Consider the following 57671-nt stretch of genomic DNA (forward strand, 5'->3'; position numbering starts at 1 on the left):
AGGAAAAGAAACGGAACTTGACAAGACGATCATCGAGGCAATCAAAGATCCTTTAACACACCTGGTTCGAAACACAGTGGACCACGGTATCGAAAAGCCGGAGGTTCGCGTATCCAAAGGGAAGCCGATCGAAGGTTGCCTCACCCTTCGCGCCTTTCACGAGGGAGGCCAGGTCATCATCGAGATTTGCGACGACGGTGCTGGCCTCAACCTCGATCGAATCAAAAGCAAAGCTATCGATAAAGGGCTCGTCACCCAAGAGCAAGCCGCTAGGATGCAGGAACAGGAAATCTCACAACTCATCTTCTTGCCTGGCTTCTCCACCGCAGAAAAAGTTTCCAATGTATCGGGACGCGGCGTCGGGATGGATGTCGTGAAGACCAATATCGAGAAGATCGGCGGTTCCGTCGATCTGCAAACTCGACCAGGAACAGGAACGACCATCAAGATCAAGATCCCTTTGACTTTGGCCATCATTCCAGCCTTGATCGTTACCAGTGCGGGAAACCGATTTGCAATCCCGCAAGTAAATCTTCTAGAACTCGTTCGACTCGAGGGGGACCAAACCAGCAAAAGCATCGAATGGATCCAGGGTGCGCCTGTCTATCGATTGCGAGGACGTTTGTTGCCCCTGGTTTATCTTCGAAAGGTCTTCAACATTGATGACGAAAAAGACGCCCCCCCGGATGTAGTCAATATAGTCATCCTCCGAGCCGACGATCGTCAGTTCGGGCTGGTTGTCGACCGAATCAACGACACCGAAGAAATCGTGGTCAAACCTCTGAGCAAGCAACTCAAAGGGGTGCCAGTTTATTCGGGTACGACCATCATGGGTGATGGAAAAGTTGCCTTGATCTTAGATGTTCTCGGTCTAGCTTATGCCTCCCAGGTGATCTCCAAACTCCGCGATGGCGCGCTCGCCGAATCGAATAGTCTAGCCAAGGAATCAAATGGTAAGCAACAAACACTTCTCATTCTTGGGACCGGTACAAGCCGGAGATTGGCCCTGCCAATTTCACAAGTCGCAAGGCTAGAAAAGATCCCGAAGAATGCGGTTGAGTTCGCCGACCATCAAGAAGTCGTTCAATATCGCGGCAAGATTCTTCCGCTGATTCGACTGGCCAATTTCCTAAGTCTCGAATGTGGGGAAAGCGTCGATGACGATTTACTAAACGTGGTTGTCTACATCGAGAATGAACGCAGTTTTGGGCTAGTGATTGACCAAATTGTTGACATTGTTGAATTGTATTTGCAAATCAATCAGCGCTCCGCTCGCGAAGGATTATTGGGATCCGCTGTTATTCACGAGCGCGTGACGGATCTGGTGGATTTGCCCGCAATCATTCGAATGATCGAAAACGCTACCCCCAATCCTATTCCCGCACTCGTTTAGTGGAGTCCTGAAAATGCCGATATCAAGCCAACTGTGTACATTCTTTCTCGACAGCCAAATGTTTGGGATAGATGTTCAGACCGTGCAAGAAGTCATCCGCTACCAACAGATGACGGACATCCCTTTAGCCCCGGATGCGGTTTGTGGGCTGATCAATCTGCGAGGTCAAATAGTGACCGCCATCGATCTTCGGAAGCGACTAGGTTTACCAAGTCGCCCCGAAGGGCAGTTGCCAATGAACGTCGTAGTCCGAAGTGATGATGGTGCTGTCAGCTTGCTCGTCGACCAAATCGGTGACGTTCAAGAGAGTGACTTGGAGAATTTCGAGTCGCCCCCAGAAACACTTCGTGGGGGGGCCCGACAACTGATCCGCGGAGCTTACAAGATGCAGGATCGATTGCTCCTCATCCTCGATACCGAGCGCGTGATAGACGTGACTTCTATCAGCGACTGACCTTCAAAGAAACTGTTCCTTACTCAAGTTCACGAACGTGAACACAACCATTTTTACTTTAAATCCCGGGGAAAATTATGTCAACTAACGCACGAACATCGAAGACGACTGCCAAACCATCTGCTGAAAAAGCTGCTGTAGCCAGCAAGCCCGCCAGCAACAAAACAAACAATTCGGAACTTACTAAATACAAAGAGCAAGTGGATGTGCTCAATGCCGAAAAAGCGTTGCTCACTACCGAAAAGGAATTGCTCAATGCTGAAAAAGAAGCGCTCATGGCCGAAAAGGCTGCACTCGCCGCTCAGATAAATGAACTCTCGGTTCGTGTCGATATCATGAACATGACCAGCATCGTCTCGGAATCCGACCTCAAAGGAGATATCCTTTCGATCAACGACAAATTCATTGAGATTTCGAAGTACAGCAAGGAAGAGCTGATCGGACAACCCCACAATACGACTCGCCATCCGGACATGCCCAAAGAAGTGTTTAAGGAATTGTGGTCCACCATCGGACGTGGCAAACCTTTCCGTGGCGTCATCAAAAACCGAGCGAAAGATGGCACACCTTACTATGTCGACGCAGTCATCGCACCGGTTATGGGGCCCAATGGCAAGCCGCAAAAATACATTGGTGTTCGCTATGATATTACAGCTGCTGAGATCGAGAGACAAAATGCGAAGGGTGTTCTAGCCGGCATCGACACGAGCTTTGCCTATATCGAATTCGACACCAAGGGAAATGTAATTTCTGCCAACGCGAACTTCCTGAAGACGCTGGGGTATCGACTCGATGAGATTGTTGGCAAGCATCATCGCATGTTTGTCGAGCAGAGCTTCGTAAACTCGAACGCTTACACCCAATTTTGGAGCGAACTCAATGTTGGCAATAACCAATCCGGCACGTTCAAACGCATCACTAAAGAGGGTAAGGAAATCTGGATTCAAGCGGTATACGCCGCGGTTAAAGACGAAATGGGCAGAGTCTTCAAAATCGTGAAAATCGCGACCGATGTCACTGCGGAGAAGGTCCGAGCTGTAGATTTTGAAGGCCAGTTGGCAGCCATCAGCAAGGCCCAGGCTACAATCGAATTCAGTATGGATGGAACGATTCAAACCGCCAACGAAAACTTCCTCGCCACCATGGGGTACTCGCTCGACGAAATCAAGGGGCGACATCATGGTACCTTTTCCGAGGAAGCCTACCGGCAATCGGCCGAGTATCGAGAATTTTGGGCCAAGCTCAATCGAGGCGAACACCACACGGGTGAATTTAAGAGAGTTGGTCGGGGCGGAAAAATTGTTTGGATTCAAGCATCCTACAATCCGATTCTGGATCTGAACGGCAAGCCGTACAAAGTTGTCAAATATGCTACCGATATCACTGCACAAGTGAATGCTCGGGAGGCCTTAAAGAAATTGCTTGCAACGGTCTCCGATAATGCGACGGCTTTGGCTGGGGCATCCGAAGAGCTAACCTCGGTTAGCACGACCATGAGCGCGACGGCTGAGGAAACATCGGTGCAAGCCAACGTTGTGTCAGCTGCTTCTGAGGAAGTCAGCAAGAACGTTCAAACCGTGGCCTCGGGCGTTGACGAACTAAACGCGGCCATCAAGGAGATTGCCAAAAGCGCCTCGGAATCTGCCAAGGTCTCACAGCAAGCCGTGTCTATCGCCAATACAACCAACGGAACTATCGCTAAGCTGGGAGAAAGCAGCACCGAGATCGGAAAGGTGGTTAAGGTCATTACATCGATCGCTGAACAAACCAATCTCTTGGCACTCAACGCTACGATTGAAGCCGCCCGTGCCGGTGAAGCAGGAAAAGGTTTTGCGGTCGTTGCGAATGAGGTCAAAGAGCTGGCAAAGGAAACAGCCAAAGCGACCGAAGATATCAGTCAGAAAATCGAGACCATCCAGTCCGATACTCGCGGGGCGGTTGAGGCTATTCGACAGATCAGCGGCGTCATCAATCAGATAAACGAAATCTCAGCTTCCATCGCGTGTGCTGTCGAGGAGCAAACCGCTACGGCAAACGAAATGGGGAGAAATGTGTCGGAGGCATCGAAGGGCTCCAGTGAGATCTCGGAGAATATCACAGCTGTTGCAACGGCGGCCCAAAATACGACCGAAGGTGCAAGCAATACGCAACAAGCAGCCAGTGAAATATCCCGCATGGCGGCAGAGCTTCAACAGCTTGTTTCGAATTTCAACGATTAAGACCGATGTCGAATAGATTCTAGGATGGGCTATCGCCGTCGATGGCCCATATCCTTTTTCCACTCCAACATACTCCATTACTGACGAAAGTGTGAATCATGCGAGCTTTAGTTGTTGACGATGACCCTGCGATTCTTCGGTTGATCTCCTCCATTATAAAGAACTTGGGATTCGAAGTGAGCCAAGCAGGCAACGGACTCGAAGGGCTAGAGCAATTGGCAAAACTAGGTCCACCGAATGTAATCTTGGTGGACTTGTATATGCCCGAGATGAATGGTCTGGATTTTGTCAAGGCAGTAAGGTCCAACCCGATATATTCCGATCTTCCTATCATCATGGTCACGACAGAAGTAGAAATGGCGCAGATGGCATTAACCTTTGACGCGGGGGTAAACGAGTACATCATGAAACCATTTGAACCCATCATGATCCAAGAAAAACTCCAGTTGGTCGGCTTCGGTGCTTTGGCTTACAGCCCCTTCTAACATTGGCAGTGATGTCAACATGGAATGGCTTCAAGGCCGAGAGCAACAGGAAAACCCTTAAGATTGTAAGCACTCATGAGTACCACTGCCGCAGCATTAGATCCTCAATCCTTTAGTTTCATCACCAATTTGGTTCGCAACAAATCGGCGATCGTTTTAGAAAGCGGCAAAGCCTACTTGGTCGAGTCAAGGCTAGGGCCGGTCGCACGAGAGCTTGGTCTTCAGAATATTTCCGAACTTGTCTCGGAATTACAAAAACCTGGCGCTCAAAAATTGACGCAGCGAGTTGTCGAAGCCATGACCACGAATGAAACCAGTTTCTTTCGTGACATCCATCCCTTTACGGCACTCAAGGAAAAAATCATCCCCGATCTGATTCAGCGTCGGGCCAAAGAGAAATCGCTTTCCATTTGGTCCAACGCCTGTTCCAGCGGTCAAGAGCCTTACACTATTGCGATGATAATTGCGGAGCACTTTCCCATGCTTAAGGATTGGAAAGTACGGATCATTAGCAGTGATCTATCTAGTCAAATTTTGAATCGGGCAAAACTAGGTGAATTTAACCAAACGGAAGTCAATCGCGGCTTACCGATGAATTATCTACTGAAGTATTTCACTAAGAATGGGAATCAATGGAAGATTCGAGATGACATCCGCAAGATGGTCGAATTTCGTGAATTGAATTTGGTTGAACCCTTTCCTGCGTTGCTTCCTGCGATGGATATTGTCTTCCTTAGAAACGTGCTCATATATTTCTCACCAGAGACTAAAAGTGAAATCCTCAAAAAAGTCCACAAGGTAATGCACAAAGATAGTTATCTGTTTCTTGGCGGCTCAGAGACGACCATGAATCTCAACGTAAGTTTTGAACGAGAGCAATTTGGAACGGCAGTCGGCTACCGACCAACCTACTGAGTCCAAAATTCGATTATTAGTCCAAACCATCACATTCATCCACAATGGACATTCCCATGAGAGCACTAGTCATCGATGATTCCCGAGCCGTTCGTCGCATCATCGGCAACATTTTGAAGGGGTTAGGCTACGATACCATCGAAGCCGGCAACGGTCTCGAAGGGCTGGCGCAACTGGAAGCACATGGTCTGCAAGACATTGTCTTGGTCGACTGGAACATGCCTGAGATGAATGGGCTCGAATTCATCAAGGCAGCGCGAGCGATACCTGCGTACAGCGACATGTCTATCATGATGATAACCACGGAAACCGAGATGGAGAACATCAGTCAGGCGTTTGTGGCTGGCGTCAACGAGTACGTCATGAAGCCATTCGACAAGGACATCATTCTTGAAAAGCTTCAGCTACTTGGGATCGGAGCATAGTCAGATATGCGTACAATCCGAGTTCTCATTGTGGATGACTCAACGGTCATCCGCCGACTATTGAGCGATGCGCTTTCCGCCGATCCAGCCATCGAGATTGCAGGGATTGCAGCAAACGGAAAAATTGCCCTCTCGAAGATACCCATGCTCAATCCTGATGTCATCACCTTGGACATGGAGATGCCTGAGATGGATGGCTTGACCACGCTGGTGGAAATTCGCAAGCTCTATCCGAAGTTGCCGGTCATCATGTTCAGCACGCTCACCCAGCGCGGCACCGAAGCTACCATGGAAGCCCTTTTAAAGGGTGCGAACGACTACGTAACTAAGCCAGCGAATGTCGGAAGTGTCACTGCTGCAATTGCCAACGTAACCAATGAACTGGTTCCCAAGATCAAGCAGTTTTGCAATTGGACAACCCCAGCCACAACCAAGAGCATCCAACAGGACGGTGGGACCAATGCTGGTACTCGGCTTCCATCGGCGAGTTCACACCTCCCCAGTAAAGTTAGTCGCGTAGATATCGTTGTCATCGGAGTATCCACCGGTGGGCCGAATGCACTATCAACCATGCTTCCAGGGATTCCGGCCAAATTCCCTGTCCCAATCTTGATTGTTCAACACATGCCGCCGGTCTTCACGAAGCATCTTGCTGACCGTTTAAATCAGCTTTCCAGCCTTCACGTTCAAGAAGCCGCCGATGGTGATCTCCTGCTGCCCGGAGGTGCTTGGCTCGCTCCTGGCAATTTCCACATGAAGCTTCGCCGCCAAGGGACACAACTCAACGCCGTACTGAATCAAGAGCCGCCCGAATGTTCTTGCCGTCCCGCAGTGGATGTTCTCTTTCGCTCCGCAGTCGAGATCTTTGGAGCCAATGTACTTTCGGTGGTGATGACAGGCATGGGGCAAGATGGTCTACGAGGTTGTGTCGCAATTCGCCAAGCGGGCGGACGCGTCGTTGTACAAGACGAAGCGACCTCCGTCGTGTGGGGAATGCCAGGCGCGGTTGCGCGCGCTGGACATGCTCATAAGGTTATTCCGCTGGAAAAGATTGCTGACGAAATTATCGCTCAAACGCAATCGAACAGGATACCCCGGAAACCAGAATACGTAAGGAACTGAAGACATTTTTAACAATCGTACAAGGTATGCCATCGATCATTCTCGAACCGGACGGACCAATTCTGATATTCCTGAGTGCCATGGCTTCGCACGGCTGGCGAGAGGTTGCGATATTGCAAGGTCCTCGCAATTATATGGATTCCTAAGCCAGAAACCAATTTAACTGCAGGCGACAATCATTGTTTGATTAAGTTGAGTTACCCGTTTAGGACTTAGGACCGATGTTGCCAATCCCATAGCTAACTCGGCTTCATCAAGTTCGGTGCACACGATAGGTTGTCGCTAAACAAGCATACCACCCCCGTCGATAATTCCTCTCAAATCACTCTTAGGTTAAGCTGGTTTGTACCATCGACATCGATTGCGATATAGAAAGCGGAGTGACGAAATAGATGTCCCCATGGCGGAGTTCCCCGTTGCGGAATTTCGGCTGCTCCAGACGCATCTTGCGGACGAAAGGCTGCACTTGGTCAGCATCCAGAGGCTTCGCGAAATAGTAGCCTTGTCCATAGTGGCAGTCCAGCTCTTGAAGCTTCGAAAGTTGAGCAAACGTCTCGATCCCCTCGGCTACCACTTGAATATGTGTCTCCGAAAGTAACTTGATTACGAGATCAACCAATTTGGAACGATAAACGTCTTCGTCAATATTGGTTATCAAAGAGCGATCCAATTTTAGGACATCAAGTGGAAGTTCGTGTAGACAGGCCAAGGACGAATGCCCTGTTCCGAAGTCGTCCAAGTCGATTTTTGCTCCGAGTGACCTTAGCTTTTTGATCGCCTCAACCGACGTGGCAAGGTCCTCCATCATTTCACTCTCGGTTATTTCAAAGTGGATGCTCGATGGCGAAATGCCGCTTTGAGCAAGTGCCGATTGAAACAAGTCGAGAAACTCGCTTTGGACCAATTGCTGCCGTGAAAGATTAATGCTGATGTGGTTCGGAGTCGAATCGGAATCGATCGCGAACCAATCAGCGAACTGCTGACATGCGGTTCGCATCACCCATTCACCAATGGCGACAATCAATCCCGTTTCTTCAGCAATGGGGATGAAATCGATCGGTGGTATCCGTCCTTTTTCTGGATGATTCCATCGGATGAGGGCCTCGACGCTTTCGACCAACCCTGTTTCCAAGTTGACGATTGGCTGATATTGCAATGCGAATTGATTTAACTCGATTGCTTGACGCAAGTCGGCATCGATTTGCCACCGCTGAATCGCACGGATTCGCATGCTGGGGTCAAAAGATCGAAAGCAGCCGCGACCAGCCTCTTTCGCTTCGTACATGGCGATATCCGCGTCACGGATCAGCTCATCGATAGTAGTATACTGCCCACTACTCGTAACGACTCCGATGCTTGCGGTTAGGTAGAGCATGCGACCGCCGACCGTTAGAGGATTGCTCATGGCGGATAAAATCCGGGACGCGATACTCTCGGCTGATTTCACGTTTGGTATCGACTCAATTAGGATGATAAATTCGTCTCCACCAAATCGCGCAACCGTCGCGTTGCTTTCACGTCGCACGATTAAGTCGCCACCTCGGACGCTCGCTTTGAGCCGTTTCGCGGCTTCCCTCAGAACGAGATCACCACAGTCATGCCCCAGACTATCATTGATCAGCTTGAATCGATCAAGATCGATAAACATGACCGCAAACAGATCGAGTCCGTGTTGACTCGCATCGATCGAGATCTGGATTCTTTCAAAAAGAGTGGCTTTGTTAGGTAAACCTGTTAGAGCGTCAAATCCAGCTCTTTGTTTTAGATCTTCCATTAGCGACTGGGTCTTCAAGGCTGAACAGACACGGGCTCGAAGCTCGATTGGGAGAAAGGGCTTGCTGATGTAATCGCAAATGCCTTGACTAAAGGCCGATGCAATGAGCGACGGATCTTTGTCTCCTGTGATCATGATCACAGGAATATGTTTCAATTGGCGATCGGCCTGAAGCTGTTTCAGAACTTCCATGCCGTCGCAGTCTGGCATGAAGTAGTCTAGCAGGATCAAGGTTGGGACTAAATCGGCTGCCATACGCAAGCCATCCACGCCACCTGACGCATAACTTAGTCGAGCTCCAGTCGGTGACAATATTTTGCCAATGAGTGCTTGGATATCCCGGCAATCATCAATGACTAAGACATGGGGAGAAGGGATTTCCACTTTATCTATCGCGTTTGGACTTAGCATGATGCGTTCTCCACAATGCGGACAGTCCGAATAATTGATTTGGCATGGTCCATCGGTTAACATTCCCTCGGCGAGGTGCACCGATATTCTAACCTGTTCGATAATCGCTCATGGAGCATAGCACATATTTCCATGTTGACGGCTTGGCTGACTCGGGAAGCCTTGATTTTGCATGTATTGCACGCGACTCTTCAACAATTGCGTTAACAACATGTCCATTTGGAATGTGAACTGAAGGCGATTAGGGATTCCCTTACCGGTCCGCCCTGTGCAAAAAGGTTGCTCCGGCAATTTCGATCGGTTTAGGTTTTCATGCGAACGATCGTGTGACGCTATGAAGACTTGACCGAAGGCCAAACTTGAGATCTTATCGCCGGGTTATCGTGACCGAGTCTGGTCGAGACTTGCGAATTGCATGTTCAAGATACGATGCGATCTACACTGTTCGCATGGAGCGATGAAGTGATCGAGGCATTCTTGCTTTATCGTTTGCACGAATCGTTCGACAGTTGTCGTGCATGACGATATGCAGAAACACCAAGACAAAGATATCCCGCAACCCGGCTTTGGACACGATCTTTTTGGAGAAGAAATCGCACTGCCACATCGTCTTTGCGTGCCTCTTGAGAAACTCATCCCATGTTCCCGGTCCACGTTGTGCCCCAGTCTCTAATCCATTTCGTTTGAGTATGTTTTTGACAGTATTGCGTGTGACCGATTCGATACCGAGTTTTCGCAAAACGAACCAAGCGGTTCTTCTCGCGTTCCGTTAGACTAATGCGACCGGGTAAGCGACTGCGAAGGATCTGGTTTTCCGCCTTGAGGTAGCTCACTTGGCGGGCGAGTTCCTTCTCGGTGGAGCGAGCGGTAGTCGAAACGCCTATGTATTCAACCATTAGACTGGCTCGAAAGTTCGGGCATCGAGCAAGGTCGGAGTTAGGTAGTTCGTGACCTGCAACGAATCACGACCGAACCGGTCTCGAACTCATCCGACTGTTAAGCAGATTTTCCGTTACGCGGCACACGTAGAGTGACCGAGCGATCCGGTGTTTTCGTCGAAACGTCATCGCGAGTTGGGGAACTTGAGGTAGGTTGCAAACCGCGACCGATCAAGCGATAATCACTTACGTAGTGGAGCAAAGCCACACAATTCGGACGCACAATCTATCCCACCGCTCCGCCAAGGATAGACTGCAATTCGTTTATCCGCTGCACACCAAGTGGGGACTATTAAACTGGATATTGGAACCGCTCAATCAGAAATTCGTACGGCGTATTTGCGCGGTGGGCCCGGAGCTGTCGTCTCTGGAATTGTGTGGTTGTGCTCGGCACTGGTGGCAACTACACATGGGGTCCCAATAGGCTTTGCTGTTTTGTTTTTCGGCGGCATGCTTATTTTTCCCGTAGCCAGCATCATTGTCCGTCAGTTCTTTGGTCGGCCTAATGTTTCGCCGAGCAATCCGGGTGGATTGACCGTAATTGAGACAATCTTTCCGATGATCGGAGGCTTGTTGGCTGCATGGTTGCTGATTCCCTACCGTCCGGATTTTGCTTTTCCGATTTCTGCCATCGCGGTCGGCGCACACTATTTTGGTTTCCGCACCGCATACGGCGATTGGACGAATTGGATACTTGGTGGGATAATGTGCGTTGTCGGTATTGGGGCAATTTTCTATAGTTTACCTAAATCAAACATCGTGCCCTACGCTATCGCTGTCATTGAGGTGTCGTTTGGTTGTTGGTTGACATGGGTCAGCTTTAGAAACGACAGCAACAGCACCTCCGTTCGTCAATCCGGCAAAACTGCGGATGGCCGAGCATCGTCATAGGGACCGAATTGCAGTGGCCCCTTGCCACGCCACATAGCATGCAGGGGCCTGCCGCGTTGTTAAACGCGCGGGAGTGCGACGACGGATCTACTGAACAGGATCTCGGTAGAGCCTTGGACAACAAGTGTTCGACAGGGTAAAAGCCTTACGAACGAGAAATGGATTGCGTAGGAGTCTTCAAAGAGCTCAGGAGGAGTGAAAAGGAGAAGAATCCGCAAGCAGGTTGCGAACCGCGACCGATCAAACGATAATCTCTCGGGATGCGGAGCAAAGCTATGCAGTTCGGGCCCACAATCTATCCCACCGCTCCGGTACGCTCCGGTAGGGATAGATTGTATTTCATTTTATCCGACGCAATGGAGTATATGACCGGACGACACGATTGGTATAGAAAAGAGACTTGGACTGCATTCGATCGCGATGACTTTGAAACGCGTCTAGCGCGTGCTCGGAAATCTAGCCGATCGCAATACTTGGTGATTCAAGCAGAACGCGACTATCCGAACTCTCGAACAAATGTTCATCTTGAGTTTGCGGAATACGTCCTTCGATGTCACCAGGACAATCTGTTTCATGAGGCTTTGCTGACAATAGACGAAATGCATCTGCCAGGTGTGCAATTTCCTCTTCATGACTACCTTCACCACGCCTTCAAGGCTGTGTTGCTTAGATCGCTAAACATGGACGGTGCCCGACAACATGCTGAGCTCGCGAGAGTGGCAGCCGCAAGAATTCATTCTGGTTTCTGGAAGCATCCGACGCTTTGTTTGGTCGATGAAGAGCCGGACTGGCTGAGACATGAGCTCGATAGGATAATAGTCGGATGACATAAATAGGCTTAGATTTTATGTCGGATAGTCGGGTGAGGCCCTGCCTCGAGCCTGCTTGTGTCTCTTGACTTCTTTACAGGCCAGCAGCTAGCCCTATTTTCGACGGTAGTCGAAAAACATTTAAGCCATTGTTCAAGAATCGCAACTGCTGCATCGGGGGTACTTTTTCTTTTGATGGCTGTGTCATCATTTTGAGATGCGGAGATCAATGTGATTACAGCCACAACTCAGCAAGGCTCTTTGAAAACTGAGTTTAGCCCTCGAAAAGCAAGCTTTAAGGATTTCTTGTGGATTGTCTAAGTTTTGGCACGTCGTTTGTTGTTGTTTGTTGTTGTATGAAATTGCCAAGGTGGTCTCTTAGGTGGGATTCTGGTACCATATCGAGAGTCACCAATGGCAATTGCGATCACAGACTGGCTGTGGTCAAGCGATGTTGTGTTCTTTCGGAAAAGTATGAGGCCGAAACATGAAACGAGTTATGCAAAAGCTAGGTTTGGGACTGTTGGCAGGCGTGGCCTTGGTGGGATGGGCAGCACCTTCGGCAGAAGCACAATTTAACCGTGGTGGAAGATATTGTCCGCCCGCGGTGGCTTATCGCCCTGTCGTGGTTGTTCCATCGTACGGAACGTCCCTCAGTGTTAACCGAGTGACACCATTCGGCTATGGAGTTCAGTATGGAAACACTGCATTTCGTCCTGCTGTCCCGATCTATAGTGGGTTTGGGGTAGGGCCGAGCTTCGGGGTGCCTCGCGGCGCATCGTGGGGCGGCGGAGCGTTTCCGCCCGGCGCATCGTGGGGAGGTGGAGCGTTTCCGCCCGGCGCATCATGGGGGGGTGGAGCATTTCCTCCGGGGGCATCTTGGGGCGGTGTGAATGCCGGGCGTTCTGCATTCTTCGGTTACTAACTCACGCCTAAATTATGCGTCCTGTAGCCGCAGTCCTCGAGGGTATTTTGATTCGGCTTGCATTGCTAGCCGAACTGCAAATGTAATAGATTTGTAGAGCGGGTCTGTGGGCCCGCTCTAGAAAGCCTAAGCGGCGTGCCGGTCTTCTTCCATCGCGAGTGACTCCAGAGCTACGCGGTACTGCATTAAGAATGCATCCTCAGGCGTATCTTCATAAAAGGATCTCAAGACACTGGTCGCTCGGAACCCCAATTGGCGGAAGAACAGTTGTGCGTCTAAGTTGGTTTCCCGGACCTCTAGCACAATTCGATTTCTTCTTTGGTATGCTAGCTTAGAGACGAGTTTGTCGACCATTGCACGACCGATTCCTTGCCGGCGATAGTCGGGGTGGACTGCAAAGGATAGGATGTGGATTCGGTTCTTGTGAAGCTCGTAGATCATGAAGCCGGCTACCTCTTCGTTTCGCTCGGCAACCATTCCGATGCAATCCCTCTGTCTCAAGCATCGAATAAACTCGTCTTCGGTCCACGGAAACTCAAAGCTAGCATTCTCGATATTGAGAACGAATGGTAAGTCTCTGCGGATCATCCAGCGGATATGGCACGCTTGATTGGAGTTGATGCTCGGCATCGGAGGGAACCCTCTAGGTTTGCGTAACGCGAGGCTGCTTCCGTGCACCTCTGACTCCAAGACAGTACCAAAACTTACCCCCGTGAACCAAGTCGAATTCCTCGCCAAGTTCGATGGTTTTTCGATAAAGTTTTGGTGATGGAATCTGTTGGACACTTGGTATTTGCGAATGCAGTGGTTGCCAATTTTTTGAGCATAGAGGTCGAGGCCCCCTCTTTTGGGGGGGGTTGCGCAAAATGTGGGCATGCTTGCAAAACAGCGATAAGTCTTTGCTGGCATTAGGCTTGCGGAGACCCTATTGCCAGCTATCCCAATATGGGCTGTTCGACCGACGACACCACGTCGGTCGCAATCGCTCCTGGCAAAGAGGCGGGAGCATAGGAAGCAGAACAGACCAAAGAAAAGGGAGATTAAGGATGAATTTCGGAGAATCGCCAAGTGACCCATGGACCACCAACCACTTCATGGGACCAGCCGCTGACCCCGCTGCTGGCACACCCGCTGCTGGAACCACCACAACCGCACAGGCTACAGCCGCTCCAGACTCGACTCAGAATGCTAGCAAACCAGTGGATGAAGCGGGCGAAAAGCTAGCAGCCGAAATGAAGATCTTCAACGATCTTTCCGCATCCTTAAAATGCAAGCTAATCACTTCCGGAACGCTCGAGGAGCGAGGCGCTTCGGTGGTTAGTTTGGCAGCTGAACTGTTTGGGGTCGCTCCCACCTGGACCGCCTTCTACCGTGAAGTCCTCGGGGCCGAAGGGTTCTTGAGAACGGCTATTGCCGAGGCATCCGAAATTTCCGAGTTCGAATGCTGCGATCACCATAGCAAGCTGCTCGAGATGCTTACTGCACTGAGATCTCGCGATCTGCCCGAAAACGATCCACACGAAGCCCAGCGTATGATCACGGTCAGAATCCCGAAAAGTCTCCACGACACGATTTGCGATGAGGCAAACCGGTTAGAGGTTAGCGTCAACAAGCTCTGCATTTCTCGGCTACTGCAAAAAGTCGACCGAAGTATGATCCCGACCTCGACTCAGAAACGTCGAGGACGTAAGCCTGGAACGGGAGCAGGGAAGAAGCTATCGAAGCGGACTGACGCCGAACCTGTCGTCACGGAATACAGGCCGCTCGAAGATTAGAGCCTTTTGAAGACTATAATCCGACTAGAATCCATAGTGTTCCCAATTCCCAGCCGGCATAGGAGTCTGCCCCGGTTCGCGCAGATCGGGGCAGGATAGGAGCAGGCTGATTGCCAGCTTGTGCTGTCAGGTTAGTGCTGTCGGGCTGGCGAAATGGTCTCGGAAGTTGTGATCTCGGAAATCGCGGCGTGTCCTCATGCACGCTGCGCAAGCATAGAGGCTGACCGCTAGTTCATTTCCTCACTACAGGGGCAGACAATGAGAAAACATCTCATTGGATAGTTGCTTGAGCATTGGAAGCGGTTCTGGGTTAGAACGCGCAACGCAGCCCGTTGGGCATGCGGTTAAACGATTCAGGCCAAAGATTTGTATTATTGCCAAGCGGGTAAAAAATCGCTCGTGCTTCTCGAATCATAGCTGCATGCCTGTGAAACCATCTTCGTAACGAGCGCAAGCTTGTCGGCGGAGTCGCAATAGATCTCAGCAATTGGGTCCCCTTTGCAGAGAACCGTGCCGAGCGGTGCAAGCCACTTGATTCCCACCCCGTGGTTGATGAGCTCTCCTGCAACCTTGCGTCCACCGTTCATTTCAATCACTGCATAGCCAACTTGGCTCCCGTCGATAGCTGTCAAAACGCCCTCTCTTTGTGACGTAACGACATGCTTGGTTTCGATTCGCAACGGTTCTGACAGGCGGCCACCTTGGGCTGCGACCATCTGCTCGAATCGCTCGTAAGCTGCTCCACTGTCCAAGTACCCGTTCAACCGGACACGCACAATCTCGAGAGACTCTGCCGGTTCATATTGATGAATCGATCTTGCCGCGAGCTCCACGGAAAGAGCACGTACGGTCCTTGGCCCCGAACATTTTAGCACATCCATGGATTCTAAAACCTCAACTGCATTGCCGATCATCTGTCCAAGCGGCTGGTCCATATCTGAGATGAGCCCTGAGGTTTTTATGCCAAACTGATTTCCGACGTAGACCAGTTCCTGCAACAACAATTCGGCACGCTTCACATCTGGCTGAAAGCTACCACTCCCAACCTTGACATCCAAGATCAGTGAATCCAAATTCTCGGCGATCTTTTTGGACATGATGCTGGAAACAATCAGAGCTAGTGAGGGAACAGTAGCCGTCACGTCTCGCAGCGCGTAGAGTTTCTTGTCTGCGGGAGCAATCGTTTCCGTCGCACCAGTGATCACACAACCGATCGCGTTCAATTGGCTTCCAATCTCTTCGTTCGACAAGTTGGTTCGAAAACCAGGAATGGCTTCTAGTTTATCGAGCGTACCGCCCGTGATACCGAGGCCGCGGCCGCTGATCATGGGAACATCGTAGCTGTCTAACGCTAACAACGGGGCGATGATCAGAGACGTTTTATCTCCCAAGCCCCCACTGGAATGCTTGTCGATTCGAGGCCGCTCGCCGCGAGGAAGCCGCTCACCTGATTGGACCATGGCTTCTGTCAGATCGAACACTTCTCGGCGCGTCATCTTCTTTAGAAAAATCGCCATCGCCAGAGCGGCCATTTGGTAGTCTGGGATTTCTCCCTTTGCGTACCCAGCCACCATGAAGTGAATTTCGTCCGACGAAAGCCTGCCACCGTCTCTCTTTTTGGAAATGATGCTGGCGGGTATCAAGTTGTGTATCCTCTAGAAAATCGCACTCGAAGTGTCTTACTGTGCTGTGTCTTACTGTGCTAGTCTTCGCGTCGCTTCATCCACATCCCGAACAACGGAAAGATGCCACGCGACAAATAAACCAACAATAACCATTTTACAGGCCCGTCACCCAAGCGTTGCCATAATCCCTTTCTGCCGTCAGGAATCGGTTCAGCGACAAGATAGCCTTCTTCAAAGCGTTCCAACCGTTTCTGAACCCGACCGCTCCCATCGATCCAAGCCGAGATGCCGGAGTTGGCGGCTACCAAAACAGGACGCCGATTTTCTACCGCAACCAAGATGGCATTGTTCAAATGATGATCCAAGATGCTAGAACCGCGAAACCAAGCGTCATTCGTTAAGTTTACCAGGATGTCGGGGGATCGGTTTTGCCGTTCCAACTCGGAGACTTGGCGTTGAATAAAATGTGGCACCACATCCTCAAAGCAAACGCTCGGAGCTACGTAGGTGCCAGAGCTAAGTCTCCAGCAGACGAATCGATCGCCAGTCCCCATCGGGCCGATTCCGAACAAGGCTTGCAGATTGGGGAAATGATATAGAATCGGAATATACTCACCGAACATGACCAGGTGCCGCTTGCCATAGAACTCCGGAGCTTCCTTGTTTGGATCGATCAGCAAGGCAGCGTTGAGGACTCGGGTTTGCGAATCACGAACCATGATGACACCCCCTCCCGCTATGAGTGGTGGCTGCTGGATCAAGTTGCGGAACAAGCTTCTCGCTTGTTGAACATACGCCTCGTCGAAAAGTTCTTTTCGCTCGCGAGTCTCCTCCAAGGTTATATCGGGGGCCAACGTGCTCTGCCCGTCCCACTCCATCCATGACGCACCGACCCCGTAAGCACTTTCTGGCCACAAGATAGCATCAAACTCGATATCAGCGTTTTCCTCTATTGCTTGTTGGGTGAGTCGAGCGTACGCGATCCAGGAGTCTTCGAGCTGCGACAGCGAAACATCGAACATGGTTGGCATGTTCGACTGGACGAGCAGGTAATTACCCAGCGGTTTGATAGGCGCCATGGATTGCAACCGGCGATCATAGCTGTTTAACGACCACATCGACCAGAAGATCCAAGTGACGCAGAAGAGTAGAGCGACAATGTTCGACCAGCTCACCAGCGGACGCGAACTACTAAGCTCCCGAGACCTTCGTTGCCATGCGGGGGGCCTTGCGGATAGCACCATAGTGCCAATCGTGGCTCCGGTCAGCATCACCATAAAGCTAACACCGTAGCCTCCGAAAGCAGCCGCTACTGGTAACAGATGGGGCCATGGCGTCTGCGAGTGTCCGAGCATGCAAGCGGAAAAGCCGGTCAGCACATAGCCCCGAGCCAATTCGGTTGCTGTCCAAGCCACGGCGAGCGAGAACGGAATGGCGGCATTCGTTCGGTACACTAGCCAACGAGCGATACCTATCGCGATGGGGATATACACGGCCACGTACAAGCTGAGTGCGATCCACCCTGCGTACAAGGGCCAGAACGCGAGTCGTATTCCTTGCAGCAATGCTAGCCACATTAACGACGAGACGATCCAAATCCGCAGATAGTCTCGCCGCTGAAACCTCGCTGGTATGCATACTAGAGCAGCGAAGAAAAACGAAGCAACGTAGGCCGCCCAAGGTTGCTTGCAGGGAGGAAGCGATAACCAGTAGAAAAAACAGGCGAGTGCAGCATAAAGCCAGATCCACCGTCGCTGCCCCCGCATAGAATCATCCGAGACCGGGGCTGAAGCCGCGGGCTGGGCGTCTGACATTGTGCTAGCCGATTGAATTTTCGCCATCCGAGAACATTTGGCTGATCGAGCGGTTTGAGTGAATGCGTCTGATGGCTTCGGCCAACAGCGGTGCTACCGTTAGAACGTGGATCGTCTCCAAGCGTTTTTCAGGCGGGAGCGGAATAGTGTTGGTTATTACCAAGGAATCGATGGGGGCTTTCCGAAGATTGTCGATCGCCGGCCCGCACAGTACTCCGTGCGTTGCCGCCAAGTGAATTTCTTTCGCTCCCGCATCGCGAACCAGTTTGGCCGCACCGCAGATCGACCCACCCGTGCTGATCATATCGTCGAACATGAGGCAAATCTTGCCTTCGACCGGGCCTCCGATGATGTTCTTCTGTTGAACTTGCAGTGCATTGTCGCGAACCTTGTCGACGATCGCCAGTTGGCCACCTATGCGTTTCGAGTGGCCCATGGCTCGTTTAATGCTTCCTTCGTCGGGACTGACAACGACGATTTCATTGGGGTCCAGCGATCGGCTTTGAAAGTAGCTCGTCAGAACCGGTCCCGCATAAAGGTGGTCAACCGGCACGTCAAAGAAGCCTTGGATCTGAGGAGCGTGCAAATCCATCGTTAGGACGCGATCCGCGCCCGCTCGCGTAATGACGTTGGCAACGAGTTTTGCGGTGATCGGAGTTCGCCCCTCATCTTTACGATCTTGCCGTGCATAACCGAAGTAGGGGATGACCGCTGTGATTCGGGCGGCGCTGGCCCGTTTGCACGAGTCAATCATGATGAGCAATTCCATCAGATTGTCGTTGACTGGCGGACATGTCGGTTGTACGAGATAAACATCTCGGCCCCGCACGTCCTCTTCGATCTTGCAGAAATTCTCACCATCGGGGAACTTGCCGAGCGAAACCGAACCGAGGTCGAGGTGTAGAAATGCGCAGATGTCTCGAGCAAGCTGCGGATTAGCGCGACCGCTGAAAATCTTTAGTTCTCGCATTTGTACCCCAACTCCTTCATCTTCGCTTCGACCATTGCCAACTCATCGATCGTGTTGATACTCAACGACTCGCATTGTTCCAAAAGTGGTTTTGCCTCGACTCTCTTCCCTTCCTTTAAAAGCAAAGCCGGGCAGTCTGTGAGATAATACTCCCCTTGGGAATTATTGTTACCCAGTCGGTCTAATGCCCAAAGCAATGCATCGCGTCCGAAAGCGTAGGTGCTCATATTGACCTCGCAGATTTCCTTTTCCGCGTCCGAAGCGTCCTTCTGCTCGACGATTCGCTCGAATCGGCCTTCGGAATCGCGAACGATCCGTCCTAGTCCGAATGGGTTGTCCTTGAGGAGTGTCCCTAGCAAACAGTCCCATGAACCAGCATGAAACTCATCGATGAGTCGTTTGATCGAGGTGGCCTGGATCAGTGGCGAGTCACCGGCCACTACTAAAACGGGTCCGTCGTTGCCCGCAGCCAGTTGCCCCTTACACATTTGGACCGCGTGGCCGGTACCTAACTGCTCCGCTTGTGTGGCAAACTCTACACCCTTTCTCCCGCCAATCTCCTCGCGGACCAGGTCCTCGCGGTAGCCGACGACGGCGATGGTTCGTTCGACTCCGGCACATGTCAGCGCGTCGAGAACCCAATGGATCATGGGGCGTCCCAAAACGGGGAAGAGCACCTTGGGCAGCTCGCTTTTCATGCGAGTCCCCTTCCCGGCGGCTAGGACAACAGCGGTGGCTTTATTCATGAAATGTCAAAATACGTACGTGCATATTGGACGGAGAAGCGTTTCCCGAGCGTTTCCCGGCCGCTGAACTTCAAATAACGTCCGGAAAGACGCACATCTTGCCAGATTTTGGCCGAATATCATAGGTCGGAGGATGGATTGGTAACAAACATTGACGAATTTCGGTCGGATGGTTACGATTTTTCCTTCTACTTTCATGACATTTTGCCGCAATCTCTAGGACTAGAACGAACATGGCTGGAACCGAACGTCAACGAGAAATCCGTCGTCGCCGCACTCGCAGGAAGAAATTGACTCTCCTGCATAAGAAGGCAGAGAAGTCGAGCAAGCAAGAAAAGCTGGTTATCGCTGACAAAGTCCGTCGCTTAACCCCAGGTGCTGAGCAACTGATCAAGGCTTGGAAGCTCGTCTAGTTTCCGTGTTGCTTACCTGCATTAATCAATGACTTACAGGGTTTGGTGATTTCCGATGGCAGATCCGATCCGTTACGGTGTTACCAAGCGTTGGTCGGATGCTGTCGTGGTGGGAAACCTCGGTTTTTTTGTCGAGGTGCCTGACGATCCAGAACAGTCAGCGCTAGTGCAGTTTGAATCCGTTCTGGCTCAGGTTGCCCAAAGGTGTCAGGAGATTGGCACCTCGCATTCTCATTTGGTGCAAGTGTTGATCTATTTGCCCTACCCAGAGGATCTGCCTCTGTTCAACGAGCTTTGGGATCGATGGTTACCTGAGGGTTGTGCGCCGACTCGGGCATGTACGCATCCTCCACTGGCCGACCCTCGGTACCGAGTTGAACTCGTTGTAACGGCTTATGTGCCGTGAGCGGGGGAGGAAGTTTAAAAACTTCCACTACTTATTGAGCGGTCGAGGAAGAACCGTTCGGTGAGGCACCGATCGAGACACCGAATGGAAGCGGTCGGGCGGCGCACAGAAAACCCTCTGGAAACAGCATGTCTTTCAACTTACGAAAGGCGCCGAAACTGTCCGGATAAACCCAAACCGTGACCGTTGTGTTTTGGTTCTGGTGCATAGCTAGTTCGGCCCGCAACCGACCTCCCGTGCTGATCGATTGCTCGACCGTCTCCTTGAGTACATCTGGCTCGGGCGTCAAGATAAAGCGGTCCAGTTCGATTAGCCGCCCCATCGCGGCCCTGGTTCCGTCGCTCATCATGCCGGTCTGGCTTTTGAGGGTATACTTCATTGTAAAACCACCAATTGGACCCAACTCGTTGGTAAAGCGATCACGTTGCGTGTTGCGTTCCGCCGCATTACGGGCTTGCCTCTTCAAGGTCTCCACCAATTCATTCCAGGGGATAACCGTTACCATGTTATTGGTCATCATCACATGGATCTCATGGCCGAATACTGTCTTGGCCATGGGGGTAGGAAGGTGATGCAATACGATGGGTGGGACCTCATCGTCAGGTAGCGTCCCCTGTTGTTCCATCAGCTCTGCAAGCTGACGTTCAAGCTCGCTGAGTTCGCGTTCGATTTCGAACTTTTTTCGCTCGTCTGCGGACAAGTCTTCGAGCTGATTCTCGATTTGGCTTTTTGCCAGGTTAACTTGATCCAGAGTGAGCATTCGCTCGTTGGATCGGTAGGCCAGTTCCATTTCGTAGCGTTGCATGTCGGCCGCTTGCTTGGCCAGATCGTCGTCGAGTCTCTGAGCAAGTTCGAACGGGGCTTTTGCATCCTGCCGTTGGTTTTCGATTTCGTTTTGAACGATTTCGCGAGCGGTCGAGTAACTGCGGGCACCGACCACAACAACCAGAATGATCAGGATCCCGACCAGATTGGCGATGGTGTCGAGAAAGCTGTCTTCTCCGTTTTGCGTTTCTTCTTGATGGCGACGTCCCATAGCTGCCTTTAGTTCTTCGGTAACTGTAGAGGAACTATTTTGAGTTCAACACCACTTCCCTCGAGCAACCGCTCCATCCGGCCAACGCTTAGCTGTGCGTCACTGGCTTGGTGGATTTCGACGGTTGGGACCCAAAAGCCGCCCGGCACCGATGGTCCCCAAGCATCGACTCTCGATCGAATCGCTTTCGCCAAATCGTCGGCAGCCGCCTGTGGACCACGATCTTGATGAAGAATTGTGGCCTCGATCTCCATTTTGGAGGAATCAGCCATTACCAGCCACTTGTCCTTGAGCGCGACAATCTTGATGGTGCGCGTTACCGGTGTCGCTTTACCCTCCGCTTTTGCTTGGGCCCAATTGCGCCCTGCACTTACGGAAATCGGTTTGAGATCACCATCGGCACTTACATGTCGGGCTCGGGATCCTTGGTTGGATGCGTCTTGGGAATGATTATCTGTTGCGGTTTTCTCATCGCCACTTTGTTGGTTCACGCTCTGCGGCAGAGGAGTTGTCTGTGACGAATCACGCTGATCCCGGAAATCGGTGGCTTGACTGCCGGTCAAATCGAGACTGTTGCTGCCAGAAGAACCGGCTGACATTCCCGACTGACTGGAGCCAGCGGACATGGCCTGCGCACCTCCTGCAGAATCCGTGCTTCCCGAGAATTGGTCGGGTCGGGTTTGGCTCCCTCCGGCAGCACTTCCCCCCGCAACACCACCTTGTTCCCCGCTTTCGGAGCCGGAATCTCCGAACGCTCCTTCGCCCATCGACGAACGATCCAATGCGGAACCAGATTGCAATCCGCTAGAACTCAGGCCGGAGCCTTGACCGCTGGACAACGGCTCTGATCCCACGGGGAGGTTTTTTCCGTCAGTTGCGATGCCGGAGGGGATAGAACCGGCACCGGCACCTTGTGAGCCACCGGAACCGCCGCTTCCGCCACCTTGAAATCCCACGACGGGCGAAACCATCTTCCAATCCCCTTCGGAAACGCCGTCGAGCCGGCTACTCCCAGAGCTTGATCCGGAACCAAAGTCGGAACGCATGGAGCTGTTCGATGAGGACGGATCGTCCCAAGAGTCTAGGCTGAGCTCTTGTTCCCGCGCGAGCCGTGGATTAGCCAAGACCAGCGCTCTCTGCCTTTGTTTAGCATCCTCGACGGCACTTACTAAGGTTTTCTCTAAGCCAGGAATCCCCGGAGGGAAAGCTAGTTCCATCGAATCCTCGACCAACTCGTAACCGAATTGGTCATCCCAACTACTCATCGCAGCTCGCGCTCGTGCATACGATTCGATCCCATCCGGTCTAATGATGAGGAGGGGGTACGGTGGCTGTGTAAATCCGTAGTTCGCATCTCGCTCCGAGTAGGCATTTCTGAGAACGCGAAGTGCGGTTGCCAATGGGTTACCAGGGCCTGGTGGAGTCAAGTCCTTGATGTCGATCTTGATTCCCTCGGGCTGAATAATGACATGTTCTTTGGTACATTCTATATAGACCGGTCGACGGGTGGTCCCGCTCCGCCCAGTGTAAGGCATGATGGCAAACGCGGGGCGGCGATCTTTTTTGTTAGCAATCTCTTCTTCGATTTCTTGCTTTTTGTCTTCGATAGCCCGCTTGAGATCCTCAATTCGCTTTTCCTTTTGCTCAATCGTCAGCTCCCCTTCGCTGTTTTTTTCGGTGAGCTCCCTCAGGCCTTGTTCTAACGACTTAAGCTCATCCCTCAGGCGTGCAATGTGGTCTTCGATTTCCTGAAGTGCTTGGCGTCGCTTCTCAACGTCTTTCTTCATCTCCTCGCGTTGAAAGGCCAGTTCGTTCGACAGCGCCTTGATTTGGTTCGACTCGTCTTTGGCTTCTAGTAAGGCAAGTTCAGCTTCACGCTTCGCCGAGGCGTGAGAGCTGGTCACGGAAATGGCAAGCACCATGATCAGAGCACCGATGGTACAGAGAAGCACCGCCAAGAAGGGAAACAAGGCCGGCGCCATGGTATCGCTACGGCGCTTGCGGCGACTCATCCGGCTTTCCTTTGCATCGGAATGATACTCGGGTCTGTGTTAGCCTCTGGGTTGGGCTCATTACTCGGTTCTGGAGATCGGCGACGAGCCGCTGTTCGGCCAATGTAGCCGTGTCGTTCCAGTTGTGTGCCGAGAACAGCCACTGCTTCTGTCAAGCAAATGGCGGCATCGTGGAATCGATCGATGTCGGTCATGCGATGCAAGACCCGTTGGATCGGCTTCTCCATGGCCGAGATTACCTCAGCGTTCTGACTTAGATCCAGGATGCGTTGAGTGAACTGCTGCATCGCTTCTTGTTGCGCGTCGGTCGCCCGAATCTGATCCGACAGTTTTGCATGAAATTCTTGCACCTCGATCCGAAGCTGATCCAAGGCCATTTGCTGAGTTTCATGAAACCGCGACATACCCTCGGATTGGGTTTCGATCAACCGCGTATGAAACTCCAAGGTTGGTTTCTGCATCGCTTCATGGGCAGAAGAGATCGAATCCTCAAGCGACTTGCGTAGAATGCCAATCGTATCCAATCCCGCAGTTTGCCAGGTTGATTGAGCCGCAGTAATAGTGCTCTCCCACAACTCGGATTGCTTCTTGATCAGTTTCTCAACTGTTCCTAGCAATCGCTTTGTCAGTTTTTCAATGACTAGATCGGTGTTGTTGAGCTCAGTGGTCTTGTTTGTCGACTGCAGGCAGCTGCCGAACAGGTCTTCGATTGCCAAGTCGATGCGCCGAAGTAGTCTAAGCTCTGCTTTGTTTACCGCAAACTGTGTGAACATCACCATCATGGTGAGTACAAGGCCCACGGCTGTGGTATCGAACGCAACATATAGTCCTCGCGTGAGGTTGTTCATCGCTTCCTGGGAGCCGCTCGCCAGCTTGCTGGCATCCATCTGTCCCAGCGTCGCCGAGATACCAATCACGGTGCCCAAAAAGCCGAGCATTGGCATGGCCCACGTGATGATTCGTATCATCGCATAGCTGTCATGCTGATCGTCCGCGTGAGATTCTTCGGAATTCTTGAGATCTTGATCGAGGTGTTCGAGCGATTTGCGACGCGATTGTATGGAGAGAACCTCTCGGACACGAGCCCCAAACCCACTTGTATAGACCAGAGAGGATTGGGCCTTCCAGACTGCGTCAAACCAGCTGATCTGTGTAGCGTCATCCTCGAATGTTTCATTCGTACGGGCGATCTTGATGTCTTCGACTGCTTTTTCGCATAGGGATTGGAGCCGTTCCTGCCGGAATGTCTCCAAGATCTTATAGATCAGTGCACAGAGTGCGGTGAAAAAGAAGGCGACCGAGACATACGCAACTTCGTGGCTGGTCGCGTAACGAACCAGCAGAGACAATTGCTGCGGGCTTACCTTTAAGATTTGATAAAAGGCGACAGTGAAGAATAAGCCGAGCCCAACCGACCAAAAGATCGGGGCTTGAAAAATTCGCTGGTTTCGCTTCCTCTTCCAAAACACTGTCTACCTGCAGTTGTTTCTTGCTTAACGACTCACGACGTATGCTTAGAACTTGCTAATAGCAAAATGCTGGCTGCGTTGCAAGGCAGCTGTAGATGGTAAAATCGGCAGGATCGATACAGGCGAATTATGGAAAACCTTATTTTGGGTGAAAGATTCCACCTTTAGGCGATCGGCAGATGAAATTTTAATGCCAACTGGCTCGGCCAGCCCTGTCCGTGGCTGGCCTACAGGAATAATTTCGAGTTCACGTTTGTCCGCTGCGTAACTGCTGGCCGTTTTGCTAGCTTAAATATTTCGGATGAAATGGGCAGCGTAGGAACGAACTTGCTTGCCGTTGAGTACATGCACCGTTCGCAGTTCCGCAATCTTCTCGTCGCTGAAATGGCTCATCGGCACATGCACTAGGGATTTTCCGAAACGCTTTGCGATCTGACGCCAGCGGACCGTTGGGGACATCGGTGACATCAATGCCACCTGTCTCGATCGCGAGTGCAAACAAGCCGCCGCAATGATTCGATCTTCGAGCGTGTCGGCAAATTCTAAAGCACGATCAGTCCAAATATCCTCGATCGGACGCGGCGGAAAAAGAAACAACGCAGCTCCGTAGTTCGCGACGCCGATCCCTGGGCCAATGATTTCCTTGTGAAAATTTGTCGCGTAAAACGCCAAGGTCGACTCCCACTCGTACTCCGCATACCACGTTGCTCGCCAGTCGTAAACCTCGGGGGAGGGAGTGGGATCAAACATTAGCACACACGCGTCGAGCTTGCCAATCGAGGGTGGTTGAATCTTGACATACAGTTCCCCCTCATGCCAATGCCTCAGAGTCTCCCGGATGTCTAATCCATCCATGATACTGGTCGTGAACTTTTCCGAGCGTGCTAGATCTGCCCCCAAGATGGCTTGAGCACGATCGACGACGCGTGTTCGAAAGTTTTCGATCTTGGCGTCTTCAGGAAGCCACGAACATTGTTGATAGGGATTCCAAGCCTTCTGCCATTCCTTGAGGTCTTCTTTAGGAGGTTTTCTGGTGAGATCCAACGATCTCCATTCGAACATCCCTTCTCCCAGCCTGGACACGGCAGGAACGATCTCTCCGTCGGGCAGTTCCATTTTGCCGATCCCCATCTTAACGCTGGCCCAACTCAGCGGTTCTTGAAACGCGTAGTCTTTGATGGTCTCGGCGACATGGACGGCATAAGAGTCCCCAAACGTCTGCTTAGCAGCCATCACGATGGTATACATGTCCGGAGTCAGTCGATGGTTCACCAAGCTCAAGTTGCGAATGTACTTCAAGCATTGCGAAAGCAGGAACGGGGAGATTCGCCGTGCCCGTTTTCCGAAATCTGCCAGGTAAGAGGCTCTCGCCGAAAGAAGCAGCTTCTTGATCCCGTCGATATAGGACTCAAACGGAGAGTCATCGAGTTGCGATCTCGATTGCTCGTAGACCGCCGTGATATAAGGTAGCTCGCTCAACATGAACACCAGCGAATTCTCCACGACGGAATGATTGACCGCTGGCTCATCATGCTCGTAGGGTTCTAGATCGTGCGCATCTTTGGCGAGCGCTAATTGATAAGCCTCTCGTAACCACGGCCAATGGTGGATATCGCAAAGCATGACAATATTCTCATACCGTGCCCGAAGTGACAACAATCGCTTGGCCATCCAATGGATCCGCTCGTTGACTTGTTCCGATTTCGGCCTGGCGATCGATGGTAAAATCGCCGTACTAAAGGCCTCTAGCGTAACCTGGCTGAGAGCATAACAATCGGGAGTAAAGCCTTCTTCGTCCCCTTCGAACAAATCGGTCTCCATGTCGATAAAGCGGACCGGGATGCGTTCCCCGATCGCAAATCGAATCGCTGCTATGACGCTTTGACATGGGTCGATGGGCACAAAGCTGTGCTGGTTGCGTATGCTTGAATCTAAAGGCGAATCGGATTCCTCCCAATCCGCCGAGTCCTCAGAATCGTCCGAGTCACCCGAATCGTACTCGCTAGCATCGAACTCCTCCGAGCCCTTCCACTCGCTCGCATTCCACTTTGCCGCCGCTGAAGGAGCTTGAATAACGACCGAGATGGCTGGCAACTGTTCGACGCCCGCCAAAACGCTTTCTCGAAACGAAGGTGGTAACGGAACCGCGATACAATCAATCTTCCGTTCCAGCAGCCAGCGTTCTACAGCCCGCGCATGATTCCCACTGCGATGGACAACCGGCAGCAACGTAATCTTGTCATCCAGTCGAAAGCAATCGGTCATTCGAATCTCTTCCCTCGGTTTTCTGCTACAATCCGTGTGATGGGAGATCCCACGTTCCATCTATGATATGTTAATTACCCGACAGATGTATACACCCTTAGTTGCTCATGCAAGAAACAGTTCAAATCGGTGGCGTCACGCTTTCCCTCAGCAACCCCGTCGACAACATGTCCGAATGGATCGGCCAAACTGAGGTGCTCAAACAACTGGCCGCTTGTTGGCTGGTGATCGAAAAAGGTGACTTGCCCCTGTCTCCCCGCCTAGTCGGGCCGCCCGGAATCGGCAAGACAGCTCTCGGAATGGCGGCGGCCAAGGCTCGTCAGCAGGACCTTTATATCTACCAGTGCACCTCGGACACCCGACCTGAAGATTTGCTGATCACGCCGATTCTCTCCAGCAACGGCAAGATTGCGTACCACGCATCCCCGTTGGTCACAGCCATGATCAAAGGAGCGGTCTGCATTCTCGATGAAGGCAATCGGATGAACGAAAAGTCGTGGGCTTCGCTAGCTCCGCTCCTCGATCATCGACGCTATGTCGAGTCAATCGTTGCGGGGATTTCGGTACATGCGCACGAGAACTTTCGATGTGCGGTCACGATGAATCAAGACGATTCGACCTATGAAATTCCTGATTACATCATGAGTCGCCTCCAGCCTTCGCTCCAAATTGGCTTCCCGAGCCGCGAAGATGAGATGGCGATCTTGAAGTATCACCTGCCATTCGCTAGCCAGGATATGTTGGCTCTGACAGTGGATTTTCTTCAACAGTCCCATACATTGAAACTGGACTACTCGGCCCGGGATGGGCTCCAGATTCTTCGCTATGCCTTGAAAATGCTGGCTCAAGATCCCAATCACCCCCTGTCGCGAGACGTTCTATGGCAAAAGTCCCTCATCGCTTGTTTAGGGGAGGACGCACTCGATTTGGAAGCGACAAAACGGCGGCAACAGCGATCCTTGGGTGCATCGATGCTTCCCCAGGGGCTTGGAGATTTCTTTATCGACCCAGACGATCCTATGCATCCCGACTATAATGATGAGGACGACGAAGACGGCCCCCCCTACTAACCCCGCCCCAAAGCCGTAGTGGATCTTGTTAAAGATCCCCACCCCTGCCAACTCGAACAACGAGAATAAATCCCATGTTTCTCAGTCGACGACAGATGCTGGTTCAATCTGCGAACGGTTTCGGAGCCGTCGCGTTAACCGCATTGCTCCATGAATCAGCTCGCTCCGACTCTCGAGGCGCGACTCCGCTCAGTTTTCCACAGCGAGCCAAGAGTGTCATTTTCCTTTACATGGACGGCGGACCGTCCCAGGTGGATACGTTCGACCCCAAGCCCATGCTGACCGAACATCATGGCAAGAATCCAGCCGATTTGTTCGAGGTGGCTCCGACTCAGTTCAATAACAACGGAGTCGTGCTCGGATCCCCATGGCAGTTCACACAACATGGAGAGTCCGGAATCCCCGTCAGCAGCCTCTTCCCGAACGTTGCCAAGCATGTCGACAAACTGGCCGTGATTCGCTCCATGACTTCGCAATTTCCGGAACATACGTTCGCCAATTACTTTTTGCATACAGGCAGTGGTTTGCAAGGCCGACCGAGCATGGGCGCTTGGACCACTTACGGCTTGGGGACCGAAAATCAGAATCTCCCAGGCTTCGTAGTCCTCAACGGCGGGCTGATTCCTCCGGGCGGACTGGATTGTTTCGGTAACGGCTTTTTACCTGCGACCTATCAAGGTTCTGTGTTGCGTCCCACTGGTCAGAGTATTGCCAATGTAACACCACTTGAGAAGGACCCTCTCCAGCAGCGTCGCAAGCTAGATCTTATTCGCAAGTTGGATGAGTTTACGCTCCAGGAATTCGGCCGGCATGACGCGATTGAGTCTGCGATACAAAACTATGAGCTGGCCTATCGGATGCAGATGGAGGTACCTGAGCTTTGCGACATATCAGACGAAACGCAGGAGACGCAGACATTGTATGGTTTGGACGCGAGCTACGAGCCAACCAGGATATTTGGCCGCGAGTGTTTGCTCGCACGTCGGCTTGTGGAAAAGGGGGTTCGATTCATCGAGCTCACTTGTCCGAACGTTGGGCACGATCGATGGGACCAGCACAGCAATTTGAAGCAGGGTCACGAAGACAATGCCAAGGCGGTCGATCAGCCTATTGCGGCGCTGCTAGAGGATTTGCAAAAGCGAGGGCTGCTCGAATCGACGTTAGTCGTTTGGGCTGGTGAATTTGGACGGACACCGTTTGCCCAAGGGGCGGATGGTCGCGACCATAATCCATTCGGATTTACAATCTGGATGGCGGGTGGCGGAGTCAAAGGTGGCACGATTTACGGCGAGACCGACGAGTGGGGTTATCGAGCGGTGAGAGAGAAGCTCGAGATTCATGACTTGCATGCAACAATGCTTTACCTACTCGGGATTGATCACACCAAATCCACGGTGAGATTCGGGGGTCGCGACATGAGACTCACCGACGTGCACGGCAAAATCATCCACGACATCGTCGCGTAGAATTGGACTTCTAATTCAAGTTGAATAAAAACTAGCGGTTGATGTAAAACTCAAAGGTTTCGTAGGCCCTTTGCTGGCTACTTGTCCAGACTTCTTGACCATCTAACGAACAAGTTGCGTAGACCGAGGTAGACGGGGCTACCGCGTAATGCCACGTTCGTTCGTTGCCCTGGATACGAGATTCCAGCATTACCAGGACTTCGGGATCCGTACCCATCGCAAAGCCAAAGAGAAAACCATCCTCTACTCCCTCAGGAAGCGGAGAATAGCGATACAGAGGTTGAGCGAGAAGCCTTAACTCTTCTCGCGATCCATCATCTTTTACGATCGCAGCGCTAAATCGCGAACGGATAATCGACTTGGCTTGCGTTAGTCGCCGGATGGGAGTCGACTCAGGAACGCTATCACCTGGCAATATCGAGTAAGTAACGCCACCTTTCTTGGGACGCCACTTTGACTGCCTCGCCCGAATCGCAACATTGGTCGTCGATGCTGTCGTTCCCGCTACAAAGACTTCTTCGGTCAACGACTGCAATTCATGGCTGTCGCGAATGTCGTCATAAGTCCAAATTCCAATCGAGGCGAACGGTCGGCCCTGATCGGTCCATAGGTAGAGGACACCGCCGACCGCACTGCGTTCGGGTGTTGTCCATGAAAAAAGTGGTTTGTCCACCAACTTAATTGGTGTTAGTTCCGAACCGCTCCGCTCGAAGCTGTAAGATTCTGCGATCGCTCGCATTCTGTCCGTTCGACTTTCTTCCGCCGATTTGTCTTGATCATCCTGTGCGGCAATACGCGAAAATCCCGCCAAATCCCATACGGGCAAAACGACAAGTAAAACCAACAACACTCGCTTCATATTGTATTGCCTTAATTGCTTTTTGCTGTTTAAAGTACTCTTGTAGTTCAGTCTCTTACTCATGACGGGCTGTCATTCACATTAGAATCAGCGGAGGACGAGACCGATGGTTTTCCAAGCTTAAATTGTCGCGACAAATATCCGTCAAGTGTAGATGAAGTAATCACGGGAGGTTTAGCTGGAAACAAGATCGGTTGCTCTTTATCCTTTGGAACGATCGGTAAATAGGGAGTCTGCAATTCGCTACCTTTACCGTCTCCGTTATCATCGAGTTGCGCATGTTCGGTTTGCAAACGATCCAGCGTACGAAATCGACCTTCGATCTCTAGATTGATGGCGAGATAGAGGTCCAAAAGCGTGACATTACCATCACCGTCAATATCCTCAAGATTCTGGTGTTGTGCTTTGCCAGCCAGCACATCCCCAAGAGCGTAAGGCATCTCTGTCGCGGTAAACTCCATGGCTGGCTCTGTCGCGGTGATGATTACCCGGTTTTTCGCAGATAGCGGTCTGATCCAAAATCCGCTTACAGGAGTTGTTTGTAGAATCACTTGCCGCCCAGCGGTTAATTGATTGGCAAGCACTGCAAACTGATCTTGATCGATATCCGGCCCGGGAATGTTGAACTGACTCAGTTTTCCATAATGATGAGCATGCCCTAGAAGAATGATCCACGCTTCCTGATCCGCTCCCGCATTTTCTTGAAGCCAGGAAATTGCCGACTCGATATTCTGGGCGGTGCACAAACCTGTTTGAGGTGCGAGAGCTTGCACCTTCGCAATCATTTCATCGCTACCGAGCAAGGCTCTTGTGTTGGTGCTTGGAATCTTCAAAACGGTTTCGGCATGGGTAAGGATATTCTCAACGGCCGATTCAAATTGGGCCTGATGAATCGCATCGCCGCTGAGTCCGCAACACAACAAAAGCCAACGATTGCTCGAGTTGATTGACTCTTTCTTCGAGTGAATGAAATCTTCCGCAAAGGCATCTATACTCGCCGACATCACCAATGCGATTGCCAAAATCTTCGCACGGGAAAATGTCCAAGCAAATGGACCGAGGCCATTAAAAAGAAGGTCCATGTTTCATTCCTCGTAGGTGGATGGCAGTTGATATGATACGTGCTCCATGCAAAGTGAATGCTGGACGAAAGCAAGTGCCGAGACGATGTTTTTGTCAACCATCCCGATAATTCGTTTAGCTTGCACATCTCGCAATACACCGTTCCATTCCAGAGTCGCCCATGAACAGGATCGTTTTGGTTTGGAAAGACTCTGCGCTTCGATCGAGTACTCTAAGACGACAGCCGCAGGTTGATACAATTTGAACTCTTCGAACGGTTCTAACGTCGTGCCGTGGACGATGCAAACGTAGCTCGGAGCCTCATTACAAGCCCAAACTCCCGTGTGAACCGCAAGCGACCCGCCATCGGCAGAAAATCGAATCGACTGGATAGGCTGATCCCATTTGGCTCGCGCATGTATACTCCCCGAATCGATATCCCAACGAATAATATTTCCTTGCGAGTCCGAGCTGACCAATCCGCTTTCAGGATGAAATGCAACACTCGTCACGGGTGCGACGTGCTGTCCAATCAATGATACGGGAACAGCATCTTGCAGATCCCACAGTCGCAAACGTCCTTGACTATCCCCCATAATCACACGGCCGCTCGAAGGAATCTCTACCAGTGCCGTCAATTCGTCATGCGTGAACCGAACGGGTTTGCGTGTGCCGTTGTCAAGCGTTATACCTTTCCCCGCTTCAGCAACGATCTGAACCCCAGAAATTTGCAATCGAAAGTCGACCCACAATCGCTCGGGTTGCTTGTTCCAGAACCCCCTTGGGATCGGTGGTAATTCGTTATCGCTGGGCCATTGAAATCGATCTTCTACAATGTTCAAAGCGGTACTCTCGTAGCGAACACCTTCACTGCCGCGAACCATACTAGCCGCAGCGTGTTTATTCGATACATCTCGGTTCCAGATAGAGAAAGACAACCCAGGGACTTCGGTAAAAACCGGATGAGCCAGCCAAAGAAGAGCGCAAAATACCAACGATGTCATCTTCCAGCCACTATGAGTCGGACTGGCTTGTGGGCGCATTAGCAGACTCAATCGCTCCTCTAAGCTTTCTGTGGGCTGCATGCCATTGGCTAGTCGTGGTATTCTCGCCTTGTGCTCGCTGACGTAATCCACGACGCTGAGGAGCGTTTCTGCATAATCTCTTGGGGTGGTTCCAAGGACCCTGACGGCCCAAGCATCACAACAAGCCTCCTCATGGCGTTCCAATTGCCTGCGTCCAAAGTAAACTCCGGGAAACCACCAATAGATTGCAGTGACGATCCACTCTAGCCATCGAACCCAATGATCTCTTCGATAAAAGTGTGCTGCTTCATGCGCCAGAAATGCCTCGCGTTGCTGCTCGTTTAGAACACCCCACAATTCGTCTGGGCAAACAATGCTTGGTCGCCATAGGTCGCCAAAGAGCATAGGAGAAAGCCGCACAGGCAGCCGAACGACCTTAGGAAGATTACGCTTGGTTTCGCCGATTAGACGGGCTACAAATTCAGTCGCTTTGGTATCAACAACTCCCTGTTGTTGGATAATGCGAGCGAAACGAACGTAGCGAATCAGACCTTTCGCGACCAGTACAACAAACCCAAACACCCAAACGGATAACATAAGACTGCTGAATGATCGCCATAAACTTGCGAAGGAACTAAACGCATCGTAACTCGGCACATGAAGCGGGAACGAAGCAATGGGAGGCGTTACGAGCTTGATGAAGAATACAACCCATAGCAAGTGTGCGATAGCTGCTCTCTTTCCAGCACAACCGACAACGATAGCCAAGCCTCCTATAAGGCAAGCGATGAACAGGTTGCTGATGATGATCGAGTAATCCATCGACAAGCCCCCGGTACCCTATTTCTTATCGAGATCATCTAGCAGGTTTCGCAAACTCTGACGTTGCTTGGATGTAAATTTAGTCGACTTGACCAAGTACGACAACAGGGAGGTCAGGGCTCCATCACAAAGTTCGTCTGCTGTCGCTTGTAACCGCTGCGAGATCAGCTCGTCGCGTGTTAGAATGGGGCGAAACAAGTGTGGCCAACAGCCCCGGTCTCTGTCCACGCAGCCCTTGTCCTCGAGACGCGACAAGAGTTTCTGGACCGTGCCGATGTCGGACGGAGTCTCTGCACCGTACAGCGTCCGCGATAGCTCTTTAGCCGTCTGCGCCCCTTGCTCCCAAAGCTGTTCCATGATGGCCAACTCTGCGGCAGTGACATCACGAGGAGGGTTATTCAATTCCAAATCCTTGATGGGTTCGTGGATCAATTCTCGTAGTAGCGCGGCGCACACGCCCGGACTCTGGGCCTTGCGTTCGACCCTAGTTTCCTACCGAATGTGTTCTCGCTGTGTTGCTCTCAATATATCATTTTTGACAGTTTGTCTAAACTGTTTCCAGGGCAAAGTGATAAAATTTCCCAAAATGCCCAGGTTCGCTGCAAATTCATGACCGAAGTCCGACAATTAGGTCTGGAATCACGCGGTGGGGCCGAACTCAATGGCGGTATAATCCGTCTCTGAAACTTTCAATTGGGAGTTGTGCTCACTGTGCGTATCGTTCACTGTGCGTATCGTAACGCCTTAGAATAGAGTTTTGGAGTAATTAAGGCTGTGTCGGAACCAATGATTTTTTCGGTGGGTACTCAAGTGGTGGTGAAAAAGGAGACCTATCATCCGAATCGTCGCATCGCACATCCTGCCGGATCCGTCGGGACAATCGTCCGTTCACCGCTTGATCGTTCCCATTCCTATCGCGTTCGATTCAACGACGGTTTTGAAGCCCCCGTGCGTCACGACCAATTAGTACGCCTATCCGAGTTCCAACGCATCCCCACCGAAGTGGATCTTTCCAAAGATCCCCAAGCCGCCCCCACCTCTCCACAACCTAACGAATCACTGGCCTCCACCACGTTCGAGTTACAAGACCGGATTATCTACCGTTGCGTCATTGGTTCCCGTGCGTACGGTCTGGAGGATGACAACTCCGACACCGATCGCCGCGGTATCTACTTGCCTCCCGCGGAATTGCACTGGTCACTGTATGGAGTTCCCGAACAACTGGAAAACGATGCGGCACAAGAAGCATACTGGGAGATTCAAAAGTTTATCGTTCTAGCCCTCAAGGCGAACCCGAACGTGCTGGAGTGTCTCTATTCACCCATCGTCGAGTTCGCGACTCCATTAGCCCAGGAGTTGCTTTCGATACGAGAAGTGTTTTTGTCCAAGCTTGTGTTTCAAACTTACTCCGGTTACGTCGCGTCTCAGTTCAAAAAGATGCAGACAGATATTCGAAACCAAGGGCGAATCAAATGGAAGCATGTGATGCACCTCATTCGATTGTTGATATCAGGTATCGATGTTTTGCGGGAAGGCAAAGTGACTGTTAAGGTCGGCGCGGCTCGAGATCAATTGCTTGCCATCAAGCACGGGCAGGTATCCTTTTCGGATGCAGACGCATTGCGAAAGAGCTTGCAAGTCGAGTTCGAGCAAGCGTTCCAGGTGACGACATTACCGGATCGCCCTGACTACAATCAAGCAAATGCATTTTTGATCCGCGCCAGAAAACTGGCCATGCAAGAGCAACTCCCGTAGTGGAAGTTATTAAACTCCTGGTGTTTCCTTTGTTGTTAATCCTCCTATAGGTCCTGGATCTTGAACAAGATCCATTACGGCAATGAATATTCCGTTTGACAAGATGATGAATCATGTGAGGTCGCACCCTTTTCCTCTCGTGTTTGCGACTATAAGTGGGGCGCACTTGTATGGGTTCCCATCACCTGATTCGGATTTCGATCTCCGAGGTGTTCATTTGCTGCCACTCGAGACCATCGTCAGCCTAGAGGAAGGACAGCAGACTGTCGAGAAAGAAGGAATCTACGATGGGCTCGAAATTGACCTCGTCACACATGATGCGGCCAAGTTCTTTGGGTTGATGCTCAAACGGAATGGCTATGTGCTGGAGCAGTTGCTATCACCTCTCGTCGTCTTTACTACACCCGAACATGAAGAATTGAAGTCGATTGCACTTGGTTGCATCACTCGTCATCATGCGCATCACTATCTCGGCTTTGCATCGACACAGTGGAAGCTATTTGAAAAAGAATCGCCACCTCGGGTAAAACCTTTGCTATACACGTATCGCGTTCTTCTGACCGGTATTCACTTGATGAAAACAGGAGAAGTCGAAGCGAATCTGGAGATCCTTAACGAGTCCGCGAAATTGAGTTACCTCAACGAGTTAATTGATCGTAAGCGAACTGGCTTGGAAAAAGGCGTTCTCAATGCGACCAATACGGAATTCTATCGAAGCGAGTACAAACGGCTAACGACAGAGTTGGAGCGAGCCTACGAAGAGTCTAAATTACCGGAGTTGCCAACATGTAGGAATGCGATCAGCGACCTGCTCATCCGCTTGCGTTTGAAAGGTGTCGGACAAGCGGGCTAATCACACATCATTATAGGTTGCAAGTTTGAATCGCGATCCAGCAAGTTCTGCGTCCTCTGCCCCTCTGCGTTTTATTTCATTCTTGCCTCAAAGGATCGGTTATCCGTATCCGAAGAAACGCCTGAGACAATCAAAGACAAGAGCACTGGCAGCTGAGCTGAATCGGATTGTTCCATCTGGACCGCAGTATATCCATGGGTTGTCACAAGTAAGACGCTGTGCTCGCTCGATGTTGGAATTTTCAACAATGTGTGGGAACCCAAGGTCCGTCTTGATGCCTTTTCTGATTCCGTTTGATCTAAGTTGACGACGATGTGATCAGCCCGCTTTTCGACAAATGCGACATCACTGCCTACGATGTACGACTTACCGCTCGAACCGGGAATTTCAAGTATCCAACGATCGCCGTCAACGTACAGCGTTGAGTCATCCATGCGCCATGTTCGCGACAACGCGATTGTGGTAGCGACCGGCTGCTCTATGCAACCTGCAAAAATAAAACAAAGCAATATGGTACATCGGATTTTCTTCATCGCTCAACTCAATCGGTGATTTTAACAAGTAAGACAAGCCTAGTCTCGCAGATCTTCGGTTCATCGCGGGGAAAAAAACGTAAACAGTGATCCATGCGAACGATGCCGCGACACATGGGATTATGGACTGGCTATGGGAGCCTTTAACGGGTTTTTTCATTTGAATATTTTTTTACCTGATTACCAACATTAGTAATATCGAGCTGGCGGATTTCGATTTTGTTGGGGTAGCCCCAGAATTCTTGATTCCCAAATTGTCCGGTGTTGGTTTGGTCATGGTTGGAATAAATCTCATGGGAACCTGCGGGTATGAGAAAGACTCTGCCATCGAGAAGGAGTTCAAGCTCTTCATTGGTTTCTATCACAATGGTCCATGCTTTGCCGGTCCATAAAAAATCCGGTATCCACGTTCCGGTCACATTCGCGTTGCTGACAGGGAGCCCATCAATCGACATCGAGCCGACGTAGCGGCTTCTAATGCCTGATTCGACCAAGACCCCAAAAATGAATATCGAGAGAAAAGCTACGAGCCCTACTAAGATCTTGATTGCAGTTTGCATCGCATGCCGTTGAAAGCGTTTTGAATTTCGTCGTTACCTAAGCGTGGCTAAAGGGTGGGTTAGATTGTGTGCCCAAACTGTAAAGCGTTCCTCCATAGATCGGAGAATTATCGCATGGCTGGTCGCGGTTTGCAACTTTCCGACGGATGCTCCTGCTTTCCATTTGCCTAAGCTAAATCTTGACACCGGGGGGATAGGCCCATTCCTGAGTCTTCACTTATGGTCGGACGGTCCAGTAAGATTAGAGATATCGATAGGAAACGTAGGAAGCCAGAATGCTATAGGGAATTCCGAACCTGAATCGTATACACGGCTTCGAAAAATCGATAGCGAACGAATGAATGCACCTGGCTTGTCCAGGTGAAGCTAACGTTTCTCGCTACACATAACGGCTTCCCCACACACTCTAAGAATGCTCCTGGTTTACCCAGGAGATCGTTACGCTTCCGGCGTGACTATCCGGACCTGCCTCGCCAATCGGAAATCTAACAATCCGCCGATCGAGTCGGCGGGATTCGATGGCGGAACGGGGCGATCGTGGGCTTAGCGAGATGCCTAACGATCCGCAGGACGAGCCTGCGGGATTCAACGCGGGCTACGCCATGCCACTGATCTTTCGCCAAGCCCATTCGGTGCCGAGTAGGCATACTAGACAGGACCATAGTAACCAATGGCTCCATGCAGGCGAGACCTCGCGCTTCGGTGCACCTCGGGTCGTTGGCCTCGAGCGTAGCAATTGCTCCAATTCCGTTGGATTAGCCAATACTCTTCCACCCGATAGCGTCGCAATCCGAGCCAAATGCTCGTGGTTGGGGAGCGGGTTCTGCTGCTCGAATGGGTCTCGCAAGATCTGAATGTTCAACGATGTACTATCAACTTGCGTGCCGTGATCAAAAGAAGAATTCGACTCGGCACCTTCATAGGCCGTCAGTTCGATATGCAACCCCTCATCACCACCCGTCGAATTCTCACTCAAGGTTAACTGGAACTGATATCCGCCTCCCTCCTCGGGATCAATACGCCACTCTTCGCCCCATGCCATTCGAGGTCCCACCTCTCCAGAGTCTCTTGGCAAATTTTCAGGCCACAGTACCGGCGCGTACAAGCTGTTATCGTCAAGATTGGCAGGCTCCAACATCGCCCATAATCGATACTTGGAAGTCATCCTCGCTGACTCATCGTAACATACCGCTCGCAATGTGATGTTCTCACCGGGGCGATAGAAATGCTTGTCAGCTGTAGCAATCAATCTGCGTCGCCCTGTCGAGGAACCCTCGGTCGCCCAGTAAACAATGTTCCTCCATAGCTTGGCTGCAAGCTGATCTGGCTGCGAACCCCATCGGTTTACCAGCGTTTGACTTCCTTGGCCCGATATGCTCGCAGTCGACACGAACACGCGACCACGGCCTACGCGGTGCGCCATCATGACTGGTAAATTCTCGTCACCGGTTTTGCTCAAGACCTCCACTCCCGGTTTTAACTCTAGCGGTTCTCCGCTCGCAGGCAAAGCTGGCAGGGCAGAAAGCAATTTATTGTTCAACTCTTCCTCCAGTTTGAGTCTCCAGATCGGGTGCCTCGTTGCTGATACTGTGATCGGTGTTGTGAACGAAACAATGCGATTCAAGGAATCGACTCGATAGGGAAGAAAAGGAGCGAGCGGGGATTCCTTCCACTCGCGAGGATCAAGAGACGCGACTCCCGTGATCACGAGCCCACCTCCACGACCTTCGACCCACTGGGCTATCCAACCCGCACGCTCCTCGTCCAACATCTCAGTACTAGCATTGCTAAAAATGATACAGTCGTAGGAAAAGAGTTCCGAACGGGTTTTGGGAAAAGCAAACGTTTGCCGATTCGACGCATCATACCCTTGATATATTCCGCCTCCCGTATTTTGCAGCATCACGCAGTCGATATCCGCGTCTTGTTGAAGGAATAGCTGCACCGAAGTCATACCTGTTGAGCTTCTGACAGCACCGCCGAGTTCGAATAATTGGTTGAGCACGCTCGCTGACACTTGCGCCCCACTTTCCGGACTACCCTCAATGAGAAGCACTCGAACCTTGGTCCGATCGATTTCGACTCTAGTATCAACTCGATTATTCTGCTCGCTCAACTCCCCGGGAACGACATCGACTTGGACGGTGAGATCTTCAGGATGATCGTCAATCCTGTAGGTAAGCGTAACACTCTGTGCACCATCAACCAGCGTCACAGGTACCGATGCGAGCACTGCAGAGGAGCCATCTGCAGCGCGAGATTTCCTCGACAAGCTGACGGTTGTCCGTTGACCGCCCATTCCGAAACTACGCAGGAAAACTTGAAGCTGATTCTCGGTATACTTGCGGACCTTCTGAGCGGTCACTAGAGAAACGATTGCAACGTCCCCCGTTCCCTCAGCATTTCCAACAGGAACGACGTGGATCGGGACCTTGTTCTTGCCATATAACTCGGCGAGTCGTTCTACTGATTCTGTTGCGCGCACGCGACCATCTGAGACGACCACAATGCCGCTGGTCCTCTTCGGATCCACCTGGGGCAGCAAATCCCGCAAGGCATCGGCCAACCGTGAGTCTGCCGCTTTGGGCGGTTCGATGGCCTCGTCGAGTCCGGCTGAGTTCGATGCAAGAGTCAACGACGAACTCGCTGGCGTGGGAGTAAGCTTTTTGAATGGTTCCAGTCGATGGCCAAAACGATATGCTTGGATATCAGACAAATGCTCTACTCCGACTCGTTGCTGTGCCAGAGCTAAAAACCCTAGTCCCTCATCCCATCGTGATTGTTTGTCACCGAGTTGCATACTTTGCGAACTATCGACAAGGTAGAGAATAGAGGGACGCTGTACGCTACCAGGTGTTTCTTCGACATGGGTTGGACCGAGGAGAATCACGCCGACGATGCCGAGACAAATGGCCCGCATAAGCCACATTCCCCAGTACGGTCTAGATTGGACTCCTCCCCAAATCAGTCGTACGATAAGCCATAGAGCTAAGCACGTCAGTGCTAACAATGCTATATGCCACTCGGTGAACGGGGGCACCCACGAAAAATAGCTATCTGCGAACAACATAACCGCAAATGGGATGGAGCTCTGGATCATAGTTCTGAGTCTTCTCCGGCGATCGTGCGATAGTACCCGTCCACAGCGGATCGATAAAGGGACGGAACGGGTGCTTCACGTTCGGCCGCAACCTCGAGTAGCAAGATTTCTTGAATCTCTTCTCGCAATTTTCGAACGACCCATTCCACACGACCTCTCGCGTTTTGTTTCCGATTTAGGCCGAAATGGACATCGGATGATCCACCACTTTCCGCTTCCTCTGACTCGAGGGCGTTGGCTAGTTCATCGAGCCCTTCCTGCCTCAACGCTTTCTCCAACTGATCCAACTGCCCTTGAACACCAGGAGTCAACGTTTCTTGCTCTCCTTGCCCTCTCCGGCCTTGCATCTCACTTGGTTCTCCGCCCCCCTTACCACCGGTCGATTCCGACATTTGCATCGAAAGCTGACTCGCCTTTTGCTCCAAATCGCGAATTCGATTCAAGCGCGGTGCAACCAGTTGTTTATAGAGGTTGTTCAATTGATCTGCCGCATCGGCATAATCCCGTGCTCGGTCTAGCCCAGCGTTCTTCTCGGTCTTGTTATCTGAGAAATTTGCGTTCTCTCCGTTACTCACATCATCAGTAGTGCCAGTATCGCCAGACTCCGATTCAAGAGGCTCCTCCGCCAAGCTCTCACCGACTGCTAAAGACTCGGTGATCCGGTCCTCCAAGTCATTTGTGCGAGCAAACTCCTTCAATGCATCCGAGACCTCGCTCATAGCCACGTCGCCCACCTCCGCTGGGATGGACAATAGCTCTGACAGGGTCTGAGACCTGCGTGCCAGTCGGCGTGCTGCCCAGGCTCGTGCCTTGGGATTCTCCGCGTTTACCAGTTCCCGCTCGCGATTGGCCATCGCCAGCGTCATATCTCGTAATGCTCCGATGCGAGATATCGCTTCCGAAGCCGCTAGAGCACTTAATTGGACACCCATCTCTCGCAGCTTATCCGCCGTCTCTCGACTCGCCTTGGGAAAACCCTCGAGTTCGTTATCTCTTGCCGATTTCGAAAGTTGATCCATATCAGCCTTTACATCACCGAGTCTTTCGGCGAAAAGCTTGGACTTGGACAACCGGTCGCTAAGCTCGGATTCGAGGTTTTGAACTCGCTCCAGCAAATCGACCTGCATCCCGTACCAGTCTTCGCGTTTACCGGGCTCTGCACTTGCAGCCTCTGGCTCAGCTTGGCCACTGGCGTCGGATGCTACCGCGCTCGAGTTGGCTCGTGCGATCCTTTGCCCCAGTTCCTCTTGTTCGATTGCAATTCGCTCAAGTGAATCCGCGATTTGCAATTCTGTCTTTGGCGCTTCTCGTCGTAGCTTTTGCTGCAGTTGTCGAGTAAGTTGTCGGAATTCCGAGGTTTGGATTCTCGTAGGGTTTGCAAGGATGGATTGCTCAACCTGTCGTCTCGCTTCGGTGAGTGAACGGAGGGCATCTTCTTCTTGTACCATAGAAAGGGGGATGTTAGCAGCGTATAAAGAATCGGCCGCTTGTAACAAAGTTGATTCCGCCTGACTCAACGCTTCGATATCGTCATTGCCTCGTGAAAGGAAAAACTCTGCTAGGAATCGAGCTAAACTAGCAAGCTCGCTTTCTGCCTCCGCCATTCGATCGAGAACTTTTAGAGAATCTGGGGAGCGAATGCCTCCCGATCGATCGAACCGACGTGTGCTATTGATAATGCCACGTTGACGACGAATGATTTCATCGAGTTGGACGATGAGACGCTGCCGGCTACCGCCATTCGACGGCTCCATTTCTTGCTCGGAGAAGAATTGTCGCAAGGGACGAATGTCTATGTAGCGAACATCCGTCTCGACACGTTGTGGCCCCCACTCTCGATTGTCGATCGCGTAGGCATAATAGGATACGAAGTCGCGCTCTGTTAAGGAAAAGGATTCCAGTGGCAGTATTTCCTCGAGCCTAACGTTCGTTGAGAAATGAGAGTCTCGATCACCATCCTGATCACTATGCATGCTGACAAGCTCAAACTCCTCATCATCACCAATCCGAAAGAAGATACCTGACTCGGTAATGCCATAGTCATCGGAAACCTGGACGCTCATCGGAAGCTCGGCTAAAGTGTGCACTTTTATCTCATCGGGTGGATCAAGCCAACGAAGAACAGGTGCAGAGTCTTCTCGCACGCGAAGTCGTCCTTGGACAGGAGCCATAGGAATGCCATCTTGTCCTGATGCTTCAACTCTCCAATAAAGCGATGAATCGGTCGGCAACACAAAAGTCACCCGATTCGAGTGTGTCGACAATGGCAGTTCTTGTGGGATTAACTTGTTTGATTTCGTGCCAGTCGCCAAGCTTGCAGAGACCAAAACGTGATTCGCCTGGATGACGACCTCAACTTGCGAGCGTTCGAGTACCGTCACTTCCGAGGAGAGAAATGTTCGTGGATCGAGCCCTGTATAACTCGGGGGCGTGACGATAGTCTCGACACGTTCAGCGACGATTAAAGGTTGAACCTCGATACGATGGATCGCGGAATCCCCAACGTTGGTTAAGAACTGATACTCGATAGTCGAGGCAGCTTTGTTCCAGTCATAAGTAAATTCCAGTCGTTCGTCGGCGACAAGACGGTACACTACCCACTCAGATTCAGACAATGGTCTAATTTGCAAATGCACCTCTCGATTCTTTCGTCCCGCCAATTCAAGCTTGATAGGTAGCGATGTCCCCTCGAGAATCTTGGTGTCGCCAGGGGTGACATTGAGTACCGTATACGGAATCTCATAACCAGCCGCGCGCTGAATTGCGATCTTCCAATCTTGCCCTCCGAGTGACATGGCAAGTAAGGTTCCGAACAGAACCGCGCAGGCAAGTGTACTGGCGACGAGTCGTCTCCAGGGGATCATTTGATGCGGAGCAAGCGTTTCCCATCGCCCCAGAGTTTGATTGCCAAGTGCAGCTAGCATCTCTGGTGGTCCGGAAACTCTACCGTCTACGGCATCCAGGATCGTGCGGAGTCGTTGCCCAAATGGTTCAAAAGCCCTTTCGATTTTGGCCACGAACACCTTGGACCGCACGTTGCGAAACTGTCGTAAAACGCTATATCCCGCGACAAACGCCGAGAGAACACAGATTCCCCATACGAGGGATTGACGCCAAACGAGATTGAGTTCCCAATAGTAGTCAACCGCTGTTAAAGTAATCCATAAAGCGAGTATGACTGCAACCATCAAGAAGCACATCGTTGCGACTTGGGTTATGAGCATTCGCCAACGCAACGCGTTGAACTTCTCGGCGATTTCCTTCATGGAGTTAGGAATCGAAGATATTGATACGCTGCTCATGGTTCGATCCTGAATGAAAAGTTATGGGGTTGTTCGATTCGACAATGCGAACTCAGCGATTAGCAGAACCAAAATAGCACCGGCCAACCATGGCCATATCTCGATCCTCTTCAATGCAGTAACCGAGGTCAAAGGCTTGTCCAATTCATCCCCTGCAACGACCGTTATCCCAAATCGCTCGCCGAGCTCGTTTGGTTCGATTCGAGCTGTATCACTCTCCGACGCCGATGTATTAATTACGTAAAGTGACTCGGTCGATTTGTCAAAACCAGCTTGACTGAAAGTCTTCATGCCGACACTCGTTGAGGAATCGGTCGCCAGACTGACTGTTTGAACCGTATTGCGTTCGCTTAGTTGAACATCTTCGTTCTTCGCGAGGATGGAATCACCCACATTTCGAAAGCGTATGAGCCCCTCGCCGTTGAGTTGCAGAAGTTCTGCCGCCATTTGTTGCACAAGGGGCAGATACAATGGACTCATTGTCCAATTGCTCCAACTGGGGTCAGAGCTTGATAGAAACCAAACGATGTTTCCCTTGCCAAACGTATGCGACGTTATCGCGGGCTTTTTGTCTTCGAACCACGCAAGCACTCGTGTTTCAGATGCCGGAAACAAATGCTGGATTTTGTGAAAGGCGAGACGCTTGAGGTCCCCGTGCTGGGGGTCTTCGAATAAATCAAGCATGTCCGAGGTTGACTCAAAGGAAACGATTCGAAACGGTGATACGCCACTCGGTTGTTGTTTACCTAAAGTGCCGGGGGCAATTGCCGATGAAGCCCAAGTTGTTTGCCAATCCTCGCGGGCAGGGTCTCCGGCGAAGATCAGCAATCTCCCACCTCGCTGTGCATAGTCCTCAAGTCGATCGATGTCCGATGCGTTTAACCTTGCGAAGTTCGAAACAACAACGAGTCTCGTTTCGTCAATATCCAAGTAGGGAAAGGATTCTTGATCCAAGGAAACCCAACGAGGTTCGAACCGACCATGAACTCGATTTTTCGTTCTACTGAGCTCTGACGACAAGGAATCTTCTGAGATGCCTCGTTCTTCATTATCGGAAAGAGACGATGATTCGAAACTATCTGTATTCTGCTGTAACGCCGCAATCAAAAAGGGATTGTGAGCGAGTTCTTCTTTTGTCTGATCATCGCCTCGACGATCTAGAACGAGTACCGTGTAGGGCTTAGCAACTTCGAATGCGACATAACGTTGATTGTCTAATGCGAGATCGTCATTCACATCGACGGAAACGGTACATTGCCAAACGCCAACATCAAGTGCCCCCAGATCGAACTCAACTTCTTGAGGCTGGCCTGGTGCAGATTGAATTGACTTCTTCACCTGAACAGTTCGAGAACCATTCGTAGCAATCACCACCACGGGCACATCCTCGAACGGCAAACTACCGTAATTGAAGAGTGTGGCTGTTACTTTACAAGCTCGCTGGCTTCGAAGTCTAGTCGCGGGTGCAACAACACTCGTGATGGCTAAATTGCTGGCGGCGGGCCGCCCCACATCGACTACATGCACCGGGACATCGACTGGAAACTTCCAATCGGTCACTTCCGATAAGTTGTCATTTAGACCGCTTCGCTGCATGTCGGAAATGAGAAATACATCCGCTAGAGAGGTCGGATGTGCATGCACTCGATCCCTCGCGTATGCAATAGCCGCCGCGAAATTGGTTCCTCCGGTTAGCACTCTCGGGGCAATCAGGCGTGTACCGTCGTCCAGTACTGGTTCAATCTGTCGATCAAACCAAGCCCACTCCACCTTAGCATCTTCGCCCAACGCATTTGCTCGCTTGATCGCTTCTGCGACAGCATCGTCCACTAATCTCCCTTGTCGTCCGGGCATGCTCATGCTTGCAGATCGGTCAATGAGAATGACGCGAAATCGATCCCCATCTCGTTTGGTCGATTCGAGAAAGAAGGGGCGGGCAAAAAGAGCAGCGATCAGACCTACGAGAGCCATCCTTGTCAACAGCAAGAACCAACGTCGAACACGCCTTCTTTGTACGCCATCTCGAATGACCTCACTCAGAAAACGCATCGTCCCTAACTCGATTCGTTTCACCTGCCATCGGTTCAGCAAATGTACGATCAGTGGGATGACGACCGCCAAACCTGCAAAGAGAAACCCTGCTTGAATGAAACTCATGGCGAACTTGTCCTTCGCACGAGGTAGCCTACCAATGCTTCGGCTGGTGACCGATCCGTCAACAACTCGAGTCGGTCCACTCCTTGGTTACGACATGCGTCGTTCAATTCTTCGCACCAGTGATCGATTCTCTTCAGATACTCAGTGCGAATACCTTCTACATCGGTAACCAATTCGTTCGGGCTCTCCAAGTCCACAACGCGAATTTTTCCCTTGTCGTCAAGGGTTCTTTCAAACGGATCGAGGACATGCAACAGCACAACCTCATGCCCCCGATGCCGTAACTGTTGTAATCCACGCTGTATCCCAGTGACATCATCTACGAAATCGCTTACCAAAACGACGATACCGCGATGCCTCGCGAGCGCAGCCGCTTGTTCGATCGATTTTGCCAACGAAGTTACCGGTTGACGTGGACCTTGAGAGAGTAATCGAATGCAATCCTCCCATTGCCCAGGCTTTACTGAAGGATCCAGATAATGCGAAATGCCGTCATCCATCAATCCCAATGCGACGGCATCGCGTTGCTTCAACGCGATCGAAGCCATGGCCGCCGCTAAAGCGGATGCGTACTCAAATTTGGTCATAGCGCCCCGTACCTTACACCGCATCGAATGGCTGGAGTCGACGAAAAGGTACAGATTGAGATTCGTCTCGGCATCAAATTCTTTGACATAGAGCTTGCGTTGTCGAGCAAAAATTTTCCAATTGACGTGCCTCAGATCATCACCCGCCCCATAGCGTCTATGCGACGAAAACTCAACGCTATAGCCGATGAACGGACTTCGGTGCAACCCTTGCATAAAGCCTTCGACAATGGCACTCGCTCGCAATTCGAGCGAGCTCAGCTTCGCCAACTCTTCGGGCTTTAACCAATCGGGCGCTCCATTTGCTTTTGCAACGACCATTAGGAATTCTCTTTCACCCCGGCGAGTAATGCGTCGACTACATCATCCGAATCAACGTTGTCAGCCCGACCGTGAAAATTCAAAACCAATCGATGGCGCAAAACGGGATGGGCTAGGGCTCTGACATCGTCGAAGTCAACATGGTAACGTCCTTCGAGAACTGCACGTGCTTTTCCTGCCAGAATGAGTGCCTGCCCAGCCCGGGGGCTTGCACCATAGGTCACGTACTTCCGAACGATCTCCAAGTTGCTTGAAGTCTGTTCTTTTGCTTTCGACGGACGGGTTGCATTGACCAACCGAGCGGCGTACATCACAACATCGTCAGAAACGGGTACGCTACGAATAATTTCTTGAAGCTCGATTAGCTCTTGAGCGGTTAGAACGGACTCGGGTTGCTGTATTGTTGTACCGGTCGTTCCCTTGATGATGGCTGCTTCCTCGTTGACCGTGGGATACTTGACCCGAATGTTGAACATGAACCTGTCCAATTGGGCTTCAGGTAGTGGGTAAGTACCTTCCATCTCGATGGGATTCTGCGTAGCTACAACAAAGAAAGGAGGTTCGAGCTTGTAAGTTGAGTTGCCGATGCTGACTTCATTCTCTTGCATTGCTTGAAGTAACGCTGCTTGCGTCTTTGGAGGTGTCCGATTGATTTCATCGGCTAGCAAAAAATTAGTAAAGATCGGCCCAGGTACAAACTTGAGCCGATGACCGCCTCCCCCTTCCATTTCTTCAATCACATCCGTACCCGTGATGTCTGATGGCATCAAGTCGGGGGTGAATTGAACCCGTTTAAACTTGAGCATCAGCGTCTGTGAGAGTGTACGAGCCATCAACGTTTTTCCCAATCCAGGAACACCGTGCAGAAGCACGTGTCCCCGACAGAGCAAGCTCAATAGCAAGAGATCGACTACATCTTGTTGTCCCACGACAGCCTTGGCGGACTCGTCTCGGAGTTGCTGTCGAGCTGATCGTAATCGCTCGACGCGTTCTAATAGCTTGTTTCCGGTAGCAGCGTTTCTCTCGGAGGTGATGCTCATATGGTGTTCTTTCTCGGAAAAAGGTTGTTTGATAAGGGGCTTGAGAAGATCAGGTCAGCGGGCGTCCTTTAGCTTCTTGTCGTATCGCGTGGCTTCGTCGGCATCGATAAGTCCATCTTGGTCGGTGTCGATCTCATGAAAGACATGCCTCGGTCCGAGAAATTCATCCCAGGTTATGTCCCCATCTCCATTCCTGTCCATGCGTTGAAACCACATCGGACCTGTTGGAGGTCTTAACGAAGCAGTTGTGACCTCGGTCGCAGATGTACGACTGACTTTTCCGAATAGGCTGATGCCTCCTCGTTGAATCTCAATCCGAAAGGATTGCCGCATACGAGAAGGGTTGATGACTCCCTCATTGTTGGCCAACTCACGAAGCCTTTGTTCTAGGGTCCTCAGCTCTCGAATGGAAATTCGACCGTCGTTATTCTGGTCGAGTAATTGAAAGAATCCATTGCCTGAATCGATAAGCGTCACCTGACAAGTAGTCGTCGCTGGTTCAGTATACTCGCGGACATAGTCCAACATTTCCTCTGCAAAGACTCTGCCGTCGTTATCGCGATCCATGGCTTCGAAAAGGTAACGAGCGAATCGTTGATGCTCCGCAATCTCATCCATGTCGAGGTATCCATTGGCATCCACGTCGATGGTGTTGAAAACGGTGATGGCATTCTCGCGAGCTTCACGAAGTGGGTCTCGATGTCGATATCCAACACTCAAGTTTATATGCGATCTGCTCATGGTAAAGTAACCGTCTGCCGACTGCGAATCTTGTTTTGAATCGCTGTCCAAGTTCGCATGCAGAGTTTGCATTCCGGCCGGGATTTTTTCCGTAGCCTCTCCCAAGTTCACCGAAAACACCGCGTCGGGATGAGCGTTAGCGATTTGTGACAACTCTTGCATGTTGAGCTTGCCGTCATGATCTGCATCTAGAATCGAGAAGCGATCTTGAGGCCAGCCTAACTCCTGGGCGGTGAGGTGTGCGTCTCGGTCTTTATCATACATGCGAACTAATCTAGCAGGCATAGTCGGTTCTCGTGCATCCCGTAGTAGCTCCGAAAGTATTGACTTGGGAGCCTCTTGATCTAGGGAAGTAACGACAACCAATGAGGGAGTAGCCGTTTGATTCGGTAAGAATTCGTCAAAAGTGATGCATTGATCCATATCGAAGTCTAGTGCGGCTATACGGGATGCTGCTAACCTCATCTCAGCAGCATCGATCAATCCGCTCTCATCTTGATCGAGAACCCGAAAGACACTGAGATCTTGATCAGCGACGACGTTTTCTTGGCGATAGGACATAAGTTGTCCGGCAGATCGCTCTACTGCCAAATCGATTTCATGCCGAGTGTATGGTTTTCGAGTGCGGAGCGATTGTAGGAAAGGGTTGTCGTCGAATCGCCGCCCCATCACGAACAGCGGATGCTTAGCGGTCTCTTGTCGACTCAATTGACCATCTTGGTCGGTATCCAACGTTTTGATTAAGCGATCGACATACTGCTCGCGTTTCGCTCGGAGTGGGTGATCTCCATCGGTGACAAATAGTCGAAAGTGAATGGGGCCATCAGGCAGCAGCAACAACATGTCATGCTGTCCATCGCCACGAGTCATTCCGGAACTCGCAATGAAAGTGCATAATAGGCAAGCCGCAGCGTTGCGAACAACACTTACCCAGAGCTTCATGTAATCAACTCCCCTACTGCTTGTGCATAATCTTCGACAAAAGGGATAGGGCGATCTCCCAGTTGATTGCTGGCATCGGATGGAATTCCGAGGACCTCGAGGATCGTTGCAAAAAGCTCCCCTGCCGTGACTGGTCGGTCCTTGACTTCCATGCCATCGGGACTGGTTTGGCCGATAACTTGCCCACCAGCGATACCTGCACCCGCAAGCGCGACACTCCAAGCGTCAGGAAAGTGGTCCCGTCCGTTTGTGGAATTTATGCGTGGAGTCCGACCAAATTCCCCCATCCAAATCACCATGGTCGATTCGAGCATGCCTCGTTCCCGCAAGTCGCGAATCAAGGTCGACCATGCTGGATCGAGGGTACCACACAGCCCCTTGACCATTTGAAAATTATCGACGTGCGAGTCCCATGTCGCAGCCTCTGCTGTATCGAGCGAAACCTCAACAAACGACACACCACGTTCCACAAGACGTCGGGCGAGCAAGCAGCCTTGACCGAAACGGCTACGACCATAAGCATCTCTCAGCTCCGCAGGCTCTTCGTCGAGATCAAATGCACCTTCCCCCCTTGTTTCGACCAATCGCATCGCTTGCTCGTAAATAGCAGAATGTTTTATTGCAGAACTAGATTGGCTAGAAAAGCCCGAGCGAACGATTTGAAGAAGCTCTTGACGTTTGGCCAATTCCTCCATGCTGCCGATTCCCGTCGGAGTCATGTATTCAACAGTTAGATTGGCACGGGTTGTGGGATCGCTACTAACGCCAGAAACCAACAAAGGAGAATACTTTGGTCCCAAGAAGCCACTTCCCAGATTGCCGAACCTCGATGGTGCGACAGCTACATAGTTGGGGAGATGGGATTCAGCTTGCTCGAGTTGCTTGGCTACGAGTGAGCCGAGAACAGGATACTCGAGCGTGCCTCCCATAGGACGGTATCCGGTTTGCATGAGTTGCGTTGCGCGGCCATGATCCCCTTCGCGTGTCTTCATCGATCTAATGATTCCAACGTGGTTCATCTCAGCGGCGATCAATGGCAGATTGTCCGAGATATGGATTCCAGAAACAGCAGTTGCAATCGCTTTGGTCGGGCCTCCGTTGGCATGATTAGGCTTTGGGTCGAGCGTTTCCATCTGGCTAGGTCCACCGGGCATCCACAGCAGTATACATGCTTTGGGGGGGCGCCGGCCATGAAAGGCGTTGGCCAGTCGGGGCAACCATCCCGAATAGCTGTAGCCTGCCATCGAAGCGGCTGCAATCTTGAGAAGCTGCCTGCGCGAGAATCCACTACCCTGAAACTTTATCGACATAGTACAAACTCCGGACTGTTTAGGAGTGCCCATAGAACCTCGCCATACGCGCGTCGCTTGGACGAATCGTTATCGAAATCGAGCAAGTATGTAGTGAGTGCTGAACGTTCAGCCTCTGTTGGCAATCGCGTCAATACCGAAAGAAACAAGGAATCCAAACGCGCGTCTTCATCGAGAAAGGGTGCCTCGACGACGGCGCGTAGCAGACGGCTTGTTTCCCAGTCTATCGCATCGCTCGTCAGTTTACCGTTCATAAACATCAATGCTTGAGGAATACCGGACGCATAGTCCTCGGGCGTGACACCGCTGGTTTCGTTCAAGCGACTGACTAATTGAAGCCGATCTCCACTCCAACGAGCGGACGACGGATTGATTCTGCTGAGGGGCAAATGCAACGATGTTTCCAGAGAATCGAATACTTGTTCGGGACTACTCGCTTTGAGAGATCTAGCGAACTGGTCAGGACGGGCAAGAAGCTCGAACTCGAGGGATTTCGCTTGGTACCACTTGGACTTCAAGATAGCAGCTAACAGAACGCGAGTATCGAATTCAATCTCAGCAAACTTATCACCGAGAGCATCTAATAAAACGCGATTCTCTGGCGAAGCTGAATCTAGATTTTCGACATCAGCATAAATGCCACGCCCCACGAGCTGTTGCCACATACGATTCACCATGGTCGAAGAGAAATGCGGATTCTCTCTGGCTGTAATCCATCTCGCTAGTTTCAAACGAACTTCAGTACCCGATACGCTTCGATTCGACGATGGCGGTTGCCCCGTTACGGGATCGCTAAATGCAGGATTGGTTGTCCATAAGTACTTAGCCGTGTACTGTACCCCATCTGACTCGATTGTGCCGACACCTGCGTCCTCGGTGCTACGATTCATTCCTAGATCCGAATAAAACGCTGCTAAGCCCCAAAAGTCTTGTTGTTTCCAAGGCGCAAACGGATGGTCATGACATTGCGCGCACTCGATACGAACACCGAGCATGACGCGAGACACATGACCTGCATAGTTGGCCGCGTCGGCCCCAATCAGATTAAAGTAAGCATTGGCTGGGTTGTTAGGTGACGAACGGACCAGTTCTCGCATGATTTCGTCGAGCGGTTTGTTTTGCTCAAAGGATTCGTTGAGCCAGGGTTCAATCGTTTCAGGAGCACCGTTGACCGTCGTTCCTGGAGGAATCAGAACCCGCCTCCATTGCCGAGCCAGGTGCGAAGAGACGAGCCGTTGATAGAGTGCGCCGCGCTCGCCATCTCCGAACACCAATTCATGAATGAGCTGCCGGCGACGACTGTCTCCGTTAGCCTGGAAGTCTCGCAGCTCCGAAAGACTCGGAATCCGACCGATCGTGTCCAGATAAATACGCCGAGCAAAGGTTAGGTCATCGCATAGCTCGGGCAGTTCACCGTAAACCTCAATCCCTTTTTGATCGATCCAAGCTGCCAGTTCATCGCCCCGAGAATCCGCGTTAAGGTAAGAAGCTGTAACAACGAGACCAACAATTGCCAGCAAGATAGTGGTCGAGGCTTTTGTTGGGTTCGAGAAAATCATCGTCATCACCAATCCTCGTTTATGCAGGTGGCTAACGCCACCATTCATCGAGTGGCGGCAAGTAAAGTTTCTAAAAGTTCGGGCGGCCGATCCGCCACTTTGATGCAATGGATTGTTATCCTGCATGTGCAATTGACTCAACGGTCTGGATTGAGGTCTCGATTCGATGGCCGAATTGGTGCGGCAGCCGTTTCTTTGGATCGCCATTGGTTTTCACCCGGAAGCTTAACCATACATCTTACGCTACCAAAGAAGTCACGAAATGAAAGCCTATAGCCGCGTTCATCAATAATGTAATTTCGCCAATTACCTCCTGCTCCATCGAGCGTAACATTGCTCTGCGATTCGAGATGAGTTCTGTATTCGATTAATCCGAGTGTTTCGAATATTTCGTCATCTTTCATCGATAGCGTTAGCTTTTCAAAGTTAGGCCCGAGTTGTTCGAGCACACTACTTGGCAGGACGCCAACTGGATTGTCGCTATTCACTGTGGATTGTTGAGAAGTAAGTTTGTTAACAAGAACTTCTAGTGCCTTGACACGCTGTTCCAACTCAAGAACCCTCGCCTCGAGAGACTTCGTCTGCACGTCCTGTGCATTCAATGTGCTAGATTGGCAGTAGACAAAAAGCAAAATTAGGACTGAGGGAAAAATTTTCATTCTGATTCTCCAGATTGGATAACTACCGGCTGATGCAACGCCATGTTGTCATGCACAGCAAAGCAAAAGGCGCGGCCTTGCAACGCAATACATTCAATTTAGACACATCGTCTAAACTAGTCAATAGGCTTATCGAAAAACTATTGTACACCATTTTGATTGCACAATTTAGACAGATTGCCTATAAAGTAGAGGTAACGGTAGAGTCTAGCTCGCAAACCATAACCACCCCTCAGCTCTTTTTTGTGCGATGACATCCATGAAACCTTCCACGGCCCTCTTTGCTTTTGTTCTTGTGTGTTTGGGTTGGCCAATCGCCATTGCGAATGCACAGGATGGAGAAGGTGGAGGTGATCCACAACGGGGGCAGCACTCCTTGCAGATCGAATTGCAGGAAACATTATCCGATGAAATCGGCGAAACAAAGCAATTGAGCAAACAGGTTGAGGAGGCAGTCGACAATTTCGATCTCTATGCAGCGAGGGATTCCGAAAACAAGCTGGTTTCGCGACCCGTGTTTCGTTGGCGAAATGCTGCACGCGGTCAGGATGGAGAAGCCATGTTAGCCATTTGGCTGAACAATGGTTACCCATTGGCGATGGCAAGCATATTTCCATGGGAGAAAACGATCCAACATGAATTCGATTTGCTTGCAGGGACACCAGGGTTGATTGCCAAGTCCGGTGAAAGGGTTATCTGGGCACCCGAGTCAGCTGCCGTAAAGTTTAAGATTGTCCCGGAAGCCGAGTCGCCAGCAGCGAGTCCAGCGGTAAGACTGAGACAAATGAAGGCTATTGCAGTACGATTCGAGGGGAAGCTCACTGGCTGGAATCCTGGGGATACCGACAACGAGTTTCTTCGCCTGTTGCCTCGTCCACTCTACCGTTATGAAATCACTGAACGAACTGAATCGAAAGCTTTGCCGGTAGACGGTGCTCTTTTCGCGTTCGCTGCTGGAACAGATCCTGAGATCGTTCTAATGCTGGAGGCGGTAGAGAATGATGGGCATATGATCTGGGAGTACGCGTGTGTTCGCGCAACTTCAGGTGGCCTAGAAATGCGATTGGATGGAAGTCTTGTTTGGACAGCAGCCAAAGATCCGGAAAATACGAGACCTGAACTCCCGCACTTTACAGCCCGTTCGCGGTTGCGTTAGAGACGTACCTTGTTCAGATTTCGGTTTTTGATCTCTATGAACAAATAAATTAGTAGTGGAAGTTGTTAAAATTCCAGATTTTTTGAATGTTGTTTAGCCGGTTGACGGGGGGATCTTTAACAAGATCCACTACCAGTTTTGGGATCTTTATCAAGATCCACTACCCAGATTGGTTCCTTTCGGGACGAAAGCAGCTGGGGCGATTTTGCTTAGCTGTGCCGCTTAATTATTTCTTGATGCTGGCGGCTGCGTTCACGATGGCCAAGAACGAATCGGCTTTGAGGGAAGCACCCCCGACGAGTGCGCCGTCGATGTTGGGTTGGCTGAGCAATTCGTAAGCATTGTCCGCTTTGACACTGCCGCCATATTGAATGATCACTTGGTCGGCCACCGGCTCGCCGAACAATTCGACTAGCAAGCTACGAATGTCGGCATGGACTTCCTCGGCTTGTGCTGGCGTGGCGGTCTTGCCAGTTCCAATCGCCCAAACTGGTTCATAAGCGAGCACGGTTCGAGCCATTTCTTTCCCAGTCAATCCAGCCAAAGAGCCTCGGCACTGCGTGCGAACAACCGTCTGAGTTTGATTCGCCTCGCGTTGTTCTAGCGTTTCGCCAACACACACGATCGGTGTAAGTCCGGCGGCCAATACCGCTTTGACTTTTTGATTTACCAAGTCATCCGTCTCGTGAAAGATGGCTCGACGTTCGCTGTGCCCGAGAATCACGTAGGTGCACGATAGATCCTTGAGCATGGCACAACTGACCTCACCCGTATAAGCGCCCTCGGCGGCGAAGTAGGCGTTTTGACCACCGAGCCGGATCGTGCTGCCGCGAAGGGCTGCTCCTACGTCGTGGATATAAACGCTGGGGGGGCAAACCGCGACAATAACTTGCGTTGATGGCGAGAGTTGGTCGGTCAGTTGGTGGGCGAGGGCGACGGAGCTATCTCGGAGAAGATTCATCTTCCAATTGCCAGCAATCAAGTAATTACGCACGAAACACCATCGGAGGAACGAGGATCTGGAGGGCGGCTGCCCAAAAGATTCCAGAATTTGCCTAAATTGTCAACGCCACCGAGATTGACCTAGATTTCGCTCCCCGCCATTTGCTACGGTCCACTTTAAAGAACCTTACTCAATTCTGGGGATTTTCTGATGCGAAAAATAGCTGTCATCAACCAAAAAGGTGGCGTTGGCAAGACCACCACGGCCGTTAACTTGGCAGCAGCCCTGGCTCAGTGCGGAAAAAGGGTTTGCGTTATCGACTTGGATCCCCAGGCTCACGCGTCGTTACACCTCGGGGTGACGGTCGGCGAGGGGGAGACTAGCGTTTACGATATTCTTTGCGGAGACGCTCTGCTCTGCCATGCCCGACGGTACTTGACGCCAGAATTGGCAATTGTTCCTGCCAACTTGGATTTGGCGGCAGCAGAAATGGAGCTGGCTGGCGAGGTGGGACGGGAAGTCATACTAAAGGACAAGATGGATATCGATTCCGAGGATTTCGATTTTCTCATCATCGATTGCCCCCCGTCGCTCGGCGTATTGACCTTGAACGCATTGACGGCGGTGGACGAAGTCTTCCTGCCACTGCAACCGCACTTCTTGGCTCTTCACGGGTTGAGCAAGCTTTTAAGAACCATTGAAATTGTGGCAAAGCGACTGAACCCCACGTTGCACCTAGGTGGTATCGTGCTGTGCATGTATGAATCAAGTACGCGATTAGCTCAAGAAGTCAGTCGCGATGTCGAAGAGTTTTTGAATCGCAATGCCTCCACGAGTCCCGTTTGGGCTTCGGCTCAATTCTTCCAAACTAAGGTACGTCGCAACATTCGTTTGGCGGAAGCTCCTAGTTTCGGACAATCGATTTTTGAATACGCGTCCAATAGCCACGGTGCGGAAGACTACCTTTCGCTGGCTTACGAGGTGTTAGCAACGGAAACCTCCTCCGAGGAGCCTTGCGAAGCAAGTCATCAAAACAGCAAGCACTTGGATGGAGTAGCCACGTGAGTCAGGACGTTGATGCGGAAAGAGTGCCCAGACAAGGATCCTGCCGAGGGAGAAGGGGAATGGAATCGACCTATCGCTTTTCTAAAAGACAAAGATTTCTGTCGCTCATTCTGCTAGGTAGCGTAGTGGCTGGCTGTCAGCAACTAGGCCTAAGACGCGGCGGCGGCTACGTGGAAGAAGACGAATGGGGTGTCACACCGGGACAAATGTCTCAGGTTCCGCGGCCTTACATGGAAGCCAAACGGAGCAAACAAAGGGGGGCCGATACTGCGGTTCGGACAGGGCTCAGCGATTCTGGCTCCGCTGAATCCTCTGCTTCAACACCAGTCGCTCCCACACCGAATACCACAACCCCGCCAACAACCAATAACGTCGCTGCAAAACCGCAGACGAGTCCGGCGGCTGACGATGGACAAGCTGGACAAGCTCTTAGGAGCAATAACGGCCAGATAGCTGATACAGGCGTAGAAGACATCGACTTGGATGCTGCGTTAGATGGTTTGCCTCCGCAGTATCAAGAGATTCTTAAGCGGCAACTGGCCGCATCCAAGAAGATCGGTTTGCCAGCTACAGAATCGTCTGCGGAGTCTTCGGTCGCACAATCGAGCCTGAACGATACTGGCAGCAGTGTTGCATCCAGCAACAAGGTTAGCATGCGATTCAGCGACGATGATGAAGATACCACGTCTAGCAGTCCTGCTTCCTCAACCGGCAACTCAGTCGTCGCAGCGAGTGCTAATGACAATCAGGCAGCGTCGGAAAATGTGCAGCAGGCACAGGCCACCAGTGCTCAAAGCGGCGATGTCGTTGCCGCGTCGGCTACCAGTTCTTCATCACCAGCTTCGGCCCCTTCGTTGCCGACCTCGGATGCGACCCCAGCAGGTCTGCCGGTGGCAGCGAACATGGCGGCGGTCCCTGCTCACAGTCCTACGTCCAACTCGCAGCTCGGTTGGTATCAATCGGTGGCACAAGCCATCCAGTCCCTCGAGAAGCAAATGGGGGATTTGCCACCTGCTGACGAAAATCTACGGCTGCACCAAGAGCTCACGATCCGTATGCTCTATACAGCGATTCGCAAACCGGATGAGGCGATGCAGCCCATCTCCGGCTTGAGCGACGACGAAAACGAATACTATCGCAATCAAATGCTGGCTCTGATCGAAGCAAGCAACCCGGATGCAATGCCAGTTCGCTCGCGGCATTTGAGTTTGGTCATGGATAGCCAGCGAAAAGCGACTGGTTTCTTGGCGGCGGCAAGCAATCTCGAGGTCCGCAATATTGCTTTTTGTACCGATGTCGAGCGTTATGGTGTGGTCACGAAATTTCCACGCTATCAGTTCAAGCCGGATGAAGAGGTTTTACTCTACTGCGAGGTGGAGAACGTATCAGCGTTTCCGGTCAAAGATGGCTTCGAGTCGCAATTGCAGGGTAGCTATGAGATCCTGGATAGCAATGGCAACCGAATCGTGGAGCAGACCCTCCCCATGGAGCC

The 57671-nt window shown here is 51.4% G+C and carries 47 protein-coding genes (2 of these 47 running past the window's edge); 20 read left to right on the forward strand and 27 right to left on the reverse strand.

The window, feature by feature from the left end:
* The 7 genes from SH449x_RS24390 to SH449x_RS24420 all read left to right on the forward strand — a co-directional run.
* Positions 1 to 1393, forward strand: partial view of a chemotaxis protein CheW gene (locus SH449x_RS24390; RefSeq protein ID WP_482378684.1) — the 3' portion only. 1367 nt of this gene lie to the left of the window's left edge; only the last 1393 of its 2760 coding nucleotides appear in the window; its start codon lies off the left edge, out of view; its stop codon occupies positions 1391 to 1393.
* 13 nt (positions 1394 to 1406) lie between these two features.
* On the forward strand, positions 1407 to 1847 hold the full coding sequence (locus SH449x_RS24395; protein WP_482378685.1) for a chemotaxis protein CheW: 441 nt from the start codon (positions 1407 to 1409) through the stop codon (positions 1845 to 1847).
* A 77-nt stretch (positions 1848 to 1924) separates the two neighbouring features.
* Positions 1925 to 4066, forward strand: a complete 2142-nt coding sequence (locus SH449x_RS24400; RefSeq protein ID WP_482378686.1) for a methyl-accepting chemotaxis protein — start codon at positions 1925 to 1927, stop codon at positions 4064 to 4066.
* A 98-nt stretch (positions 4067 to 4164) separates the two neighbouring features.
* On the forward strand, positions 4165 to 4551 hold the full coding sequence (locus SH449x_RS24405) for a response regulator (protein WP_482378687.1): 387 nt from the start codon (positions 4165 to 4167) through the stop codon (positions 4549 to 4551).
* 75 nt (positions 4552 to 4626) lie between these two features.
* Positions 4627 to 5466, forward strand: a complete 840-nt coding sequence (locus SH449x_RS24410; RefSeq protein ID WP_482378688.1) for a CheR family methyltransferase — start codon at positions 4627 to 4629, stop codon at positions 5464 to 5466.
* A 56-nt stretch (positions 5467 to 5522) separates the two neighbouring features.
* Complete coding sequence (locus SH449x_RS24415) at positions 5523 to 5891, forward strand: response regulator (protein ID WP_482378689.1); 369 nt, start codon at positions 5523 to 5525, stop codon at positions 5889 to 5891.
* Positions 5892 to 5897: 6 nt separating this feature from the next.
* Entirely contained in the window at positions 5898 to 7013 is a 1116-nt protein-coding gene (locus tag SH449x_RS24420; RefSeq protein WP_482378690.1) for a protein-glutamate methylesterase/protein-glutamine glutaminase, read from the forward strand.
* A 328-nt stretch (positions 7014 to 7341) separates the two neighbouring features.
* Here the strand turns inward: SH449x_RS24420 and SH449x_RS24425 are convergent, their stop codons facing one another.
* Positions 7342 to 9198 (reverse strand): two-component system response regulator, encoded by a 1857-nt coding sequence (locus tag SH449x_RS24425; protein ID WP_482378691.1) that lies wholly within the window; start codon positions 9196 to 9198, stop codon positions 7342 to 7344.
* Positions 9199 to 9830: 632 nt separating this feature from the next.
* Complete coding sequence (locus SH449x_RS24430) at positions 9831 to 10094, reverse strand: hypothetical protein (protein ID WP_482378692.1); 264 nt, start codon at positions 10092 to 10094, stop codon at positions 9831 to 9833.
* Between the two features lie 324 nt (positions 10095 to 10418).
* Between SH449x_RS24430 and SH449x_RS24435 the strand changes: the two genes are divergently transcribed.
* The 3 genes from SH449x_RS24435 (at position 10419) to SH449x_RS24445 (ending at position 12761) form a co-directional block, all read left to right on the forward strand.
* Positions 10419 to 11027, forward strand: a complete 609-nt coding sequence (locus SH449x_RS24435) for a DUF7010 family protein (RefSeq protein ID WP_482378693.1) — start codon at positions 10419 to 10421, stop codon at positions 11025 to 11027.
* Between the two features lie 365 nt (positions 11028 to 11392).
* Positions 11393 to 11854 carry a hypothetical protein gene (locus SH449x_RS24440; protein WP_482378694.1) on the forward strand — a complete coding sequence of 154 codons (462 nt, stop codon included), beginning with the start codon at positions 11393 to 11395 and terminating at the stop codon, positions 11852 to 11854.
* 469 nt (positions 11855 to 12323) lie between these two features.
* Positions 12324 to 12761: a hypothetical protein gene (locus SH449x_RS24445; RefSeq protein ID WP_482378695.1), complete on the forward strand. Its 438-nt coding sequence runs from the start codon at positions 12324 to 12326 to the stop codon at positions 12759 to 12761.
* Between the two features lie 126 nt (positions 12762 to 12887).
* Here the strand turns inward: SH449x_RS24445 and rimI are convergent, their stop codons facing one another.
* Positions 12888 to 13391, reverse strand: a complete 504-nt coding sequence (rimI, locus tag SH449x_RS24450; RefSeq protein ID WP_482378696.1) for a ribosomal protein S18-alanine N-acetyltransferase — start codon at positions 13389 to 13391, stop codon at positions 12888 to 12890.
* Positions 13392 to 13807: 416 nt separating this feature from the next.
* Between rimI and SH449x_RS24455 the strand changes: the two genes are divergently transcribed.
* Positions 13808 to 14536, forward strand: a complete 729-nt coding sequence (locus SH449x_RS24455; RefSeq protein WP_482378697.1) for a hypothetical protein — start codon at positions 13808 to 13810, stop codon at positions 14534 to 14536.
* A gap of 371 nt (positions 14537 to 14907) precedes the next feature.
* Here SH449x_RS24455 and SH449x_RS24460 read toward each other — a convergent pair whose 3' ends face one another.
* Genes SH449x_RS24460 through SH449x_RS24475 form a run of 4 tightly spaced genes read right to left on the reverse strand, consistent with a single transcriptional unit; the run spans position 14908 to position 19691 of the window.
* Entirely contained in the window at positions 14908 to 16179 is a 1272-nt protein-coding gene (locus tag SH449x_RS24460; RefSeq protein WP_482378698.1) for a thymidine phosphorylase, read from the reverse strand.
* Positions 16180 to 16238: 59 nt separating this feature from the next.
* The gene (gene lnt, locus SH449x_RS24465) at positions 16239 to 17975 is read right to left on the reverse strand and encodes an apolipoprotein N-acyltransferase (RefSeq protein ID WP_482378699.1); all 1737 of its coding nucleotides are present in this window, start codon (positions 17973 to 17975) and stop codon (positions 16239 to 16241) included.
* Between the two features lie 4 nt (positions 17976 to 17979).
* Positions 17980 to 18945, reverse strand: a complete 966-nt coding sequence (locus SH449x_RS24470; protein ID WP_482378700.1) for a ribose-phosphate diphosphokinase — start codon at positions 18943 to 18945, stop codon at positions 17980 to 17982.
* Positions 18933 to 19691 (reverse strand): NTP transferase domain-containing protein, encoded by a 759-nt coding sequence (locus tag SH449x_RS24475; protein ID WP_482378701.1) that lies wholly within the window; start codon positions 19689 to 19691, stop codon positions 18933 to 18935. Before SH449x_RS24475 ends, SH449x_RS24470 begins: the two co-directional genes overlap by 13 nt.
* A gap of 233 nt (positions 19692 to 19924) precedes the next feature.
* Here SH449x_RS24475 and SH449x_RS24480 point away from each other — a divergent pair, with 233 nt between their 5' ends.
* Together SH449x_RS24480 and SH449x_RS24485 are read left to right on the forward strand one after the other, a co-directional pair.
* Entirely contained in the window at positions 19925 to 20104 is a 180-nt protein-coding gene (locus SH449x_RS24480; RefSeq protein ID WP_482378702.1) for a DUF6800 family protein, read from the forward strand.
* Positions 20105 to 20159: 55 nt separating this feature from the next.
* A complete protein-coding gene (locus SH449x_RS24485) occupies positions 20160 to 20510 on the forward strand; it encodes a RidA family protein (protein ID WP_482378703.1) in 351 nt (116 codons plus the stop codon).
* Between the two features lie 31 nt (positions 20511 to 20541).
* Here the strand turns inward: SH449x_RS24485 and SH449x_RS24490 are convergent, their stop codons facing one another.
* The 4 genes from SH449x_RS24490 to SH449x_RS24505 all read right to left on the reverse strand — a co-directional run bounded on the left by SH449x_RS24490 (position 20542) and on the right by SH449x_RS24505 (position 27292).
* Entirely contained in the window at positions 20542 to 21546 is a 1005-nt protein-coding gene (locus SH449x_RS24490) for a hypothetical protein (RefSeq protein WP_482378704.1), read from the reverse strand.
* Between the two features lie 8 nt (positions 21547 to 21554).
* Complete coding sequence (locus SH449x_RS24495) at positions 21555 to 23558, reverse strand: hypothetical protein (RefSeq protein ID WP_482378705.1); 2004 nt, start codon at positions 23556 to 23558, stop codon at positions 21555 to 21557.
* Complete coding sequence (locus SH449x_RS24500) at positions 23555 to 25027, reverse strand: MotA/TolQ/ExbB proton channel family protein (RefSeq protein ID WP_482378706.1); 1473 nt, start codon at positions 25025 to 25027, stop codon at positions 23555 to 23557. The genes SH449x_RS24495 and SH449x_RS24500 overlap by 4 nt, the downstream gene beginning before the upstream one ends.
* Before the next feature lie 288 nt (positions 25028 to 25315).
* Complete coding sequence (locus tag SH449x_RS24505; protein ID WP_482378707.1) at positions 25316 to 27292, reverse strand: hypothetical protein; 1977 nt, start codon at positions 27290 to 27292, stop codon at positions 25316 to 25318.
* Between the two features lie 107 nt (positions 27293 to 27399).
* Between SH449x_RS24505 and SH449x_RS24510 the strand changes: the two genes are divergently transcribed.
* Entirely contained in the window at positions 27400 to 28362 is a 963-nt protein-coding gene (locus SH449x_RS24510; RefSeq protein WP_482378708.1) for an AAA family ATPase, read from the forward strand.
* A 95-nt stretch (positions 28363 to 28457) separates the two neighbouring features.
* Complete coding sequence (locus SH449x_RS24515; protein ID WP_482381851.1) at positions 28458 to 29828, forward strand: DUF1501 domain-containing protein; 1371 nt, start codon at positions 28458 to 28460, stop codon at positions 29826 to 29828.
* Positions 29829 to 29859: 31 nt separating this feature from the next.
* On the opposite strand, the gene SH449x_RS24520 is transcribed toward SH449x_RS24515, so the two are convergent.
* Genes SH449x_RS24520 through SH449x_RS24535 form a run of 4 tightly spaced genes read right to left on the reverse strand, consistent with a single transcriptional unit; the run spans position 29860 to position 33998 of the window.
* Positions 29860 to 30750 carry a hypothetical protein gene (locus SH449x_RS24520; protein ID WP_482378709.1) on the reverse strand — a complete coding sequence of 297 codons (891 nt, stop codon included), beginning with the start codon at positions 30748 to 30750 and terminating at the stop codon, positions 29860 to 29862.
* The gene (locus SH449x_RS24525; protein ID WP_482378710.1) at positions 30747 to 31769 is read right to left on the reverse strand and encodes a hypothetical protein; all 1023 of its coding nucleotides are present in this window, start codon (positions 31767 to 31769) and stop codon (positions 30747 to 30749) included. Before SH449x_RS24525 ends, SH449x_RS24520 begins: the two co-directional genes overlap by 4 nt.
* A gap of 3 nt (positions 31770 to 31772) precedes the next feature.
* Positions 31773 to 33596, reverse strand: coding sequence for a M56 family metallopeptidase (locus tag SH449x_RS24530; protein WP_482378711.1), 1824 nt, complete (start codon positions 33594 to 33596; stop codon positions 31773 to 31775).
* Positions 33597 to 33614: 18 nt separating this feature from the next.
* Positions 33615 to 33998 carry a BlaI/MecI/CopY family transcriptional regulator gene (locus SH449x_RS24535; RefSeq protein ID WP_482378712.1) on the reverse strand — a complete coding sequence of 128 codons (384 nt, stop codon included), beginning with the start codon at positions 33996 to 33998 and terminating at the stop codon, positions 33615 to 33617.
* A gap of 384 nt (positions 33999 to 34382) precedes the next feature.
* Between SH449x_RS24535 and SH449x_RS24540 the strand changes: the two genes are divergently transcribed.
* Together SH449x_RS24540 and SH449x_RS24545 are read left to right on the forward strand one after the other, a co-directional pair.
* Positions 34383 to 35351 carry a nucleotidyltransferase domain-containing protein gene (locus SH449x_RS24540; protein WP_482381852.1) on the forward strand — a complete coding sequence of 323 codons (969 nt, stop codon included), beginning with the start codon at positions 34383 to 34385 and terminating at the stop codon, positions 35349 to 35351.
* An 82-nt stretch (positions 35352 to 35433) separates the two neighbouring features.
* Complete coding sequence (locus SH449x_RS24545) at positions 35434 to 36204, forward strand: nucleotidyltransferase domain-containing protein (RefSeq protein WP_482378713.1); 771 nt, start codon at positions 35434 to 35436, stop codon at positions 36202 to 36204.
* Positions 36205 to 36275: 71 nt separating this feature from the next.
* Here SH449x_RS24545 and SH449x_RS24550 read toward each other — a convergent pair whose 3' ends face one another.
* The 11 genes from SH449x_RS24550 to SH449x_RS24600 all read right to left on the reverse strand — a co-directional run bounded on the left by SH449x_RS24550 (position 36276) and on the right by SH449x_RS24600 (position 53015).
* Complete coding sequence (locus SH449x_RS24550) at positions 36276 to 36737, reverse strand: hypothetical protein (protein WP_482378714.1); 462 nt, start codon at positions 36735 to 36737, stop codon at positions 36276 to 36278.
* A gap of 143 nt (positions 36738 to 36880) precedes the next feature.
* Positions 36881 to 37192, reverse strand: coding sequence for a hypothetical protein (locus SH449x_RS24555; RefSeq protein WP_482378715.1), 312 nt, complete (start codon positions 37190 to 37192; stop codon positions 36881 to 36883).
* 700 nt (positions 37193 to 37892) lie between these two features.
* On the reverse strand, positions 37893 to 40397 hold the full coding sequence (locus tag SH449x_RS24560; RefSeq protein ID WP_482378716.1) for a hypothetical protein: 2505 nt from the start codon (positions 40395 to 40397) through the stop codon (positions 37893 to 37895).
* Entirely contained in the window at positions 40394 to 43699 is a 3306-nt protein-coding gene (locus SH449x_RS24565) for a coiled-coil domain-containing protein (RefSeq protein ID WP_482378717.1), read from the reverse strand. Before SH449x_RS24565 ends, SH449x_RS24560 begins: the two co-directional genes overlap by 4 nt.
* A gap of 21 nt (positions 43700 to 43720) precedes the next feature.
* Complete coding sequence (locus tag SH449x_RS24570) at positions 43721 to 45856, reverse strand: BatA domain-containing protein (protein WP_482378718.1); 2136 nt, start codon at positions 45854 to 45856, stop codon at positions 43721 to 43723.
* Positions 45853 to 46764: a DUF58 domain-containing protein gene (locus SH449x_RS24575; RefSeq protein ID WP_482378719.1), complete on the reverse strand. Its 912-nt coding sequence runs from the start codon at positions 46762 to 46764 to the stop codon at positions 45853 to 45855. Before SH449x_RS24575 ends, SH449x_RS24570 begins: the two co-directional genes overlap by 4 nt.
* Positions 46764 to 47804, reverse strand: a complete 1041-nt coding sequence (locus tag SH449x_RS24580) for an AAA family ATPase (RefSeq protein WP_482378720.1) — start codon at positions 47802 to 47804, stop codon at positions 46764 to 46766. Before SH449x_RS24580 ends, SH449x_RS24575 begins: the two co-directional genes overlap by 1 nt.
* Before the next feature lie 54 nt (positions 47805 to 47858).
* Positions 47859 to 49487, reverse strand: a complete 1629-nt coding sequence (locus SH449x_RS24585; protein ID WP_482378721.1) for an EF-hand domain-containing protein — start codon at positions 49485 to 49487, stop codon at positions 47859 to 47861.
* Positions 49484 to 50797: a DUF1501 domain-containing protein gene (locus SH449x_RS24590; protein WP_482378722.1), complete on the reverse strand. Its 1314-nt coding sequence runs from the start codon at positions 50795 to 50797 to the stop codon at positions 49484 to 49486. The genes SH449x_RS24585 and SH449x_RS24590 overlap by 4 nt, the downstream gene beginning before the upstream one ends.
* Positions 50788 to 52362 carry a DUF1553 domain-containing protein gene (locus SH449x_RS24595; RefSeq protein ID WP_482378723.1) on the reverse strand — a complete coding sequence of 525 codons (1575 nt, stop codon included), beginning with the start codon at positions 52360 to 52362 and terminating at the stop codon, positions 50788 to 50790. Before SH449x_RS24595 ends, SH449x_RS24590 begins: the two co-directional genes overlap by 10 nt.
* 131 nt (positions 52363 to 52493) lie before the next feature.
* Complete coding sequence (locus SH449x_RS24600; protein ID WP_482378724.1) at positions 52494 to 53015, reverse strand: hypothetical protein; 522 nt, start codon at positions 53013 to 53015, stop codon at positions 52494 to 52496.
* 259 nt (positions 53016 to 53274) lie between these two features.
* Between SH449x_RS24600 and SH449x_RS24605 the strand changes: the two genes are divergently transcribed.
* Complete coding sequence (locus tag SH449x_RS24605) at positions 53275 to 54171, forward strand: hypothetical protein (RefSeq protein ID WP_482378725.1); 897 nt, start codon at positions 53275 to 53277, stop codon at positions 54169 to 54171.
* Between the two features lie 226 nt (positions 54172 to 54397).
* Here the strand turns inward: SH449x_RS24605 and tpiA are convergent, their stop codons facing one another.
* A complete protein-coding gene (gene tpiA / locus SH449x_RS24610) occupies positions 54398 to 55165 on the reverse strand; it encodes a triose-phosphate isomerase (RefSeq protein WP_482378726.1) in 768 nt (255 codons plus the stop codon).
* Between the two features lie 159 nt (positions 55166 to 55324).
* Here tpiA and SH449x_RS24615 point away from each other — a divergent pair, with 159 nt between their 5' ends.
* Entirely contained in the window at positions 55325 to 56179 is an 855-nt protein-coding gene (locus tag SH449x_RS24615) for a ParA family protein (RefSeq protein WP_482378727.1), read from the forward strand.
* Positions 56180 to 56238: 59 nt separating this feature from the next.
* Positions 56239 to 57671, forward strand: partial view of a hypothetical protein gene (locus tag SH449x_RS24620; RefSeq protein WP_482378728.1) — the 5' portion only. It continues 160 nt past the right edge of the window; only the first 1433 of its 1593 coding nucleotides appear in the window; its start codon is at positions 56239 to 56241; the stop codon falls past the right edge of the window.

Source organism: Brakhagea baltica, from assembly GCF_052161605.1.
Classification (GTDB): domain Bacteria; phylum Planctomycetota; class Planctomycetia; order Pirellulales; family Pirellulaceae; genus JBKCUI01.

What these genes read in the sequence shown, in the direction of transcription:
- SH449x_RS24590 (WP_482378722.1), bottom strand. Translation starts at nt 50,797, where the DNA reads ATGTCGATAAAGTTTCAGGGTAGTGGATTCTCGCGCAGGCAGCTTCTC.
- SH449x_RS24570 (WP_482378718.1), bottom strand. Translation starts at nt 45,856, where the DNA reads ATGAGTTTCATTCAAGCAGGGTTTCTCTTTGCAGGTTTGGCGGTCGTC.
- SH449x_RS24565 (WP_482378717.1), bottom strand. Translation starts at nt 43,699, where the DNA reads ATGAGCAGCGTATCAATATCTTCGATTCCTAACTCCATGAAGGAAATC.
- SH449x_RS24545 (WP_482378713.1), top strand. Translation starts at nt 35,434, where the DNA reads ATGAATATTCCGTTTGACAAGATGATGAATCATGTGAGGTCGCACCCT.
- SH449x_RS24405 (WP_482378687.1), top strand. Translation starts at nt 4,165, where the DNA reads ATGCGAGCTTTAGTTGTTGACGATGACCCTGCGATTCTTCGGTTGATC.
- SH449x_RS24400 (WP_482378686.1), top strand. Translation starts at nt 1,925, where the DNA reads ATGTCAACTAACGCACGAACATCGAAGACGACTGCCAAACCATCTGCT.
- SH449x_RS24425 (WP_482378691.1), bottom strand. Translation starts at nt 9,198, where the DNA reads ATGCTAAGTCCAAACGCGATAGATAAAGTGGAAATCCCTTCTCCCCAT.
- SH449x_RS24520 (WP_482378709.1), bottom strand. Translation starts at nt 30,750, where the DNA reads ATGAGTAAGAGACTGAACTACAAGAGTACTTTAAACAGCAAAAAGCAA.
- SH449x_RS24455 (WP_482378697.1), top strand. Translation starts at nt 13,808, where the DNA reads ATGAATTTCGGAGAATCGCCAAGTGACCCATGGACCACCAACCACTTC.
- SH449x_RS24470 (WP_482378700.1), bottom strand. Translation starts at nt 18,945, where the DNA reads ATGCGAGAACTAAAGATTTTCAGCGGTCGCGCTAATCCGCAGCTTGCT.
- SH449x_RS24550 (WP_482378714.1), bottom strand. Translation starts at nt 36,737, where the DNA reads ATGAAGAAAATCCGATGTACCATATTGCTTTGTTTTATTTTTGCAGGT.
- SH449x_RS24540 (WP_482381852.1), top strand. Translation starts at nt 34,383, where the DNA reads ATGATTTTTTCGGTGGGTACTCAAGTGGTGGTGAAAAAGGAGACCTAT.
- SH449x_RS24420 (WP_482378690.1), top strand. Translation starts at nt 5,898, where the DNA reads ATGCGTACAATCCGAGTTCTCATTGTGGATGACTCAACGGTCATCCGC.
- SH449x_RS24530 (WP_482378711.1), bottom strand. Translation starts at nt 33,596, where the DNA reads ATGGATTACTCGATCATCATCAGCAACCTGTTCATCGCTTGCCTTATA.
- SH449x_RS24440 (WP_482378694.1), top strand. Translation starts at nt 11,393, where the DNA reads ATGACCGGACGACACGATTGGTATAGAAAAGAGACTTGGACTGCATTC.
- SH449x_RS24395 (WP_482378685.1), top strand. Translation starts at nt 1,407, where the DNA reads ATGCCGATATCAAGCCAACTGTGTACATTCTTTCTCGACAGCCAAATG.
- SH449x_RS24515 (WP_482381851.1), top strand. Translation starts at nt 28,458, where the DNA reads ATGCTGGTTCAATCTGCGAACGGTTTCGGAGCCGTCGCGTTAACCGCA.
- SH449x_RS24615 (WP_482378727.1), top strand. Translation starts at nt 55,325, where the DNA reads ATGCGAAAAATAGCTGTCATCAACCAAAAAGGTGGCGTTGGCAAGACC.
- SH449x_RS24605 (WP_482378725.1), top strand. Translation starts at nt 53,275, where the DNA reads ATGAAACCTTCCACGGCCCTCTTTGCTTTTGTTCTTGTGTGTTTGGGT.
- SH449x_RS24575 (WP_482378719.1), bottom strand. Translation starts at nt 46,764, where the DNA reads ATGGTCGTTGCAAAAGCAAATGGAGCGCCCGATTGGTTAAAGCCCGAA.
- SH449x_RS24430 (WP_482378692.1), bottom strand. Translation starts at nt 10,094, where the DNA reads ATGGTTGAATACATAGGCGTTTCGACTACCGCTCGCTCCACCGAGAAG.
- SH449x_RS24475 (WP_482378701.1), bottom strand. Translation starts at nt 19,691, where the DNA reads ATGAATAAAGCCACCGCTGTTGTCCTAGCCGCCGGGAAGGGGACTCGC.
- SH449x_RS24595 (WP_482378723.1), bottom strand. Translation starts at nt 52,362, where the DNA reads ATGACGATGATTTTCTCGAACCCAACAAAAGCCTCGACCACTATCTTG.
- SH449x_RS24525 (WP_482378710.1), bottom strand. Translation starts at nt 31,769, where the DNA reads ATGGACCTTCTTTTTAATGGCCTCGGTCCATTTGCTTGGACATTTTCC.
- rimI (WP_482378696.1), bottom strand. Translation starts at nt 13,391, where the DNA reads ATGCCGAGCATCAACTCCAATCAAGCGTGCCATATCCGCTGGATGATC.
- SH449x_RS24490 (WP_482378704.1), bottom strand. Translation starts at nt 21,546, where the DNA reads ATGGGACGTCGCCATCAAGAAGAAACGCAAAACGGAGAAGACAGCTTT.
- SH449x_RS24510 (WP_482378708.1), top strand. Translation starts at nt 27,400, where the DNA reads ATGCAAGAAACAGTTCAAATCGGTGGCGTCACGCTTTCCCTCAGCAAC.
- SH449x_RS24480 (WP_482378702.1), top strand. Translation starts at nt 19,925, where the DNA reads ATGGCTGGAACCGAACGTCAACGAGAAATCCGTCGTCGCCGCACTCGC.
- SH449x_RS24415 (WP_482378689.1), top strand. Translation starts at nt 5,523, where the DNA reads ATGAGAGCACTAGTCATCGATGATTCCCGAGCCGTTCGTCGCATCATC.
- SH449x_RS24580 (WP_482378720.1), bottom strand. Translation starts at nt 47,804, where the DNA reads ATGAGCATCACCTCCGAGAGAAACGCTGCTACCGGAAACAAGCTATTA.
- lnt (WP_482378699.1), bottom strand. Translation starts at nt 17,975, where the DNA reads ATGTCAGACGCCCAGCCCGCGGCTTCAGCCCCGGTCTCGGATGATTCT.
- SH449x_RS24555 (WP_482378715.1), bottom strand. Translation starts at nt 37,192, where the DNA reads ATGTCGATTGATGGGCTCCCTGTCAGCAACGCGAATGTGACCGGAACG.
- SH449x_RS24485 (WP_482378703.1), top strand. Translation starts at nt 20,160, where the DNA reads ATGGCAGATCCGATCCGTTACGGTGTTACCAAGCGTTGGTCGGATGCT.
- SH449x_RS24495 (WP_482378705.1), bottom strand. Translation starts at nt 23,558, where the DNA reads ATGAGTCGCCGCAAGCGCCGTAGCGATACCATGGCGCCGGCCTTGTTT.
- SH449x_RS24410 (WP_482378688.1), top strand. Translation starts at nt 4,627, where the DNA reads ATGAGTACCACTGCCGCAGCATTAGATCCTCAATCCTTTAGTTTCATC.
- SH449x_RS24445 (WP_482378695.1), top strand. Translation starts at nt 12,324, where the DNA reads ATGAAACGAGTTATGCAAAAGCTAGGTTTGGGACTGTTGGCAGGCGTG.
- SH449x_RS24600 (WP_482378724.1), bottom strand. Translation starts at nt 53,015, where the DNA reads ATGAAAATTTTTCCCTCAGTCCTAATTTTGCTTTTTGTCTACTGCCAA.
- SH449x_RS24560 (WP_482378716.1), bottom strand. Translation starts at nt 40,397, where the DNA reads ATGATCCAGAGCTCCATCCCATTTGCGGTTATGTTGTTCGCAGATAGC.
- SH449x_RS24585 (WP_482378721.1), bottom strand. Translation starts at nt 49,487, where the DNA reads ATGAAGCTCTGGGTAAGTGTTGTTCGCAACGCTGCGGCTTGCCTATTA.
- SH449x_RS24505 (WP_482378707.1), bottom strand. Translation starts at nt 27,292, where the DNA reads ATGACCGATTGCTTTCGACTGGATGACAAGATTACGTTGCTGCCGGTT.